At 70.5% G+C, this 53,982-nt stretch carries 60 protein-coding genes and 2 tRNA genes (2 of these 62 cut by a window edge); 31 read left to right on the plus strand and 31 right to left on the minus strand.

Features of this window, described 5'->3' with window-relative positions:
• From ACIA5G_RS06800 to ACIA5G_RS06810, 3 genes are all read right to left on the minus strand, one after another.
• Positions 1-647: the beginning of an ArnT family glycosyltransferase gene (locus ACIA5G_RS06800; protein WP_395921214.1), read on the minus strand. 1,228 nt of this gene lie to the left of the window's left edge; the window shows 647 of its 1,875 coding nt (coding positions 1-647); the start codon lies at positions 645-647; its stop codon lies off the left edge, out of view.
• A gap of 89 nt (positions 648-736) precedes the next feature.
• Entirely contained in the window at positions 737-2,254 is a 1,518-nt protein-coding gene (locus ACIA5G_RS06805; RefSeq protein ID WP_395921215.1) for a sensor histidine kinase, read from the minus strand.
• A complete protein-coding gene (locus ACIA5G_RS06810; RefSeq protein ID WP_395921216.1) occupies positions 2,232-2,981 on the minus strand; it encodes a response regulator transcription factor in 750 nt (249 codons plus the stop codon). The genes ACIA5G_RS06805 and ACIA5G_RS06810 overlap by 23 nt, the downstream gene beginning before the upstream one ends.
• Before the next feature lie 175 nt (positions 2,982-3,156).
• On the opposite strand from ACIA5G_RS06810, the gene ACIA5G_RS06815 reads away from it, so the two are divergent.
• The 4 genes from ACIA5G_RS06815 (at position 3,157) to ACIA5G_RS06830 (ending at position 6,082) form a co-directional block, all read left to right on the plus strand.
• Positions 3,157-3,777: a hypothetical protein gene (locus ACIA5G_RS06815; protein WP_395921217.1), complete on the plus strand. Its 621-nt coding sequence runs from the start codon at positions 3,157-3,159 to the stop codon at positions 3,775-3,777.
• Between the two features lie 278 nt (positions 3,778-4,055).
• Positions 4,056-5,210: a sensor histidine kinase gene (locus ACIA5G_RS06820; RefSeq protein ID WP_395921218.1), complete on the plus strand. Its 1,155-nt coding sequence runs from the start codon at positions 4,056-4,058 to the stop codon at positions 5,208-5,210.
• Positions 5,207-5,872, plus strand: coding sequence for a response regulator (locus ACIA5G_RS06825; RefSeq protein WP_395921219.1), 666 nt, complete (start codon positions 5,207-5,209; stop codon positions 5,870-5,872). The genes ACIA5G_RS06820 and ACIA5G_RS06825 overlap by 4 nt, the downstream gene beginning before the upstream one ends.
• A 9-nt stretch (positions 5,873-5,881) precedes the next feature.
• A complete protein-coding gene (locus ACIA5G_RS06830) occupies positions 5,882-6,082 on the plus strand; it encodes a hypothetical protein (protein WP_360666471.1) in 201 nt (66 codons plus the stop codon).
• On the opposite strand, the gene ACIA5G_RS06835 is transcribed toward ACIA5G_RS06830, so the two are convergent.
• Entirely contained in the window at positions 6,072-6,518 is a 447-nt protein-coding gene (locus ACIA5G_RS06835; RefSeq protein WP_395921220.1) for a nitroreductase family deazaflavin-dependent oxidoreductase, read from the minus strand. The two genes, ACIA5G_RS06830 and ACIA5G_RS06835, sit on opposite strands and share 11 nt — an antisense overlap.
• 128 nt (positions 6,519-6,646) lie before the next feature.
• Here ACIA5G_RS06835 and ACIA5G_RS06840 point away from each other — a divergent pair, with 128 nt between their 5' ends.
• Positions 6,647-7,318, plus strand: a complete 672-nt coding sequence (locus tag ACIA5G_RS06840; protein ID WP_395921221.1) for a TetR/AcrR family transcriptional regulator — start codon at positions 6,647-6,649, stop codon at positions 7,316-7,318.
• A gap of 13 nt (positions 7,319-7,331) precedes the next feature.
• Here the strand turns inward: ACIA5G_RS06840 and ACIA5G_RS06845 are convergent, their stop codons facing one another.
• Positions 7,332-7,922: a TetR/AcrR family transcriptional regulator gene (locus ACIA5G_RS06845; RefSeq protein WP_395921222.1), complete on the minus strand. Its 591-nt coding sequence runs from the start codon at positions 7,920-7,922 to the stop codon at positions 7,332-7,334.
• 52 nt (positions 7,923-7,974) lie between these two features.
• Here ACIA5G_RS06845 and ACIA5G_RS06850 point away from each other — a divergent pair, with 52 nt between their 5' ends.
• The gene (locus ACIA5G_RS06850; RefSeq protein ID WP_395921223.1) at positions 7,975-9,495 is read left to right on the plus strand and encodes a 3-hydroxyacyl-CoA dehydrogenase; all 1,521 of its coding nucleotides are present in this window, start codon (positions 7,975-7,977) and stop codon (positions 9,493-9,495) included.
• A 61-nt stretch (positions 9,496-9,556) separates the two neighbouring features.
• Here ACIA5G_RS06850 and ACIA5G_RS06855 read toward each other — a convergent pair whose 3' ends face one another.
• The 6 genes from ACIA5G_RS06855 to ACIA5G_RS06880 form a co-directional block, all read right to left on the minus strand.
• Positions 9,557-12,400 (minus strand): PQQ-dependent sugar dehydrogenase, encoded by a 2,844-nt coding sequence (locus ACIA5G_RS06855; protein ID WP_395921224.1) that lies wholly within the window; start codon positions 12,398-12,400, stop codon positions 9,557-9,559.
• Positions 12,401-12,511: 111 nt separating this feature from the next.
• Positions 12,512-13,162 (minus strand): L,D-transpeptidase, encoded by a 651-nt coding sequence (locus ACIA5G_RS06860; RefSeq protein WP_395921225.1) that lies wholly within the window; start codon positions 13,160-13,162, stop codon positions 12,512-12,514.
• 344 nt (positions 13,163-13,506) lie between these two features.
• Positions 13,507-13,677: a hypothetical protein gene (locus ACIA5G_RS06865; RefSeq protein WP_395921226.1), complete on the minus strand. Its 171-nt coding sequence runs from the start codon at positions 13,675-13,677 to the stop codon at positions 13,507-13,509.
• Positions 13,678-13,716: 39 nt separating this feature from the next.
• A complete protein-coding gene (locus ACIA5G_RS06870) occupies positions 13,717-13,854 on the minus strand; it encodes a hypothetical protein (protein ID WP_395921227.1) in 138 nt (45 codons plus the stop codon).
• A 70-nt stretch (positions 13,855-13,924) separates the two neighbouring features.
• Complete coding sequence (locus tag ACIA5G_RS06875) at positions 13,925-14,815, minus strand: serine/threonine-protein kinase (protein ID WP_395921228.1); 891 nt, start codon at positions 14,813-14,815, stop codon at positions 13,925-13,927.
• Between the two features lie 14 nt (positions 14,816-14,829).
• Positions 14,830-16,524 (minus strand): class I SAM-dependent DNA methyltransferase, encoded by a 1,695-nt coding sequence (locus ACIA5G_RS06880; protein WP_395921229.1) that lies wholly within the window; start codon positions 16,522-16,524, stop codon positions 14,830-14,832.
• A 77-nt stretch (positions 16,525-16,601) separates the two neighbouring features.
• Between ACIA5G_RS06880 and ACIA5G_RS06885 the strand changes: the two genes are divergently transcribed.
• The 8 genes from ACIA5G_RS06885 (at position 16,602) to ACIA5G_RS06920 (ending at position 22,123) form a co-directional block, all read left to right on the plus strand.
• Positions 16,602-17,345, plus strand: coding sequence for a PP2C family protein-serine/threonine phosphatase (locus tag ACIA5G_RS06885; protein ID WP_395921230.1), 744 nt, complete (start codon positions 16,602-16,604; stop codon positions 17,343-17,345).
• A gap of 44 nt (positions 17,346-17,389) precedes the next feature.
• A tRNA-Ser gene (locus ACIA5G_RS06890) sits at positions 17,390-17,474 on the plus strand.
• A gap of 65 nt (positions 17,475-17,539) precedes the next feature.
• Complete coding sequence (locus ACIA5G_RS06895; RefSeq protein ID WP_395921231.1) at positions 17,540-17,851, plus strand: hypothetical protein; 312 nt, start codon at positions 17,540-17,542, stop codon at positions 17,849-17,851.
• A gap of 6 nt (positions 17,852-17,857) precedes the next feature.
• The gene (locus ACIA5G_RS06900; protein WP_395921232.1) at positions 17,858-18,103 is read left to right on the plus strand and encodes a methyltransferase domain-containing protein; all 246 of its coding nucleotides are present in this window, start codon (positions 17,858-17,860) and stop codon (positions 18,101-18,103) included.
• A 338-nt stretch (positions 18,104-18,441) separates the two neighbouring features.
• On the plus strand, positions 18,442-18,702 hold the full coding sequence (locus ACIA5G_RS06905) for a hypothetical protein (protein WP_285457569.1): 261 nt from the start codon (positions 18,442-18,444) through the stop codon (positions 18,700-18,702).
• A 4-nt stretch (positions 18,703-18,706) separates the two neighbouring features.
• Positions 18,707-18,952 (plus strand): hypothetical protein, encoded by a 246-nt coding sequence (locus ACIA5G_RS06910; protein ID WP_395921233.1) that lies wholly within the window; start codon positions 18,707-18,709, stop codon positions 18,950-18,952.
• 37 nt (positions 18,953-18,989) lie between these two features.
• Complete coding sequence (locus ACIA5G_RS06915; RefSeq protein ID WP_395921234.1) at positions 18,990-21,719, plus strand: FtsK/SpoIIIE domain-containing protein; 2,730 nt, start codon at positions 18,990-18,992, stop codon at positions 21,717-21,719.
• On the plus strand, positions 21,716-22,123 hold the full coding sequence (locus ACIA5G_RS06920; protein ID WP_395921235.1) for a hypothetical protein: 408 nt from the start codon (positions 21,716-21,718) through the stop codon (positions 22,121-22,123). Before ACIA5G_RS06915 ends, ACIA5G_RS06920 begins: the two co-directional genes overlap by 4 nt.
• 6 nt (positions 22,124-22,129) lie before the next feature.
• Here ACIA5G_RS06920 and ACIA5G_RS06925 read toward each other — a convergent pair whose 3' ends face one another.
• From ACIA5G_RS06925 to ACIA5G_RS06950, 6 genes are all read right to left on the minus strand, one after another.
• Positions 22,130-22,690 (minus strand): YbaB/EbfC family nucleoid-associated protein, encoded by a 561-nt coding sequence (locus ACIA5G_RS06925; protein ID WP_395921236.1) that lies wholly within the window; start codon positions 22,688-22,690, stop codon positions 22,130-22,132.
• On the minus strand, positions 22,678-23,034 hold the full coding sequence (locus tag ACIA5G_RS06930) for a hypothetical protein (protein WP_395921237.1): 357 nt from the start codon (positions 23,032-23,034) through the stop codon (positions 22,678-22,680). Before ACIA5G_RS06930 ends, ACIA5G_RS06925 begins: the two co-directional genes overlap by 13 nt.
• Positions 23,031-23,570: a hypothetical protein gene (locus ACIA5G_RS06935; protein ID WP_395921238.1), complete on the minus strand. Its 540-nt coding sequence runs from the start codon at positions 23,568-23,570 to the stop codon at positions 23,031-23,033. Before ACIA5G_RS06935 ends, ACIA5G_RS06930 begins: the two co-directional genes overlap by 4 nt.
• A 38-nt stretch (positions 23,571-23,608) precedes the next feature.
• Positions 23,609-24,820, minus strand: coding sequence for a putative T7SS-secreted protein (locus tag ACIA5G_RS06940; RefSeq protein ID WP_395921239.1), 1,212 nt, complete (start codon positions 24,818-24,820; stop codon positions 23,609-23,611).
• Complete coding sequence (locus ACIA5G_RS06945; protein WP_395921240.1) at positions 24,817-25,341, minus strand: hypothetical protein; 525 nt, start codon at positions 25,339-25,341, stop codon at positions 24,817-24,819. The genes ACIA5G_RS06940 and ACIA5G_RS06945 overlap by 4 nt, the downstream gene beginning before the upstream one ends.
• A gap of 137 nt (positions 25,342-25,478) precedes the next feature.
• Positions 25,479-27,956: an endonuclease/exonuclease/phosphatase family protein gene (locus ACIA5G_RS06950; protein WP_395921241.1), complete on the minus strand. Its 2,478-nt coding sequence runs from the start codon at positions 27,954-27,956 to the stop codon at positions 25,479-25,481.
• A 126-nt stretch (positions 27,957-28,082) separates the two neighbouring features.
• Between ACIA5G_RS06950 and ACIA5G_RS06955 the strand changes: the two genes are divergently transcribed.
• Positions 28,083-29,054 (plus strand): CapA family protein, encoded by a 972-nt coding sequence (locus tag ACIA5G_RS06955; protein WP_395921242.1) that lies wholly within the window; start codon positions 28,083-28,085, stop codon positions 29,052-29,054.
• Between the two features lie 291 nt (positions 29,055-29,345).
• On the opposite strand, the gene ACIA5G_RS06960 is transcribed toward ACIA5G_RS06955, so the two are convergent.
• Both ACIA5G_RS06960 and ACIA5G_RS06965 read right to left on the minus strand, forming a co-directional pair.
• Entirely contained in the window at positions 29,346-29,792 is a 447-nt protein-coding gene (locus ACIA5G_RS06960) for a limonene-1,2-epoxide hydrolase family protein (RefSeq protein WP_395921243.1), read from the minus strand.
• A 16-nt stretch (positions 29,793-29,808) separates the two neighbouring features.
• Complete coding sequence (locus ACIA5G_RS06965) at positions 29,809-30,732, minus strand: TauD/TfdA dioxygenase family protein (RefSeq protein WP_395921244.1); 924 nt, start codon at positions 30,730-30,732, stop codon at positions 29,809-29,811.
• A gap of 340 nt (positions 30,733-31,072) precedes the next feature.
• On the opposite strand from ACIA5G_RS06965, the gene ACIA5G_RS06970 reads away from it, so the two are divergent.
• A complete protein-coding gene (locus ACIA5G_RS06970) occupies positions 31,073-31,375 on the plus strand; it encodes a hypothetical protein (protein WP_395921245.1) in 303 nt (100 codons plus the stop codon).
• A complete protein-coding gene (locus ACIA5G_RS06975) occupies positions 31,372-31,944 on the plus strand; it encodes a hypothetical protein (protein WP_395921246.1) in 573 nt (190 codons plus the stop codon). The genes ACIA5G_RS06970 and ACIA5G_RS06975 overlap by 4 nt, the downstream gene beginning before the upstream one ends.
• Here the strand turns inward: ACIA5G_RS06975 and ACIA5G_RS06980 are convergent.
• On the minus strand, positions 31,937-32,707 hold the full coding sequence (locus ACIA5G_RS06980; RefSeq protein ID WP_395921247.1) for an SDR family oxidoreductase: 771 nt from the start codon (positions 32,705-32,707) through the stop codon (positions 31,937-31,939). The genes ACIA5G_RS06975 and ACIA5G_RS06980 overlap by 8 nt on opposite strands.
• A gap of 187 nt (positions 32,708-32,894) precedes the next feature.
• On the opposite strand from ACIA5G_RS06980, the gene ACIA5G_RS06985 reads away from it, so the two are divergent.
• Positions 32,895-33,821, plus strand: a complete 927-nt coding sequence (locus ACIA5G_RS06985) for a Kelch repeat-containing protein (protein ID WP_395921248.1) — start codon at positions 32,895-32,897, stop codon at positions 33,819-33,821.
• A gap of 59 nt (positions 33,822-33,880) precedes the next feature.
• Here the strand turns inward: ACIA5G_RS06985 and ACIA5G_RS06990 are convergent.
• From ACIA5G_RS06990 to ACIA5G_RS07005, 4 genes are all read right to left on the minus strand, one after another.
• Positions 33,881-33,968 (minus strand) — tRNA-Ser (locus ACIA5G_RS06990).
• A gap of 33 nt (positions 33,969-34,001) precedes the next feature.
• A complete protein-coding gene (locus ACIA5G_RS06995) occupies positions 34,002-34,205 on the minus strand; it encodes a CsbD family protein (protein ID WP_395921249.1) in 204 nt (67 codons plus the stop codon).
• A 30-nt stretch (positions 34,206-34,235) separates the two neighbouring features.
• Entirely contained in the window at positions 34,236-34,664 is a 429-nt protein-coding gene (locus tag ACIA5G_RS07000) for a nucleoside deaminase (RefSeq protein ID WP_395921250.1), read from the minus strand.
• A 23-nt stretch (positions 34,665-34,687) separates the two neighbouring features.
• Positions 34,688-35,170, minus strand: a complete 483-nt coding sequence (locus ACIA5G_RS07005; RefSeq protein WP_395921251.1) for a tRNA adenosine deaminase-associated protein — start codon at positions 35,168-35,170, stop codon at positions 34,688-34,690.
• A gap of 77 nt (positions 35,171-35,247) precedes the next feature.
• Here ACIA5G_RS07005 and ACIA5G_RS07010 point away from each other — a divergent pair, with 77 nt between their 5' ends.
• Complete coding sequence (locus tag ACIA5G_RS07010) at positions 35,248-36,477, plus strand: M20 family metallopeptidase (protein ID WP_395921252.1); 1,230 nt, start codon at positions 35,248-35,250, stop codon at positions 36,475-36,477.
• Here the strand turns inward: ACIA5G_RS07010 and ACIA5G_RS07015 are convergent.
• Entirely contained in the window at positions 36,474-38,420 is a 1,947-nt protein-coding gene (locus ACIA5G_RS07015; protein ID WP_395921253.1) for a phosphocholine-specific phospholipase C, read from the minus strand. The genes ACIA5G_RS07010 and ACIA5G_RS07015 overlap by 4 nt on opposite strands.
• A 71-nt stretch (positions 38,421-38,491) precedes the next feature.
• Here ACIA5G_RS07015 and ACIA5G_RS07020 point away from each other — a divergent pair, with 71 nt between their 5' ends.
• The 4 genes from ACIA5G_RS07020 to thrS all read left to right on the plus strand — a co-directional run bounded on the left by ACIA5G_RS07020 (position 38,492) and on the right by thrS (position 41,433).
• On the plus strand, positions 38,492-38,869 hold the full coding sequence (locus ACIA5G_RS07020) for a VOC family protein (RefSeq protein WP_395921254.1): 378 nt from the start codon (positions 38,492-38,494) through the stop codon (positions 38,867-38,869).
• A gap of 25 nt (positions 38,870-38,894) precedes the next feature.
• On the plus strand, positions 38,895-39,362 hold the full coding sequence (locus ACIA5G_RS07025) for a heme-degrading domain-containing protein (RefSeq protein ID WP_395921255.1): 468 nt from the start codon (positions 38,895-38,897) through the stop codon (positions 39,360-39,362).
• Positions 39,363-39,425: 63 nt separating this feature from the next.
• Entirely contained in the window at positions 39,426-40,049 is a 624-nt protein-coding gene (locus tag ACIA5G_RS07030; protein WP_395921256.1) for a dihydrofolate reductase family protein, read from the plus strand.
• A 160-nt stretch (positions 40,050-40,209) separates the two neighbouring features.
• Entirely contained in the window at positions 40,210-41,433 is a 1,224-nt protein-coding gene (thrS, locus tag ACIA5G_RS07035; RefSeq protein ID WP_395921257.1) for a threonine--tRNA ligase, read from the plus strand.
• Here thrS and ACIA5G_RS07040 read toward each other — a convergent pair.
• The 5 genes from ACIA5G_RS07040 to ACIA5G_RS07060 form a co-directional block, all read right to left on the minus strand.
• A complete protein-coding gene (locus ACIA5G_RS07040) occupies positions 41,363-42,187 on the minus strand; it encodes a MerR family transcriptional regulator (RefSeq protein WP_395921258.1) in 825 nt (274 codons plus the stop codon). The genes thrS and ACIA5G_RS07040 overlap by 71 nt on opposite strands.
• A 112-nt stretch (positions 42,188-42,299) precedes the next feature.
• Positions 42,300-43,127 (minus strand): ABC transporter permease, encoded by an 828-nt coding sequence (locus ACIA5G_RS07045; RefSeq protein ID WP_395921259.1) that lies wholly within the window; start codon positions 43,125-43,127, stop codon positions 42,300-42,302.
• A complete protein-coding gene (locus tag ACIA5G_RS07050; protein WP_395921260.1) occupies positions 43,124-44,017 on the minus strand; it encodes an ABC transporter permease in 894 nt (297 codons plus the stop codon). Before ACIA5G_RS07050 ends, ACIA5G_RS07045 begins: the two co-directional genes overlap by 4 nt.
• The gene (locus ACIA5G_RS07055; RefSeq protein WP_395921261.1) at positions 44,014-45,063 is read right to left on the minus strand and encodes an ABC transporter ATP-binding protein; all 1,050 of its coding nucleotides are present in this window, start codon (positions 45,061-45,063) and stop codon (positions 44,014-44,016) included. The genes ACIA5G_RS07050 and ACIA5G_RS07055 overlap by 4 nt, the downstream gene beginning before the upstream one ends.
• Positions 45,060-46,286, minus strand: a complete 1,227-nt coding sequence (locus ACIA5G_RS07060; protein ID WP_395921262.1) for an extracellular solute-binding protein — start codon at positions 46,284-46,286, stop codon at positions 45,060-45,062. Before ACIA5G_RS07060 ends, ACIA5G_RS07055 begins: the two co-directional genes overlap by 4 nt.
• 62 nt (positions 46,287-46,348) lie before the next feature.
• On the opposite strand from ACIA5G_RS07060, the gene ACIA5G_RS07065 reads away from it, so the two are divergent.
• The 6 genes from ACIA5G_RS07065 to lysA all read left to right on the plus strand — a co-directional run bounded on the left by ACIA5G_RS07065 (position 46,349) and on the right by lysA (position 51,423).
• Positions 46,349-47,053 carry a GntR family transcriptional regulator gene (locus ACIA5G_RS07065; protein WP_395921925.1) on the plus strand — a complete coding sequence of 235 codons (705 nt, stop codon included), beginning with the start codon at positions 46,349-46,351 and terminating at the stop codon, positions 47,051-47,053.
• Entirely contained in the window at positions 47,050-47,955 is a 906-nt protein-coding gene (locus ACIA5G_RS07070; RefSeq protein ID WP_395921263.1) for a dihydrodipicolinate synthase family protein, read from the plus strand. The genes ACIA5G_RS07065 and ACIA5G_RS07070 overlap by 4 nt, the downstream gene beginning before the upstream one ends.
• A gap of 473 nt (positions 47,956-48,428) precedes the next feature.
• Positions 48,429-49,472, plus strand: a complete 1,044-nt coding sequence (locus ACIA5G_RS07075; protein ID WP_395921264.1) for a fatty acid desaturase family protein — start codon at positions 48,429-48,431, stop codon at positions 49,470-49,472.
• A gap of 26 nt (positions 49,473-49,498) precedes the next feature.
• Positions 49,499-49,675, plus strand: coding sequence for an RGCVC family protein (locus tag ACIA5G_RS07080; RefSeq protein WP_395921927.1), 177 nt, complete (start codon positions 49,499-49,501; stop codon positions 49,673-49,675).
• Entirely contained in the window at positions 49,672-49,830 is a 159-nt protein-coding gene (locus ACIA5G_RS07085; RefSeq protein WP_395921265.1) for a DUF6307 family protein, read from the plus strand. Before ACIA5G_RS07080 ends, ACIA5G_RS07085 begins: the two co-directional genes overlap by 4 nt.
• Before the next feature lie 249 nt (positions 49,831-50,079).
• Positions 50,080-51,423, plus strand: a complete 1,344-nt coding sequence (lysA, locus tag ACIA5G_RS07090) for a diaminopimelate decarboxylase (RefSeq protein ID WP_395921266.1) — start codon at positions 50,080-50,082, stop codon at positions 51,421-51,423.
• Here lysA and ACIA5G_RS07095 read toward each other — a convergent pair.
• On the minus strand, positions 51,401-52,159 hold the full coding sequence (locus ACIA5G_RS07095; RefSeq protein ID WP_395921267.1) for a TetR family transcriptional regulator: 759 nt from the start codon (positions 52,157-52,159) through the stop codon (positions 51,401-51,403). The genes lysA and ACIA5G_RS07095 overlap by 23 nt on opposite strands.
• Positions 52,160-52,222: 63 nt before the next feature.
• Here ACIA5G_RS07095 and ACIA5G_RS07100 point away from each other — a divergent pair, with 63 nt between their 5' ends.
• The gene (locus tag ACIA5G_RS07100) at positions 52,223-53,590 is read left to right on the plus strand and encodes an FAD-dependent monooxygenase (RefSeq protein WP_395921268.1); all 1,368 of its coding nucleotides are present in this window, start codon (positions 52,223-52,225) and stop codon (positions 53,588-53,590) included.
• A 191-nt stretch (positions 53,591-53,781) separates the two neighbouring features.
• A protein-coding gene (locus ACIA5G_RS07105; protein ID WP_395921269.1) for an Lrp/AsnC family transcriptional regulator crosses the window boundary here: on the plus strand, positions 53,782-53,982 show its 5' end (the start). It continues 276 nt past the right edge of the window; the window shows 201 of its 477 coding nt (coding positions 1-201); the start codon lies at positions 53,782-53,784; the stop codon falls past the right edge of the window.

Consider the following 53,982-nt stretch of genomic DNA (forward strand, 5'->3'; position numbering starts at 1 on the left):
GTCGGCGCCGCGACCGCGTACGCCAGCACGAAGGCGGGCAGCACGAGGAACGCCTGCAGCATCTTGTCGAGGAAGCCGAACCCGATGGCGGCCCCGGCCAGCAGCAGCCACTTCGTGCTCGCGTGGTCGAGCGCACGAACGACGCAGTACGCGCCGGCGACGAGCAGCAGCACGAGGAACGAATCCGGGTTGTCGTAACGGAACATGAGCGCGGCGACCGGCGTCAACGCGAGCGCGGCCCCGGCGAGCAGCCCGGCGCCCGGCCCCGACAACCGCCGCACGGCCAGGTACAGCAGCCCCACCGACGCGACGCCGGCGAGCGCGTTCGGCACGAGCAGGCTCCAGCTCGAGAAGCCGAAGAGCCGTCCGGACAACCCCATGACCCACAGGGCGAACGGCGGTTTGTCGACGGTGACGACGTTGCCCGGGTCCAGCGAGCCGAAGAACAGCGCCTTCCAGCTCCACGTGCCGGCCTGCGCGGCCATCGCGTAGAAGTTGTTGGCCCAGCCCGTCTTCGCCAGGTCCCACAGGTAGAGCACCCCGGTCCCGAGCAGCAGCGCGGTCACGGAAGGCTTGATCCACCGCGGTTCGCGGGCGGCCCGGGGCGCGGGCTGGGCGTGCTCGGGCGCCGACAGCGTGGTCGTCATGATCCTCACCGTGTCGGCGCCGCATGTGGTGAACTTGTGCCGAAGCTGTGCGTGCGCTGTGCATCGGCCTCGATCGGGTGGTCCCGGCGCTAGGGGGCCGGCGCCTCCGGGAACGTGATCGCGAACTCCGTCCGCCCCGGCCGGCTGTTCACCCCGACGCGCCCGCCGTGCGCGCCCACCACCGCGGCCACGATCGCCAGGCCGAGGCCGGTGCTCCCGGCCGCCCGGGACCGGGAATTGTCGCCGCGGGCGAAGCGCTCGAAGATGTCCGGGAGGATGTCCGGCGGGATGCCCGGGCCGTCGTCCGCCACCCGGAGCCGGACGATTCCGTCCGAAGTGGACAGTGAGGTGGTCACCGTGCTGCCCGGCGGGGTGTGCGTGCGCGCGTTGGCCAGCACGTTGATCACCACCTGGTGCAGCTGCCCCGCGTCGCCGCGGACGCCGATCGGCTCGCCGGGGACCTCCATCAGCCACTTGTGGTCCGGGCCCGCGACGTGCGCGTCCGCGACCGCGTCGGCCACCAGCCGGCACAGGTCCACCCACTCGTGCACCACCGGCCGCCCGGAGTCGAGGCGCGCCAGCAGCAACAGGTCCTCCACCAGCGTGGTCATCCGGCGTGACTCGGACTCGACGCGGCTCATCGCGAACGCGACGTCCGGCGGCACCTGCTCACCACTGCGGCGAGTCAGCTCGGCGTAGCCGCGGATGGCCGCCAAGGGCGTGCGCAGCTCGTGGCTCGCGTCCGCGACGAACTGGCGGACCCGGTTCTCGCTCGCGTGCCGCACGCTGAGCGCGTTCGCGACGTGCTGCAGCATCCGGTTCAGCGCCGAGCCGACCTTGCCGACCTCGGTGTTCGGGTCGGTGTCGGCGTCCGGAACCCGTTCGGACAGCGCGACTTCGCCGCGGTCCAGCGGCAGCTCGGAGACGCGGGTCGCGGTCGCGGCCAGCCGGTCGAGCGGTTTCATCGTGCGCCGGATCGTCGCCGCGCCGACCGCGCCGGCCACCAGGATCCCGGCGAGCGCGACGCCGCCGAGGATGAAGCCCAGCCGCCAGAGCGTCTCGTTGACGTCCGTCAGCGGAAGGCCGATGACGGTCTTCTCACCGCCGGGCGACGTCGTCGAGACGACGCGGTAGTCCCCGAGCTTGCCGCCGAGGTCGACGCTGTGCGGCTTCCCGTCGGACGGCAGGGCGAGCAGGGCCAGCGTCTGGCCCTTCTCGATGTTCCGGAACGGCGCTCGCCGCTTCGGCAGCGAACTCGCGACGGTGGAGTCGATCACCGACCCGGTGGCCCGCGAGCCGATCTGGACCACGGCGAGCGTGCCCTCGCCCTGGCCCAGCGCGCGCAGGGGGTCCGGCGGCGGGGCCTCGCCCTCGTACGTCCACGGCGGCGGCCGGTCCGCGCCGTGCGCGGCGCGGTCGGTCGCCGCGGCCAGCCGCTTGTCCTGCTGGCCGACGAGGAACTCGCTGAGCGCGAACTCCGTCACCACGCCGACGACGACGCACACGAGCGCGAGCAGCGCGGCGAGCTGGACGATCAGCCGCCGCCGCAGCGACCACGGCCGCCGCGCCCGGAACCGCCGCCGCTCAGCCCGCTGGCTTGAGGACATACCCGGCGCCCCGCATGGTGTGGATCATCGGCTCGCGGTCGGCGTCGATCTTCTTGCGCAGGTAGGAGATGTAGAGCTCGACGATGTTGGCCTGGCCGCCGAAGTCGTAGCTCCACACGCGGTCCAGGATCTGGGCCTTAGACAGCACCCGCTTCGGGTTGCGCATGAGGTAACGCAGCAGCTCGAACTCGGTCGCGGTCAGCGGCACCAGGGCGCCGCCGCGGTGCACCTCGCGGCTGTCCTCGTCGAGGGTGAGGTCGCCGACGACCAGCTGCGACCCGCTCGCGCCGGTCACCCCGCCCGCCCGGCGAAGCAGCGCGCGCAGGCGCAGGGCGACTTCTTCGAGGCTGAACGGCTTGGTGACGTAGTCGTCGCCACCCGCGGTGAGCCCGGCGATCCGGTCTTCGACCGCGTCCTTCGCCGTCAGGAACAGGACCGGCAGGTGCGGCGCCTCGGACCGCATGCGGCGCAGCACCTCCAGCCCGCTGAAGTCGGGGAGCATGACGTCGAGGACCACGGCGTCCGGGCGGAAGTCGCGCGCGATCCGGACGGCCTCCGTGCCGTCACCCGCGCTGCGCACCTCCCAGCCCTCCATCCGCAGGGCCATCGACACGAGCTCGGCCAGCGTCGCCTCGTCGTCGACGACGAGGACCCGGACGGGGCTCCCGTCGGCGCGGCGCAGGTCGGCCTTGCCAGGGCCTGGTGACGTGGCGTTCATAGCGGTCATAGTGCCATCTTCTCGGCGGCGCTTCGGTGCTCACTGTGCAGCCGCTGTGCGTTTCCTGTGAAGGTCCTTCGTTCGGGTAACGGAGCCACAGCGCGTGCTGACGCCCCGCACAGCTTCCCCACAGCCACGGCGGTGAACCTGAGCTGGACCAGTGTGGGTACCACCGGAGGACACGATGACGACCGAGCCGAACACGCCCCAGAGCGAGCCGGCCCCCGCCGGCCAGCCGGCCCCGGCGAGCTGGGGCGACCCGGCCCCGGCCGCGCCCAGGAAGGGCTGGTCCGGCAAGAAGACCGCGATCGCGGCCGGCATCGCCGTGGTGATCGCGGCCGGCGGCGGCGCGGCGATCTGGGCGGGCACCAGCAGCGCCGACAACTCCGCCCAGCAGGGCCCCGGCGGCTTCGGCGGCCCGGGCGGCGGCCAGTTCCGCGGCCAGGGCGGACCCGGCGGCAACTTCGGCGGCGGCATGGCCGCGCTGCGCGAGGCGCTGCACGGCGACTTCGTCGTGGCCGACCAGAGCGGCGGTTACACGACCGAGCGGCTGCAGACCGGCGACGTCACCGAGCTGAGCGCCACGTCGGTGACGCTGACCAGCAAGGACGGCTACAAGCAGACGTACACGCTCGACTCGTCGACGCAGAAGACGGGCGACGTGAAGACCGGCGACACGAACGTCACGGTGGTGGCCAAGGTGGAGGGCCAGACCGCGACGGCGACGTCCCTCGGCCAGGCCATGCAGCAGGGCCAGCGCCAGCCCGGCCAGCGCCGCGACTACTCGGCCCGCCCGACCAGCTGACCAGCCCGACCAACTGACCAAGCGCCCCAAGGCCACCTTGGGTGCGTTGAATCAACGCTGTGGCGCGAAGCGCCTCCGTTGAGGGTGGTGGCGGGGGCATGGATGGAGCACCGAAGGCCGCCTTGGTTGCGTCACACGCACCGAAGGCCACCTTGGGGCGTTCGGGACCTGCCCCGCCGAGCTGCCCGACCAGGGAATGCCCCGATGCCGCGTCCCCCTCCCGTCGCATCGGGGCGTTCCCGCCCAGCGCGCCGTCCGGTTAGGGCAGAGTTGCGGGCGTGCACGACATCAGGGGGTCACTGAGGCGGCAGTCGCTGCTGGTCGCGCTGGTCTGCGTGGCCTGTGACGCCGTCCTCTTCGGCGTGCGAGGGCCGCTCGGTGACGGCCGCTGGCAGCCGTGGGCGGTGCTGCTCGGCGGGATCGCCGTCAACGCCGCGCTCGCCGGGCCGGCCCGCTACTCGGGCTGGGTGTCGCTGGCGCACGCCCTGCTCTTCGCCGCTTCACCGCTGCTGCTCAGCACCAGCACCGGGTACGTCGTCGGCAACAACGCCGGGATCCTCATCGCCGGCTACCGCGCCGGGGCGTGGCTGCGGCCGAAACCCGCGGTGGCCGCGCTGCTCGTGATGGTCGCGGGGGTGACCGCCGGCTGCATCGAAGGCGGCGGGCGCACCGCGTCCGACGGCCGCCTGATCGCGATCAGCGTCAGTGTCAGCGCGCTCCTGCCGTGGCTGGTCGGCCGGTACACGACCGCCCGCCGCGCCTACATCGCCGACCTCGAACGCGAAGCGGACGAACGCCGCCAGCACGAAGAAGAGGCCGTGCGCAGGGCCGTCACCGAGGAACGCACGACGATCGCGCGTGACCTCCACGACGTCATCTCCCACCACGTCAGCGCCATCGGCGTGCACGCCGGCGCGGCCCGGCTCGGATTGCCCGAAGGCGATTCGCCGGTGCGCAAGTCCCTCGGCGCGGTCGAGTCCGCGAGCCGCTCGGCGATGGCCGACCTGCGCCGGCTGCTCGACCTCCTGCACGCCGAAAACACCGCCGCCCAGCCCGGTCTGGACAACCTCGACGAGCTGGTCGAGACCGTCCGCGCGGCCGGCCTGCCCGTCCGGCTGACGCTGCGCGGCGAGTCCCGCGAACTGCCGGGCTCCCTCGACGTCGCGCTGTACCGGATCGCGCAGGAAGCCCTGACCAACGCGCTGCGCCACGGCGAAGGCCCGGTCGAGGTCGAACTAAACCACGGCCGCACCGAGGTCGTTCTCACCGTGACGAACGGACTGCGCCCAGGCCGCACCGCCCAGAGTGAACACGCGCACCGCGGCCTGGCGGGGATCCGCCAGCGCGTCACGCTGTTCGGCGGCCAGGTCTCCTACGGCGAGACCGGCGAGCACTGGCAGCTGCGCACGACCTTCCCGGTGGAGAGCACATGATCCGCGTCCTGCTGGCCGACGACCACGCGATGTTCCGCTCCGGGATGCGCGCGCTGCTCGACACCCAGCCCGACTTCACCTGCGTCGGCGAGGCGTCCGACGGCCGCGAAGCCGTCGCCGAGACCGCCCGCCTGCGCCCGGACGTCGCGGTCCTCGACGTCCGGATGCCCCGCCTCGACGGCCTCGCCGCAACCGAGGCGATCCTCGCCGCGCCGGGCAACGACACCCGTGTCCTCGTGCTCACCACCTACGACGCCGACGAGTACGTCTACCGCGCGCTGCGCGCCGGGGCGAGCGGGTTCCTGCTGAAGAGCCTGGCGCCGGAGGAGCTGGTCGCGGCGATGCGGGTGGCGGCGCGCGGGGACGCGCTGATCGACCCGTCGGTGACCCGGCGGCTGGTCGCGAAGTTCGCCTCGGTGCTCGAACCCGCGGCCGCCGAACCACCCGAGCTGGCCCGGCTGACCTCCCGCGAACGCGAGGTGCTGCTCCTGCTCGCCAACGCCTGCAGCAACGCCGAGATCGCGCGGCAGCTGCACGTCGGCGAAGAGACCGTGAAGACACACGTGTCGCGGGTGCTCTCGAAGCTCGGGCTGCCCGATCGTGTCCATGCCGTCGTCTACGCCTACAAGCACAAACTCGTCCCGGACGAGCGGCCCGCCTAGACTGGCCCGATGAGGCGATGGATCACCTTCGCGGTCGGGGTTGTGCTCGTGCTCGTCGGCGCGGTCTGGGTGCTGCAGGGCATCGGGGTCATCACCGGCAGCTTCATGACCGGCCAGAAGCTGTGGTTCCTGATCGGGCTCGTCGCGTTCCTGGTCGGCGTCGTCCTGGTCGCCGCGAACCTGACCAAGCGGCGCAAACCTACTTCGTGAAGATCTCGAAGATCGGGTAGCCGGGCGCGATCTCGCGCAGCTTCTCGTCCGAGGCCTTGGCGTCGACACCGTCGAAGAACACGCCGACCTCGAACTTCCAGCGCTTGAGGTAGGCGCGCAGGATGCCCGGCTTCTCGTCGTCGCCCAGCTCGCGGAAGGTGAACTCCTCGACGCGGCGCCCGACGCGCAGCGTGCCCTGGCCGGCGGCGCGCAGGTTGCGCACCCACTGCGTCTCGCCGCGCGGGGCGACGAGGTAGCGGACGCCGTCGACGGTCAGCAGGTTGACCGGAACCGACCGCGGCTCACCGCTCTTGCGGCCGACAACGGTCAGCACCCGGCTGCCCCAGACGCTGAAGCCCATCCGGGTCAGCTTCGCGACGGCCTCGTTGAACGCGTTGGTGGCCTTCTTCGGCTCGATGTAGCGAGTGGCGGTCATGGTGTCCTCCGAAGTTTCTGGGAGAGCAGTGCTCTCGGTTAAGAGCAGTGAACACCAGAGCGCCGCACACTGTCAAGAGCACTGCTCTCTATTTTGTGCGCCGCTCTCGTCGTGGCACACTGATCCCCATGACCGCGACCCGGACCGCGCGCGAACGTGCCCGCGCCGAACTGACCCAGGAGATCAAGGACGAGGCCCGCCGCCAGCTCGCCGAGGTCGGCGCGCACGGGCTTTCGCTGCGCGCGGTGGCGCGGGAGCTGGGCATGGTGTCGTCCGCGATCTACCGGTACTTCCCCAGCCGCGACCGGCTGCTGACCGACCTGATCGTCGACGCCTACAACGCGATCGGCGAGGCGGCCGAACAGGCAGACCCGGGCAAGGGCGCCCCGCGCGAGCGGTGGCTCGCGATCTGGCAGGCCACGCGCGACTGGGCCCGTACACACCCGCACGAGTACGCGCTGATCTACGGCTCACCGATCCCCGGCTACCAGGCTCCGCAGGACACGGTCGCGCCCGCGGCCCGAGTCGCGCTCGCCCTGGTCAAGGTGCTCACGCACACCGAGCTGCGAGAAATCGACGGCGACGTCCCACCCCAGCTCCGCACCCAGGCCGAGACGCTCACGAAGGCCCTCGGGTTCGTCGCCGGTCCCGAGACCGTGGCCCGGCTGCTCATGGCGTGGACCCAGCTGTTCGGGGCGATCAACTTCGACCTGTTCGGCCAGTACGTCGGCAGTGTCGACCCGGCCGACGAGTTCTTCGCCCACACGGCGGCGCGGATGGCGGAGTTCGTCGGCCTCTAGCGCAGCCAGGTCTCTAACGCAGCCAGGTCCGCAACAGCAGTTCGACGGCGTCGGCGATCACCGTGTCGCTCGTGCCCTCCGGGCTCAGGTACCGCTGCCGGAGCAGGCCGTCCTCCAGCGCGTGGATGATCAGCGCCAGGAACGCCGGGTCCGCCGGCGGCTCGGCGCCGCGGGCGGCGAACGTCGCGCGCACACCCGCCTCGATCAGCTCCCGCGCGGCGCGCTCGTTCTCACCCGCCGACGGCCGGGCGCCCGGGTTGCGCAGCGCGTACAGTGTCAGCTCGGTGCGCAGCGCGAACCACTCGGGCAGGTGCTCGGCGCGTTCGGCGTGCCACTCCTTCAGCCGCGCCATGACGTCACCCTCGAGCGCGGCCACCTCCACGGCCTCCTGCGAGCGACGCCGGGCCAGCAGCGCCACGACCAGGTCGTGCTTGTCCTCGAAGTTGCCGTAGAACGCCCCGCGCGAGTACCCGGCGCGCTCGGCGATCTGCTCGACCGAGGCGCCGTTGACCCCGCGTTCGGCGAACAGTTCGGCGGCGGCCGTGAGCAGCCGCTCCTTCGTCCGTTCGCGGCTTTCCGCCCGCGTCAGCCGCTTCCCCGTCACGGCCGAGACGGTACCGTCGCGCGTGAAGCATCGGCGGGAAGGCGGGCGTGACGTGACGGGGTGGGCCGGGAAGGTCGGCAGGATCCGGGTGGTCGGGACCGGGGTGATGGGCCGCGGGATCGTCCAGCTCGCCGCGACCGCGGGGGTGACCGTCGAGCTGGCTGACGTCCAGCCCGACGCCGTCGCGAAGGCGATCGAATTCATCGGCGGGATGGTCGACAAGCTGGCCGCCAAGGGCAAGCTGAGCGAGGACCCGCAGGCGGTGAAGGACCGGCTCGTCCCGGTGGACGCGCCGGACGCGCCCGCGGACGGTGTCGACCTCGTCGTCGAGGCTGTCCGCGAAGACCTCGCGACGAAGCGGGCCCTGTTCGCCGGCCTCGAGCGCGTCTGTCCACAGGAGACGATCTTCGCGACGAACACCAGCTCCCTGTCGGTCACCGAGATCGCGGCCGAGCTGGCCGACCCGGGCCGGCTCGTCGGCCTGCACTTCTTCAACCCGGTGCCGCTGATGCGCCTGGTCGAGGTGGTCCCGGGCGCGCGCACACACGACTGGCTGCCCGCCGAAGCGCTGGAGCTGGTCCGCGGCTGGGGCCACGAGCCGGTGCTCGCGAAGGACGCGCCGGGCTTCCTGGTCAACCACGCCGGCCGCGGCCTGAACACCGAGGCGCTGCAGATCCTCGCCGAGGCGCTCGCCGAGCCGGCCGACGTCGACCGCGTCGCCCGCGACGTGCTCGGCCTGAAGCTCGGGCCGTTCGAGCTGCTCGACCTGACCGGGCTCGACGTGTCCCACGCCGTGCTCGAGAGCATCTGGAGCGGCTTCCACGGCGAGCCCCGCCTGCGGCCGTCGTGGCTGACCCGGCCGCGTGTCGCCGCCGGCCTGTTCGGGCGCAAGAACGGTGCAGGCTTCTACTCCTACGTCGACGGGAAGCAGCAGGTCGCCGACGAGCCGGCGGTGCCGCCGAAGCCGTCGAGCCCGGTGTTCACCGCGGACGAGCACCTCGCCCGCGTCCTGTCGTCGGCGGGTGTGCACGTGGTGTCCGACGCCTACCCGGACGCCGTGCTGCTCGTGCCGCTCTACGGTGAGTCCACTGTGGACGCCGCGGTCCGCGCGGGGCTGCCGCCGGCCCGCGTCGCCGGGGTCGACCCGCTCGGCGGTTACGAACGGCGCCTGACGATGTCGGTGCACGCCGGCCTCGAGCCGGCGGCGGGCCGGGCCGCCTGGGGTGCGCTGGCCGCCACCGGCCACCCGGTGACCGTCGTGCGGGACGGGCCGGCCCCGATCGCCCAGCGGCTGCTCGCGTCGATCGTCAACACCGCGTGCTTCATCGCGGGCCAGCACCTGGCGTCGCCGGCCGACATCGACACGGCGGTCCGCCTCGGCCTCGGTTACCCGCGCGGGCCGCTGGCCTGGGGTGACCTCGTCGGCGGCGACGTCGTGCTGCGCATCCTGCGCGGCCTGGCCGCGACCACCGGCGACCCGCGTTACCGGCCGAGCCCCTGGCTCACCGAGCGTGTCGCCCTCGGCCTGCCGCTGGCGTCGGCCGGGACGACCCCGGCGGATCTGCGCTCCTGAAACAAGAAGGCGGGCCGCCTCCGGAAACCCGGAGACGGCCCGCCTTTTGTTCATTCAGACGTCACCAGTGATGGTCGACCGCCCCGGCCGCGACGGTGTAGGTGATGTAGCCGCCCTGGAAGTCGCTGCGGTACACCCCGTTCGACACGTACTCGTCGGTGGTCGGGTAGTGCAGGTAGGAGCCCTCCCACCCGAGCGCCTTCCAGCGCTTGCGGATCTCGCCCTTCACCGCGTGCGCACCGGTCGCCACCGTGTAGTAGATCGAGTGCTCGTAAGCGCCCTGCAAGAAGTGGTTGTACCGGCCGACGCCGTCGGGGGTCGTGCCCTCGTCCGTCATCGGGTAGCCGAGCCCGCGCTCGTACCCGTACTCCGCCCACTTCTTCCGGATCTCACCGAAGATCGCGTGCGCGCCGGTCGCGACCGTGTAGTAGATCGACCCGACGTTGGTGCCCTTGACGAAGTGGTTGTAGCGGCCGACGCCGTCCGGCGTGCCGGCCTCGTCGGTCGTCGGGTAGCCGAGACCACGTTCGTAGTCCAGCGCCGCCCACTTCTTCCGGATCTCACCGTAGAGCGCGTGTGCGCCCGTGGCCGCGGTGTAGTAGATCGACCCGATGTTGCCGTTGTTGTTGAAGTGGTTGTACTGCGCGACACCGTCCGGAGTGGACGCGGTGTCACTCGTCGGCGGGCCGAGCTTGGCGTGGCCGCCGAAGGCGATGTACTTGTCCAGCACCGGGCCGGTCAGGTACTTGGTGCCGCCCACCGCGCTCCAGTAGAGCCGGCCGTTGGCGTAGGTCCGGTAGTGGACCGGGCCGTCGGTGACCTCGGCCGCCGTCGGCGCCCCGAGCTTCGCCTGCAACGCCGGGTCGGCGTTGTAACGCTGGTCGATCGGCGTGGCGTAGTTCGCCGTCAGCGTCAGGTCGGTGGTGCCGACGGTGACCACCCACGTGGTGTTCGTCGGACCGCCCTGCCAGCCGGTGAACTTCGAGAGACCGTCGGTGCCCAGCGGTGCGGCCTCGACGTCGAAGCTGGCGCCCTCGGTGACCATGGCCGTGTTGACGCCGCCCTCGACCGGGATGCTCAGCGCCGCGGGCTGCGTGCTCACCAGGGTGATCCGGTGCTCGCGCGGCCGTGCCACGTAGGTCTTGGACGTGGTGACGCCCGCGCTGTCGGTCACCGCGGCGGTGAACTCCATCCGGGAGTCCGGGTGCTCGGTGAACGGCTGCGCGAAGCTCGCCCCGGTGCCGCCGACACCCGGGTGCGAGTGACAGGTCGACTCGCTCGGGCAGTGCCGGACCGCGGTGGTCCAGGTGATCGGCAGCGACGTGCCGTCTTCGGCGTCCGTCGCGGTGCCGCTCAGGCTGACCTGCTGGTTCACCGCGAACGTCGCGGTGTCCCCGGGCGTGGTCAACGTGAGCTCCGGGCTGTGGTTGCCGGGCGCGACCGCGATGGTGGTCGTGCCGGTGGCGCCCAGCGGGTCCCGCACCGTCAGCTTCGCGGTGAACGACTCGGTGCCCGCCGCGTAGACGTGGTTCACCTTCGGGCCGGCGTCGGCCGCGGTGGCCCCGTCACCGAAGTCCCAGTCGTACTTCAACAGGTCGTTGTCGTAGTCGACCGACGCGGAACCGTCGAAGGAAACCGTGCGGGTGTCCGGATCGGTGGTCGACGACGCGGCCGCCACCGGCGCGGTGTTGCCGGCCGAGTAGGTCAGCCGCCGCAGGTTGCCGGTCAGGATGTCGGCGAAGACGATGTCGCCGTTCGGCGCCGCCGCGAACTTCGTCGGGCCGCCGATGCCGGTGAAGACCGGCGGGTTCTCCGGAGCCTGCGTGAGCTTGCCCTGGTCGTCGTACCGCAGGGTCCAGATCTTGTTGCGCACGTAGTCGCCGAAGAAGTACGAACCGCGGTAGGCGGCCGGGTAGCTCGATCCGTTGTAGACGATGCCGCCGGTGACGCTGTTGGCCTGCATGGGCCCGTCACCGTGCAGGAACTGGACGAGCGGCGGCTGGTTCGGCACACCCGCGCAGGTCGCGAGCGCGCTGTAGCCGGGCGTCGGGTCGTTGCCCTCCCAGCACGGCCAGCCCTGGTTGGCGCCGCGCTGCACGACGTCGACCTCTTCCCAGGTGTTCCAGCCGACGTCACCGGCGACCGGCAGGCCGAGGTTCGGGTCGATGCTGAACCGGAACGGGTTGCGGAACCCGCGTGCGAACACCTTGCTCGCGGTCGCCCCCGGGGTGGCCGCGTTGTAGTACGGGTTCCCCGGCACACCGTTGCCGTCGGCGGCCAGGTGGAAGATCTTGCCGTAGGGCTGGTTGACGTCCTGGGCGCGCACGGCGTCCGGGTCGACCCTCGTGAAGTCGCCGCTGTCGCCGACGGACGTCCAGATCGTCCCGTCCGCGGCGGCGACGACCCCGTTGATGCCGTGGACGTCGTGGAAGCCCGGCACCTCGAACAGCGACTGCTCACCGGTCAGCCCGGCCGGCGCGCCCGCGCCGTCCACGGTCACCGTGAACCGCGACAGCCGCATGACAAAACCGCTGGTCGTGTTGATCGACCGCGTCAGGTAGATGTTGTGCGAGGACGCGTAGTCCGGCGCGATCGCCAGGCCCACGAGACCGAGGTCGCCCGCGGTCCGCGTCGACGCCAGCGTCGTGAGCGTCCGCGGTGTCCCGGTGGCCGGGACCCACTGGACGCGGCCGTCCTTCGCCGTGGCGATAACGGACTGGTCCGGCAGGTACGCGAAGTCCGTGAGCTGGAATTCCCCCAGCCCCGTGTTGGTGTCCCGCAGGACGAACCCCTGCGGGAGTGTTGCCGCCGCCGCCACCCCCGTGGACACGACGGGCAGCAACGCCCCTGTGAGCACGGCCGCCACGAAGGCGTGACGGAGTGCTCTGAGCTTTCCCAAGGCCATTTGGCCCCCCTTCCCAAACGATCACTTATCGCCTGAGAAGGGGGGTCAGTTGCACTCGGCCGAGTGAATTTATCTTACTGTGACCTACTGTCCGTATTTGGTCTGAACCGGTTACGGGACGACCTGCACCACGTCACCAACGTGCAAAGTGTTGAAGAACTTCAGGGACGCGCCCGCGGACAGGTGGATGCAGCCGTGCGAGTACACCGAGAGGCTGCCGGTGTGGAAGGCATCGCCCGGGTAGAAGAAGACCGAGTTCGGCATCTTCGCGTTGTCGAACTCCTTGGAGAGGTGCATCTTCTCCTTGGAGAGCACGTGGAAGGTGCCGGTCGGGGTGGCGTAGCCCTTGCGGCCCGGCAGCATCGGCACCGGCCCGTAGACCACCTTGCCGCCCTGGAGCAGCCACGCCTTGTGCGCGGAGATGTCGACACAGGCAGCGGTGCCCGAAGCAGCGGCCGCAGCGGCGCACGGAACCCCCGAGTCGTTCGGCGCGGGCTGCGGCTTCGGCTTGGGCTTCGGCTTCGCCGTGGTGCTGGTCGGCGCCGGCTTCGAAGTGGTGGGGGTGGGCGTCGGGGTCGGGGTCGCGCTCGTCGTGGTGGGCGCGGCGGAGGTCGTGGACGTCGTGGTCGGCGCCCCACCCCCGGCACCCGCGGCAACGGCCCCGCCACCCGCGTTCGGCCCGCTCGCGGCCCCACCGCCGGAGCAAGCGGCCAGCACGAACGCGGTGGCCAGCGCGGCCGCTCCCGCCAGAAGCCTCTTCACGATCCCGTACCCCCAGTTACTCGATCATCGCCTTTGGACACCGGTAAAGACGGCGGTCACCCGGTTGAGGTTCGTCCGCGAAGGTCACGATTGGGTAGATGCCGGTCACGGGCGCGGCTCCGGAAGTTGTCCACAGGCCGGGGCGCGATGTGGACAGTTCGGCTGCCGGGCCGCTCTCCGGCCTGCTTTGTCCGCCCTCGCCGATAAACTGGGCTTGGGCACGCCCCCCAGGGAAGGGCGGGGGCTGCGGGCCAGCGCTGAGCCTGCTCCGGTACGCCGGGATGCCCGGTCCTCGGCGGTAGCCGGGCGATGCACCTCGAGTTGTCCGCGCGACCGGGTGCAGCTCATCCGGCGGTCCGCGGCACGCTGCTCAACTGCAAGACGCTGGTCACGATGCCGCTGGTCCAGGTCGCCGTCGGCGCGTACCTCACCGCGAACGCCGCGTCGGCCGCGGAGTTCGGGCTGCTCGCCGTCGACCTCGTGGTGCTAGCCGGGCTCGGGGTTCTCCGCAGCACCACGACGACCCTGACCGAGCGCGACGGCACGACATTCCATCAGGGCTCGGCGATCACGATCGGGCTCTGGGTACTGACCATCGCCGTCCGCGTCAGCATGGTCGCGCTCGGTACCGCGCTCGGTGTGGCGGGCCCGCTGACCACGGCGTCGATCGCGCTCACCCTCGGCGTGAGCATCGCGGTGCAGAACGTGACGACCTACTCGCGCATCCAGCGCCGCGACCTCCCGACCGGCGCCCGGTGGCGCTCAGCCGCTGACGCGACCGAGCATCCGCGCGTACATCCGGCCCGGGCTCGGCACCGACGGCGGCACCAGGAACCCGGGAAGCGGCGGCAGCGCGCCGACAAACGCGCCGAGCCGCTCGTACAGCGCGGCCGCGCCGGGCGGCCGGGCCTCGGGATCCTTCGCCAGCACTTCGGCGAGCAGGGTGTTGAGCGGCTTCGGGACACCTGGCACCGGCGGCGGCAGCTCCTTGACCTGCCGCTCGAACACCGCGTACGCCGTGGGCCCGTCGAAGAGCCGACGCCCGGTGAGCATTTCGTGCAGCACACACCCCAGCGCGTAAAGGTCACTGCGCGGTTCGGCGCCACCACGCTGAATCTGCTCCGGCGCCATGTACGACGGCGTTCCCAGCAGCTGCCCGGCCCGCGTGAACTGCGCGGCGTCGGCTTCGCGCAACACGGCTAGCCCGAAGTCCATCACCTTCACCCCGCCGTCCGGGCCGAGCATCAGGTTGGACGGCTTGAGGTCGCGGTGGCACACCGCGAGCGCGTGGGCGGCGGTCAGCACGGCGCACGCCTGCGCGGCGATCGCCGCGGCCCACGGCACCGGCAGCGGCCCGTGCTCGGCCAGCAGATCGGCCACGGTCACGCCGTCGACGAACTGCATGACCTGGAACAGCCGGTCGTCGTGGGTGCCGTAGTCATAGAGCGTCGGGACGCCGGGGTGGTCGAGCGTCGCCAGGATCCGTGCTTCGCGCGCGAAGCGGGCTTCGAGCTCTTCGTCGCGGCCCGGCAGCCTGAGCAGCTTGATCGCCACGCGCCGGCCCAGCCGGCGGTCGTGCCCACCGTGCACCGCGCCCATCCCGCCGCGGCCGAGCGGCAGCTCGTCGAGCTCGTAGCGGTCGGCGATCAGCATCCGTTCCCCTCCGGCTAGCCGCCTCCCGGGCGGAGCCGTCCTTCGACGAGTCCTGCAAAGCCTAGCCGGACCAGCTCACGGCCCGTTTCGGCCGTCTCGCGCAGCACGGCGTCGAATTCCGCCAACCGCCGGAAGACCAGGCCGTATTCGTGCTGGACGGCCAGCGGGCACCGCGGAATCCGTACCCGCCGCCCGTCGATCCGCGTCGACGCCGACGCGGCGGGCAGGTCGGCCGCGCGCAGGCAGCCGGCCAGGAAGTCCGCGTCCAGCCGGGCCGCGTCGACGCGGTACACGGTGAGCCCGGCGCCGACCGGCTCCATCGGTCCACTGTGGACGTACGCGATCCCGGTCACCGAAGCGACGACGTCGCCCTCCTCGGCCACCGGGTGCTCAGCGTCGGCGCGAGCCGCGTGCTTGACCTCCACGATTCCGGCCTTGACCAGTTCGCCGATCGTCGTGAACGCCGGTTCGGCATCGGCCGCCTCGAGCGGCGGCAGCTGCGGCGTCAGCTGGGCGAAGCGGTTCCGGACGGCCTGGAACGCTTGGCCGAGATCCTCGTCCCGGGCGCGGCGCCGGGCCGGCGTCAGGTCGACGTCGTCGTCGAGCAGGTCGATGATCCGGACGCCGGATTCGGGCCGGGCCAGGAACTCCTCCCACCTGGTTTCCACTGTGGACAGTTCATCGCCGGCTTCGCCGAGCAGGACGGTGGACGGCGGCCGCTCGCCGGGAACCGGCCGCCGCAGCAGCCAGAGGTCCGGGCCCGCCGACGTCAGCGTGACGACCGCGCGGACCGCGCCCGCGCGCAACAGGTTGCCGCGGATGCGCTTGCCGCTGCGGCGCCCGGCCGCCGCGCCCGGCATCAGGATCGCCACCGTGCCCCCGGGTTCGACGTGGGCGAGGCAGTGCTGCACCCAGGCGAGCTCGGGCTCGCCCCGCGGCGGCAGGCCGTACTCCCAGCGCTCGTCGCCGACGAGCTCGTCGTGCCCCCAGGCCCGTTCGTTGAACGGCGGATCACACACCACGGCTTCGGCGGTCCGGCCGGTGAAAGCGTCTTCCCGCAGCGCGTCGACGGCGTAGACCTCGGCCTCGATGCCGCGCAACCGCAGCCGCAGCGCGGCGATCGACGCCGTCATCGGGTCACTGTCCTGGCCCAGCACGGTTTTGGCGCCGCTCGCCAGTGCGAGGGCGCCGAAGCCGCAGGCGGGGTCGAGGATCGTCGAGACCGGACCGGCGAGCCGGGCCATCAGCTCGGCGATCGGCTCCGGCGTGGTCGACAGCCGCCGCGAGTGCGCCTCGAAGTACCGGCGGCACAACAGTTCGAACGCCTCGACGGGCCCGGCGCGGTGTGTCAGCTCGCTGAGCAGGGTGAGCAGTTCGGGGTCGTCGAGCTTGCTGTCGAAGGTGTCGAAGATCCCGGCCTGGAAGGCGAAGAAGACCCCCGCGCGGCTCACCCGCGCGGCCAGGTCGAGGTCGTCCCCGAGGGCGCGCAGGCGCTGCCACGCGCGTTCCCCCGCGGTCAGCTCGAACTTCTTGCCACGGGCGCGGAACCAGCCGGCGACGTCGGACAGGCCGAACAGCGGGCTCGACGCCGTGCCGCCGACGGGCTGCGGGAAGTCCGGGTAACGACGCCGCCAGTTGCTCACCGCGGCCCGGCCGACCCCGGCGAGCCGCGCGATGTCGGCTGCGCTGACCGTCGCGTCGTCGTCCATGGTGAGAACTCTATCGGAGGATGCTCCATTCAGCCGACATGGTTGTGAACTCAGTCAACCAATGCTTTCATGGGGGCATGACACACGATCGGTACGTCCTGCGGTACGCCGCGGGGTCGGACGTCGGCCAGCGTCGCCGGATCAACGAGGACTCGCTGTACGCGAGTTCCCGCCTGCTCGCGGTGGCCGACGGGATCGGCGGTCAGCCGCACGGCGAGGTGGCCAGCGCGACCGCCGTGGACGTGCTGCGTGAGCTGGACGTCGACCTGCGCCGGATCGACCTCACCGGGGTCGACCTGGCCGCGACGCTGACCGGCGTGGTCAAGTCGATCGGCGAGCGGCTGGTCGAGGTGGCTTCACAGGAGCCGACGACCGAAGGCATGGGAACCACGCTGACGGCCCTACTGTTCGACGGCGTCGAGTTCGGCGCGGCCCACATCGGCGACTCCCGCGGTTACCTGCTGCACGAAGGCGGCCTGCGCCGCCTGACCCGCGACCACACGCTCGTCCAGGCCTTGGTGGAGGACGGCCGCGTCGCCGCCGAGGACGCCGAGTCCCACCCGCGCCGGTCACTGCTGATGAAAGCGTTGCAGACGGCGGGATCCGGCGACCCCGACATCTGGACGTTCACCCCGACCGCCGGCGACCGCATCCTGCTGTGCTCGGACGGCCTGAGCGGCCCGGTCAACGAAGCAACCTTGCGCGACGTGCTGGCGGCGATCCCCGAACCCGCGGACGTGATCCCGGAGCTGATCCGCCTGGCCAACGAAGGCGGCGGCCCGGACAACATCACGTGCGTCGTCGCCGACGTCACTGGTTGACCCACCTTCGAACCGGGTGACCACCGTCCGGTATCGTCTCCTGCGGAGGATTGGCCGAGCGGCCTAAGGCGCACGCTTGGAAAGCGTGTTGGGTTCACGCCCTCGCAGGTTCGAATCCTGTATCCTCCGCACTTGAACAGGCGAAACGCCGGGCCGCGCGCCCGGCGTTTTGTCGTTTCCCGGCCCGAAAATCGGTGGCCTGCCGCGGATTCCTGCCCCTGACGTTCGTCGAGGCGCGGCTCGCCGAGGTCCGCCGGCTCCTCGACGACGACTCCCTGACCGAAGCTGTCACGACCGAACGACTCGACTCCGTGCCCGGCTACGAGATCTGGGCCGAGACCTACGACAACCCCGGCAACGCCGCCTTCGCGCTCGACGAGCCGTTGCTCGAGGAGATCCTCGACGAACTGCCGCCCGGGGACGCCCTCGACGCCGCCTGTGGCACCGGTCGTTACACCCGGATCCTCGCCGGCTGTGGCCACCGCGTCATCGGCGTCGACAGCTGACCCGCGATGCTCGCCAAGGCGTCCGGCGGCGACTTCCGCCTCGGCGAGCTGACACACCTGCCGGTCGACGACGCCGCTGTGGACCTCGTCGTCTGCGGGCTCGCCCTGACGCACGCCGCCGACCTCGGGCCCGTGCTCGCCGAGTTCGCGCGGGTGCTGCGGCCGGGCGGGCACGTCCGGCGATGCTCGTCTGGCAGTTTCGACTGCCCGGAATGTGAAATCGCTTCGATTGTGGCGTTTTCCGCGCGTTGACGGGGAGTTACGAGCAGGGCTGATCGAAGCCCGTTGCTCCGGTCGCGCTACGCTCCCCTCAACCGAGCCCGCCCCCGTTGAGAGAGGCCAGCAGTGGCAAGAAAACCGCTCTGACCTGGGGTAGCGCTGGCCAGCGACTTCAGTGTGCGGTACTGGTGTCGGGACGACCCCCGCACAGACCGTGATCGGCCCGGCCCCGGACGTCCCACGTCCGGGGCCTTGCTGATTCCGGACCCGCGATCACTCGGCATCATCAGATGATCACGCTGTGTCGTTGGATCTGTTTCAATGGAATCCGTCCCCCGTAAGACACCAGATATCCGAGGAGTAGAGGCCCGATGGCCGGAGTCGAAGAGATCCGCGCTGGCATTGCGCTCGCCAACGAAAAGGCGTCCGCAGGCATCGCCGCCCTCCAGCAAGCAGCGCAGTCTCTCGAAGAAGCCCAGCAGTCGCTCGCCCAGGCGACGCAGGGCAGCAGCCAGCACGAAGTGAGCCAGGCCCACGGCCTGCTCGCCCAGGCCCTGCACGACATCAGCGGTATGCAGAGCACCATCCAGGCCAGCATCTCCTCCGCCGACTCGTATTCGGCCAGGCTCTGACCGGATGACGCTAGCCGAACTCCACCAGCTGCTCACCGCCGTCGTGGACGGGCTCGCGAACGCGCGAGCCCACTCCGAGCGGGCCACAAGCCTGCTCGGAGAGGCCCGGCAAGCTCTCGTGGACGCACAGGCCAAGGCCGACCCCTGGCTTCCGACGCAGTACGCGCAGGCCGGCGAGGGGCTGGACCAGCTCCTCGTCCGCCTGTACACCGCCGAGGACCTGGTGAGCGGATACCGGGCGCGCCTGTAATCCTTTTTCCGGGGGACGACTTTTCTTGGGGACGCCGATGGCCAACAAGTCAGCCGAGCAACGCAACCGCGTCGAAACCGCACTCGACCGCGTACGCCACCAGATCGGGCTGGTGCTGGGTGCGGCGGCCGGCGCCCGCCAGGCCGCCGAGGCCGATCTCGCGAAACTCCAGCTGGAGCGCGACATCGTCCGCGTCGGCATGAACCACGCCGGCGCCGAGCAGCAGAACGAGTGGGCCCGCCACCCGGCCGCGCACGAGGTGTTCGGCGCGCTCGGCAGCGTCCGCAGCGCGTTCTACACCGACTGGAGCCAGGGCCCCGTGACCCTGCGCGAACTGGTCGCGCAGAACGCGCCGGGTCCGGCCGGGCTGCCGCCGGGTGACTGGCTCGGCCGGGTCGGGCACAACCCCGGCCTGACGTCGCCCGAGCTGTGGCGCGTCGGGTCCGCGACGGCCGCCGGTGGCGACGCCACCCGCACGTTCGACGTCGCGGTGCCGCTGTTCGACGAGTCGCACCTGGCGATCACGTCGGCGCCGAAGACGCGGCCCACCATCGACGGCATCGTCCAGAACCTGCTGATCCGCCTGCTCTCGACGTTCGAGCCCGGAGCGGTGCGCGTGCACCTGTGGGACGTCGGGCAGCTGACCGCGATCCTGCCCGACCTGTACCCGCTGAGCAGCACCAGCGCCCTTTCGCTGTACGACCCCGGCCGGCTCGAGGACCTCCTCGACGAGCTGGCCGGGCACATCCGCCGCATCCACGCGACCGGGATGGCCGCCGGTTTCACGTCGCTGCGCGAAATCCGGAAGGCGACCCAGCAGCGGGGCGAGCCGTTCCGCATCGTCGTGCTGTACGGGAACGGCGAAACCCTCGAACCCGAACGCGCCCGTGACCTCAAGCGTGTTGCGAGCGGCGCGCTGGCCGCCGGGATCTGCCTGATCATGGTCGACGTGCCGACCGCGGTGAGTGCGCCGGTCGAGACGCTGAGCCTGGTCGACGACCGGCACGCGATCAGCAGCATGACCGGCACCGACCTGGTTGTCGACCTCGATCCGCCGATGCCGTCCGCGCAGGTGATCCGCGCCGTCGACACCATCGCGAAGGCGCTGATCGCGAAGCAGGGCGGGCCACGGTCGTTCGACGACCTGCTGCCGACGGAGCTCGGCCGTGAAAGCTCGGCACGTGAACTCCGTGCCCCGGTCGGGTTCTTCGAAGGCGAGCCGGTCGAGGTCGTGATCGGCGACGCGAGCCCGCACGCCCTGATCGGCGGCCCGTCCGGGTCGGGCAAGACGAACTTCCTCTACGCGCTGCTCGGCAGTCTCGCGGCGCGCTACGACCCGAACGAGCTGGCGCTCTACCTGCTGGACTTCAAGGAAGGCGTCTCGTTCGCCGGCCTGGCGCCGGGCCGGAAGGACGCGAGCTGGCTGCCGCACGCGCGGCTCGTCGGCGTCAACGTCAACACCGACCGCGAATTCGGCTTGGCGCTGCTGCGGTTCCTGGCCGACGAGCTGCGACGGCGTTCGGCGGCGGCGAAGGAGCACGAAGTCACGAACCTCGCGGACCTGCGCGAAGCCGACCCCGGCGGGCACTGGCCGCGGATCGTCGCGGTGATCGACGAGTTCCAGTACCTGTTCGCCGGGCGGGACCAGGTGACCGCGACGGCGACGCAGCTGCTCGAGGACATCGCGCGGCGTGGTCGTTCGCAGGGCATCCACATGGTGCTGGCCAGCCAGGACGTCGCCGGCATCGAGGCGTTCTGGGGCAAGCCGGCCGTGTTCGAGCAGTGCACGCTGCGGATCGCGATGCCGAAGGCGCGGCGCGTGCTGGCCGAGACGAACAACGCCGCGGTGTCGGCGCCGAAGTGGCACGGCGTGATCAACCACGACTCCGGCATCGCGCACGGCAACCAGCTCGCCCACATCCCGGACGCGAGCAGCAAGAACGTGTTCGTCCGGCTGCAGCACCGGTTGTGGGAGGAGTATGCGGGCCGGTTCCCCCGCCCGCGGCTGTTCGACGGCGCGCATTCGCCGATCCTGGAACAGTTCCCGGCCTACCTCGACCTCAAGCCGAATTCGCGGCCGCGGGCGCTGTTGGGCCAGTCGATCGACGTCACCGAGGCGGCGTGCGGCGTCGACCTCTCGTGGGCGCCGGGCCGCAACATCGCGGTGCTCGGGTCGGCCACCGCCGAAGCACTGTCCATCCTGGACTCGTCGGCGCGGTCGCTGTCCCGCCAGTACGAGCCGGGCGAGGTCGAGTTCATCCTGGGCTGCGCGATCGAGGCGTGCGCCCCGGCGGCGCTGGAGCTGGCCGACCGGCTACGCGCCGACGGCCACCAAGCGTCTTTGGTGGACAACCTGACCGGGGTGCTGGAGTCGATGACCAGCTCGATGTCGGGCAACGCGAAGGTCCTGCTCCTGTACGGCGTCGACGCGGCGCTGCCGGCCCTGGAGACCAAGGCGATCGGGCAGCTGAAGAGCGGTCTCGACCACCTGCGGGTGGTGCTGAAACAGGGGCCCGGCCACGGCATCCACACGATCGGCTGGTGGCGCAGCATCGCGCGGCTCAAGGACACGCTGGGTTTTGCCGGCACCGACGACATCGGCACGTGGGCGGCGCTCGACGTCCAGGGCAACGAGCTGGCCCCGTTCGCGGCGGGCCAGGTTGTGCACTGGTCGCCCCGCCCGGGCCGCGCGCTGTTCTTCGACCGCACGACCCACGGCGCGCCCGAAGTGATCATCCCGTTCCAGCGTCCGGAGAACGCCCAATGACCGACGACGGCGCCACCGCGGCCATGCGGTACAAGGAGATCATCGCCCTGTCGAGGGGCTCGGCGGAGAACCTGCGCGAGTGGGAACTGGCGCGCGCAAAAGCTCTGGAAGCGGAGATCGAGGAAGCCACGGCCGCGATCGAGGTGGCGGCCGAGCGTGAGGAGCAGGCGGGCAAGCGAGCAACGCGCTGGTGGAAGATGGCGCTGCACAACATCCAGGGCCTGACGTGGCTTCCGCCGGGCGACAACCCGCACCCGATCTCGACGGCGCGGGCGGCGTACCTGGAGCGGTACCTGGAGGAGGTCAAGCCGAGTTACCAGGAGCTGGTGCAGGCGGTGCTGGCGCTCGGTTGGCGGGCCAAGCGGGCGGCGGCGAAGCGGGGCGAGCAGCCGCCACCCGTTTAGCGCCTCTCAGACGTCGAAGACGGTGTCGTAGGGCTCGTCGTCGTCGGCCGGCGTTTGCCTGCGCGGCCTTTGTGGCTGTGGTGCTTGCGGTGCCGGTGGTGCTTGCGGTACCGGCGGCTGGGCGACCGGCCTCCCGGCGGAGACGGCTTCCCGGATGGCGGCGGTGATGGTCCGGCTCAACGTGACGGCGTCGAACCGCATGGCCTCGGGCGCGAGCCGCACCTCGCTGACGACGCCACCGGGCCCGGCGAGAACGGTGACGGACCGATCCGGCGAGACGACGATGGTGTGGTTGCTCCCGGCGATGCCCGCGAGGAGGCGCTGGTTGTCGGCTTTGCGGTCTTCGATCTGCTTGAGCTGCCAGCGCATTTCCTCGATCAGCTGCGGGTTGTTCATGGCCTCCCCTGGTATCGCGTGAATTCGTAGCGCAAAGCCGCCCCGTTCGGGGCCATGGCGGAGCCGGCGAGGTTCGTGTCCGCGACCTCCCTGCGAAGCGACCATCAAACTCGGGCAGAGTTCAGAGGTGCTCCAGTCGAACTGCGAGGCAGCGAGGCTCAGGTCGCCCACGGCCCCGGCCTCCCCGGCTGAATCTGGTTCGGCGCGTAGACGAACTCGTAGTACTTCCCGACCTTGTGCTCGATCAGGCCATACCCCCGGCTATACCCCACACGAAGGAGATCCTCCTGGTCCAAGCCGATTTCGTCGAATCGGACATAGACCTGTCGACGGCCGTCGAGCTGTGCGGCCAGGAGCGCCATCTGGTGTTCCCGGGGTTTCCGGGATTTCCTGAACCGGATGACGTTCACCGTGACGCCGGCGGCCAAGAGCCCGCCGAGCACGATGAAGCCGAGCACGTAGGCCGCTGGAGAAGTCGGGGAGTCCGTCGCAGCGGCGGCCACAACGCCTGTCATCCGCTCTCCTGTTCACTGCGGAGGCTCCAAGCGACCTTTGCCGTGGCTTCGGCCACGGCGGGCCAGGCGTCCTCAGACTCGGCTACCACCGAAAGGATCACCACGGACCGGCCGTCCGGCAGCGGGATCTGGTACTCCGCCTTGATCTGGGTGCGCACGTCGTGCTCGGGCAGGTGGAACTCGCCGCCACTGAACGCCACGAGCGCCGGGCCGATCGGCAGTCGCACCGGTTGAACGACAGACCGCGGGTGGCTCTTGCGGTACTCGGCGGCCATCGCCGCGACGACGGCGTCCCGGTTGCCCGGCGAGGGCTCAGGCCACTGGACCACGCCCAGCGTCAGGGTCGCGACATCACCCTTTCGGCGGCCGACCGCGAACTTGCCGAACACGCGGATGCCATTGGCCTGCATGGTCGGCACCAGCGCCATCAAGTAGCTGCCGAACTGTTCGATGCTCGTTCCGGCACCGGCCGCCAGGTTCTCGGCGACCGTCCAGGCATGGCCGCGGTTCATCTTGTCGTCGGTGCCCACCGGCATGCCCGCGAACCCGGGCGGCAGGTCGATTTGCAGAGGCATCAGTTCCACACCTCGTCTTCCGCACGCTCACGGCGCCGCTCCGGCGCGTTGTCGGCCTGCACACCGGCTTCAGTCGCGTTGCCCAACGCCACCGCTGCCCACGGCGCCGGCCCGGCGATGAGCGACGAGCCCGCTACCGCCCACTGACCGGCGTCCTTGGGAACCCAGTAGCTCTTGAAGTCTCCCCACGGGCCTTCGAAGCTTTTGTCGGTGGCTCCCGCGACCGCCTCGCCCGCGAGTTGCTCCGCCGGCAAGCCGTAGGTCCCCAGCTTGAGCGCCCAAGTCGGCACGCCCGGCGCCATGCCCGCCAGCGACGAGATCGCTCCGAGCGCATCGAAGGTCAGGGTCTCGGTGGCAACATCCGCTCCGGCGGCCTTCGCAAGGGCATGTCCGCCCAGAGCGCCTAGGCCCACGCCGGTTGCGATCGCGCCGACGACCTCGCTGGCCGGATCGGGAAGCCAGTCGCTAAGCAGTCCGAGGCCATTGCCGATGTCGCCCATCACGTCCGAGAGCTTCGACAGTAGCTCCGCATGGTCCTGGACGAAGTCCCACGCGTCGTCCACGCCGTCCGCGATGGTGTTCGTCAAGTCGACAAGTGCCCCGCCGGCCGCGTCGCTCAGTTTGTCGAGCAGGTCCGGCTCGTCCGGGGCCAGCTCCTTCGCCTTCCGCAACGCCTCCGCGACCCGGACTGCCGCCTCCGTGTGCTCCTGCTGAAGCTGCTTCGCCGCGTCCTGGATGTTCTGGCAGCCGTCGATTGCCGACTGGAGTTGCTGGCCTGCGTTGTCGAGCAGCTTCTGGGCGATCTGGAGGGACTGCTGGTCGGGGAACGTCCGGTTCGCCAGTGCGAGGTCCGGGTTCGCCCGCGCCGCCTCCGCCGCCTGGGCCGCCGCCTCTGCTCGGGCCTCCAGGTCCGCCGCGCGTTTCTGCAGGTCACCCAGCTGCTGGGCCCACGCTTCGAGCGCGTCCGCGGCCTCGCCCATCGAACGGGCTGCGCCCTCGAGATACTGCGGCAGCGGGCCGATGCGCCGTGCGAACGCGTCGCTCGCTTCGCCCTGCCAGATGCCCTGCTTCCGGACGATCTGACGCAACGCGTCGTCGGCCTCGGTCAGGTCCTTGCTCACCGCCCGGTACTTGCTCGCCAGGTCCGTGACGCCGTCGAGGTCGCCGGGCGCCGGGTCGAAGCCCAGGGCCGGGAAGTCCTGGGTGCTCATCGGTCGAGTCCGTCCAGGATGTCGGTGATGCCGCCGGTCGCGCCGCCGCCGACCATGCCCTCGTCGGGCTCGGCCAGCTTGTTGATGCCCGGCACACCACCGGTGACGCCGCCGCCCACCATGCCGCCGTCGCCCATCGGCGCCTCGCCGGACGGCTGCCCGATCCGGGGATGGTCGGCCTGGGTCCCGGTGCCGGGCCCGTCGCCGGGTGCGTCACCCAGCACCGCCGAGCCGAACTTCGTCAGCTGGCCGCCGAACTGCTCCTCGATCTGCTCGTACTTCTGCTTCGCCTCCTTCAGCCGCTCCGTGATCTCCGAAGCCGCGTCGCCGAGGCGGCCGATCCCGTAACCCCACGCTTCCTCGAACTCGACGCCCGCTTTGCCCAGATCCGCGTTCCCCAGCGAGCCGAATGCCCCGCCGCCGCCGAGCTTCTTGTTCGCGTCGGCCATCCGGCCCGCCGCTGTGTCCAGGTCGTTGATGAGCTTGCCCAGCTCGTCGACCTTCACCGCATACCCGTCCACGCCACCCTCCCCTGATGGTCCCGTCAACCGTAAGACGGCGGTCAACGCTACGCGGTTTCATAGTCACCCGAAGGAGTGGGCAAGGAAAAGGCCACCATCGGGCGGAACCGTCCGATGGTGGCCGTTGAAGCCCGGACTTACGGCAGGTACTTCCCGAAAATCTGCTCCAGGTAGTCGAGCAGGTCGTTGATCCCGTCCTGGATGGCGTTGCCGCTGCTCGGCCGGAACCGGATCACCTGCGGGTCGTGGTCGCTGGCCTGGTCGGCGAACTCCGCGTTGATGTGGACGACGTCGTAGTCGACCCCGCGCGGCGCCTTCGACGCCAGGATGTGGTCCAGCACCTGCGACTGCCCCTCGAACACGTAGCTGTACCGCTCAGCCTCGGGCACCGACGCGATCAGGTCCTTCAGCGCGCCACCGGCGGTGAGCGTCTGGACCGCGGGCGAGAACGGGTAGTCGTTGAGGTCGCCCGCCACCACGATGTTCGCGTTGCGATCGGCCGTCAGCAACGAATCCACGAACCCGCGCAGCACCGTCGCCTGCTTCGCCCGCTGCACCTCGGAACTGCGCACCGGCGGCTGGTACCGGCCGTGCGTCGGCTGGTCACCGCCCTTGGAGTTGAAGTGGTTGGCGATGACGAACACCGTGCGGCCCTTGAAGACGAATTCGCCGGCGAGGGGCTTGCGGCTGTTCTCCCAGGCTTCGTTCGTCGGGTCGACGCGGCCCGGCGACGCCGTCAGGTGTGCCTTGCCGTGGTCGCGGACGACACCCACGGCAGCCGTCGACGTCCCGCCCGGCCGGTCCACAAAGGACACGCGCGCCGGGTTGAACAGGAAGGCCACGCGGATGTTGCCGCCCGGCTGACCACCGTCCTCGTCGTTCACCGGGTCGATCGAGCGCCACTGGTAGCGCGGGCCGCCCTTGGCCACGATGGCGTCGGTGAACTTCTGCAGCGTCTGGTCCGCGACGACGGTGCCGTCGTCGGTCGCGCCCGTGTTGTCCTGGATCTCCTCCAGGTTCACGATGTCCGGCGTGGCCAGGTGCGTCACGACCGCTTCGCCGAGCCGGTCGTACTTCGCCTGCGGGTCACCTGGCGCCAGGTTCTCGACGTTGTACGTCGCGACGGCGAGCTCGCCGGACCGCTGCTTGCGCGTCGACTCCGCCTGCAGCCCGTTGTCCTTTTCGGTCCCGAGCACGCTCGCGAACAGCGTGTAACCGCCGAAGTTGCTGTACTCGACCGGGCCGGACGTAGTGCCGGTCAGCAGGTCGCCGACGTTGAGCTTCGGGAACGGCCGCTGGTCGAACGAGATCAGCGACTGCACCTTGAGGACACCGCTGTTGAGCTTGTCGTAGCCCAGGTACACGCTGCCACCGCGGACGGACTTGTGCTGGTCCGGCTTGGTCGTCACGTACAGCTCGTTGAACGAGTTCGACGGGCCGACAACACGGGCGTCGCTGACCGAAACGATCTCGCTCTCGTGCGACTCCCAGAAGTCCAGCGCGTACTTCGCCGGCTCCAGGGTGAGCGGCTCGATGTTCCCGCCCGGCGCCGGCGCGTAGGCGACCGGCACGGTGTCGGGGTTCAGCACGGTCGGCGCGGGCAGGGGGTTCCCGTGCGAGCCGACCGTCCACTGTGCACTGCTCAGCTCGGTGAGCGACTGGTAGTTCGACGTCGCGGGTGCGTCCGGGTAGAACTCGCGGACGGTGCCGGCCGCGGTCACCGCGTCGCCGACCGCCACGGCCGGGCTGGTCGAGCCGGTGAACACGAACAGGCCCTCGCTGGTGCGCGGGTCGTTGTCCGGGTTCGGGTCGGTGAGCCAGAAGCCGCGGACCGAGCCGAACGTCCGGGTCGCGGTGACCACGCCGGTGACGTCGCTGACCTTCTGGTCCTTGAAGGGCGAAATGCGCGTGGTGCCCTGGATTTCGTGGATCTTGGCCGGAGTGCCCGGTTCGCCGGGGTCACCGCCGCCGGTCGTCTCACCCTTGGTGTTCGTCGGGGACGGGGCGCCGACGGTGAAGTCGGTCGCGTTGTCGTCGGTGTCGGTCAGCGCCGTGCCACGCGCGACGGACGTCGAGTTGGCCGGCGCGGCCGTCGGAGCGCCTTCGCGCACGGTTGCCGCGCCGAACCCGACGAGGTCCTTGATCCGCGCGTCGGCGGCGCAGTCCGCGGCGGTCTTGCAGGTCAGCGCCGTGGTGCCGGAGACGAGGGCGATCGTGCCCGCGGTCGCCGACATCGCGATCGTGCCGGTCGCGTCCGGGGTGGGCAGCGCGACGGTGCCGCCGCTGCCCTTGCCCTCGGCGACGAGGTAGCGCCCACCCGGCGCGACGCTGCCGGCCAGCTGCGTCACCTGCCACGTGCTGGACGCGCCCGGCGAGCCGGGCAGGTACTGGACGCTGAAGCCGTCGACGCTCGTCGCCGCAGTACCGTGGTTGGCGAGCTCGACGAAGTCGTTGGTCAACGTGGCGCCGGAGTTGCCGCCACCGCCGTAGACCTCGGCGATGACCGCGTCGGCGCTGGGTGCCGCGAAGGCGGCCGGTGCGGCCACTCCGCCGAGCACCAAGCCGGACGCGACGGCCACCGTCAGCGCGGTCTTGGCTCTGTGGGTCTTGGTCACCCTGAGTCCCCTTTGTGCTTGAACAGTCGTGGCATAGTCCCCCGAACAGATGAGGAGGAGGAAGACAAAGATGCAACGATTCGTAACAACTACTTTCGTCGTCACTCGATCGGCAGAGCAGGCTTCGTGATCACGCTGGTACTCGGCGGAGACGTCAACATTCAGGGCCGCACGAAGCCTTCGGAAGCGTTCGCCCGGCTGGATCCCCTGCTCGAGGGTGCCGATCTCCGGTTCGTGAACCTCGAAGGCCCCCTCGACGCGCCGATGGCCGAAGCGCTGACGGCGGCCGGCATCAACGTCGTCTCGTGCGCCAACGACGTCACCCACCCGCCGGCCGCGGCGATGGCGAACCTCGCCGTGCTCGACGGCGCGAAGATCGCGCACTGCGGCGCCGGCGCGAACCTCGAAGCCGCGCACGCGCCCGCCGTGCTCGAGCGGTCCGGCGAAAAGGTCGCATTCCTCGCATACACCTCACTTCGCCGCGCCTTCGGCCAAGCCGCGCAGTCGGGTTCCCCGGGCGTCGCGCAAGCGTTTGCGACCACGGCTTACCAGCCCGATCCGCGGGTCGCGGAGATCCCGGGCCGGCCCCCGGTGGTCCGCACGACACCGGTGCCCGAGCACCTCGAGCGGCTCGTCGCCGACGTGAAGCAGGCCAAGACGGAGAACGACCACGTCGTCGTCTCGATGCACTGGGGCCTGCCGGGCCCCGACCTGGCCGAGTACCAGGTCACCTACGGGCGCGCCGCGATCGACGCCGGCGCCGACCTGGTGGCCGGGCACGGCCCGCACAGCATCCAGGCCGTCGAGGTCTACCGCGGCCGCGCGATCCTCTACAGCCTCGGCAACCTCGTGTGCGACTGGCCGGCGATGCGCGGCCGGCACCTCGACGGGCTGCTGGCCGGCTGCATGTTCGGTGACGAGCCCCGGCTGGAGCTCATCCCGGTGCGGCGGGGCGCCGACAACGAGTGCGAGCCGCTCGCCGGGGACGAAGCGGCCAAGGTGCTGCGGTACGTCGCCGACGTCTCCGCGCTGCGTTCCACCACGGTCACCGTCCGGGATGGAATCGCCTCGGTGGCCGGCCTAGGCGTTGGCGCGTAACGGATCGCGCGCGAGCCGTCACCGCACGCGCTGTGCCTGTCACCCATCCGGCGCATCTGCCTTAAATGCTCCTCAAGGACCGGAACAACCCGCGTGAAGCGGAGGTACGGTCTGCGTGAGCCGCCGGAAAAGTGGCACAGACCACTCCCCGTCAGCTCACCCGGCACGAACATGTGGGGGAGGGAGAACCATCATGTGGGGGCTGATTGTTCTCAGCTGCGTGTTCGTGCTGGTGCTGGGGATAGCCGCGGTCGTGGACCTTCGGGACCACGACCGCGGCGAGCACCGGGTCTAGCGGACCGCCTGCCTTCCCTTGTAACGGCCGATGAGCGTGCGCGCGCCGGCCAGCGCGACCCGCCCGGCGCCCTTCGCGCTCGCGGCCAGGAACGTCGTCCAGTCGAAGTAGTCGCGCCACAACACGATCCGGCCGCCTTCGACCTCGAACGTGCCGCACACCCAGAACTCCGCTTCCCACGCGCCGCGGCGCAGCACGTCGGTGCGTTCGGTGAGCACGACGTTGCCGTCCGCGGCGATGTGGTGCGTGCGCGCTTCGAACCCAGAGCCGTACTTGGCCATGAAACGCAGCTGTTTCTCGACCGCGGCAACGCCGCGAGCGGGCGGCAACGGCACGTTCTGGTACACGATGTCGCTCGCCGCGAACGTCAGCGCCCGGTCGACGTCGAGGTCTTCCAGCGCCTTGAGGAAACCGGTCACCACTGCCTGGGGTTCATCGGTCATGTCCCCAGGCTAAGGCTCAGAACGGCCGATCGCCCGCGATGGCGACGCGCTCCGCGATCCGGACGTGCGGGTGGTAGTCGTTGACCGCGTAGTGCTGCGTCGCGCGGTTGTCCCAGAACGCCACCGAATTCGGCCGCCAGCTGAACCGGACCTGGAATTCGGGCGTGTGGGCCTGCAGGAACAGGTACCGCAGCAGCCGGTCGCTCTCGGCCCGGTCCAGCCCGACGATGTGCGTCGTGAACGCCTGGTTGACGAACAGGGTGCGCCGCCCGGTCTCCGGGTGCGTCCGGACCACCGGGTGCTCCACCGGCGGGAAGCGGTCCTGCCACTGCGCGAGGAGCGCAGGATCGGAGAACCTGTCGAAGCCCGGGAGGTAGTCGTGCACCGCGGTGAGCCCGTCGATGCGGGCGCGGACGTCCTCGGGCAGGTTGTCGTAGGCGGCGGCCATGTCGGCCCACATCGTGTCGCCGCCGACCGGCGGCACCTCGATCAGCCGCAGCACCGAGCCGAGCGCCGGGTTGGGGCGCCAGGTGACGTCGACGTGCCAGATGTTCTCGTAACCGGGCATGGCGGCGGTGCGTTCGAAGCGCGTGACGGCGTCGTCGTCGCCCTTCGGGATGAACGGGTTCGTCTCCAGCTGACCCCAGTTCGCGGCGAACGCGCGCTGCTGCGCCGACGTGATTTCCTGGTCGCGGAAGAAGACGACTTTCCATTCGAGAAGCGCACGATTGAGGTCTTCGCGCAGCTCGGGGGTCAGCGGCTCGGCCAGGTCGACGCCGGTGATCTCGGCGCCGATCACCCGGCTCAGCGGGCGGAGGGTGAAGCGCTCGTACGGCTCGCCGCTCCCGCTTCGGTGCAGGACGCGGGGGCCTTCGACGATGCCGTGGTCGGGCGCGACGGCCTCGCGCAGCTGAATCCGGGCAGGCAGGTCTACGGACATGGTTGTGCTCCAAGGGTTTTCGGGAAATTCGGACGCCGGGTTCGCGTCAGGACGCCGGGTTCGCGTCAGGCAGGGGGCGAGCCCAGGCGGCCGCGGCGCAGGAGCAGCTCCACGGTGCCTTCCCCGACCGACCGCTTGGAGGCGCGGCCGTGCCACCGGATTGGCGTGCTTTCCGAGGTGGCGGACATGCGCTCATGGTGTTCTTCCTCCCGCCCTGCGGTCAAGACGTCCACTTGGTGGAACACGATCAACGCTGCAGGTCACCGCGATGCGGGCGGCGCGGGCGCATGAGGCAAGATCTTCCACGATCGGGTGAGCGCCCTTGACGACGGAGGTCCCCATGCCGGAAGGCAGAGGCTCGCGGATCGACAGTGATCAGCTGCGCAACGCCGCCGACCTGCTTGACCAGGCCGTGGCGGCCGACGACAAGGCCGCCGGCCGGTTCGCCGAAGCCCGCGTCGACGCGACGCCGTTCGGCATCTCACCGCAGGCCCGCGAGCTCGCGGCCCGCTGGGCGGCGGCCCTCGCTGCACGCGAAGCGGACGCGCGCGTCCTCGGCGATGCGACGTCCGACCTGGCGGGCCGGCTGCGGATGGCGGCGCGAAGCCCCGGCTTCCGAGGGCGGATAGCGGTGGCGCCGTGACGTCGGAGGTGTTCGAACACCCCGCGTTGACGGCGGCCGCTTCTCGCCTGGCGACGCTGCGCGAGGCGGCGGGCCGCATCGGCGCCCCGGACCCGGTCGCGGTGCTGCGGCACCTCGACTGCGCACCGTCGTCGATCAGCACGTCCGCCACGACGGTCGATGCGGGCGCGCTGCTGGTGACGTCGGCGCAGGCCGAGTTCCGCGCCGGCGTCGACCGGGCGGAAACCGGCGGCAGCGCGGAGACGTTCGGCACCTGGGCGGACACAGTGGACGGTCAGTACGCGTCAGCGGCCCGGGCGGCCGCGTCGACCGCCGCGCTAGGCGTCCGGATCGCTTCGGAGCTGGACGCGCTGGCCACGTCAGCCGCCGCAGAGGTGTGTGCACTGGCCGACGCGGCGTCGACGTCGGTGGCGGCGGTCCTGACGGGCGACCGCTCGGCCGAAGTGGTGAGCACGGTGAGCGTCACGTGCACGGCCGTCGTGCGGGTGGTTTCCGCCAAAGTCGCGTCGCTGTCTTCGCTGGCGGCGGAACTGGAGCCGTTGACGGCGCCGGCGGTCCAGCTCAGCTGAAGTGGTCCCGCGCCCATTCGTCGAAGGTCCTCGCCGGGTGCCCGGTGACTTTTGTTACGTCCAGCGAGACGGGCTCGGGATCGTCGACCAATGACGCCCAGTACGGCAAGGCGCTTTTTGCGAATTCCGCACCGAATTGTGTTGCCGCCTCAGCGATCGGCTGTTCTTCCCACCGCACGGGGATTCCCATCGCTTCACCGATCATCTTCACCTGGTCGGCTTGCGTGAGCGCTTCGGGACCGGTGACGAGGTAGATCTGCTTCGTGTGGTCTGCAGTGAGAGCCTTCACGGCCATATCGGCGACGTCGCGTTCGTGGACGAGAGAGCGTTTGGCTTGACCGTAGGGCGCTTTGACCGTTCCGCTTTTCGCTTGGTGTGCCCAGCCGAGGGTGTTGGCGGCGAGGCCGGTGACGCGGAGGAACGTCCAGTCTTCGGTGACGTTCTTGATGGCGTCCTCGACCTGGCCCCAGCTGCCTCCGTCCTCCGCAGACATGGCTGAGAGATAAACGATCTTCTTGTCTTTGAAGGGTTTGAGCGCTGCTTCGATGCCTTCGGCGTGAAAGAAGGGCCAGAGCAGGTAAACGGCGTCGACCCCCTCGGCGGCTTCGGCGGGGTTGGTGATGTCGCCCTGGACGACTTCGACGCCTTCGGGTGCTTTCGACGGATCTCGGACGAGGACCCTGACTTCGGTTTCGGCGTCCAGCAGACCGGCGACGACGTGGCGTCCGGTGTGACCGGTGGCTCCGGTGACGAGGACCTTCATGGTGTGCTCCCTGGTGATCGGCTTGTGCCGTCCACGGTCACACTTCAAGTCCCCTTCAAGTCAAGCGCGGGACGCGATTCGGTATCGACGAGCGCGGAAGTGCAACAACGACCGTGACGGCCGAGACCTTGCTCTTACCCCTTGCGACACGAGGGAATCAATCACCGAACAACGAGGGCGGGCAAGAATGAGCAAACAATGGAAAGACCGGCCGCCACTCCGGACAGCACGGTTCGGACACGACGTGGCGACGGCGCACGGGCACATCTACGTCATCGGCGGCGCGGACGCGAACGTGGCCCTCCACTCCGTCGAAGCTCGCCGAGTTGACGGGGACGGCGAGTGGCACGAAGTCGCCCCGATGCCCACTGCCCGAGGCCAGCACGGGGTAGGCGTCGTCGACGGAATGATCTACGCCGTCGGCGGCATCCTCCAAACCGAGCGCAGCACCGATGCGGTCGAGCGCTACGATCCGGACACTGATCAATGGTCGGCGAACACGCCCCTGCCGACACCTCGCGCTGTAGCCGCAGCTGCCGGCCTGAACGGGTTGCTCTACGTCGCGGGCGGCACCATCGACGACACCGACACCGATGAACACGCCACGGACTCCGTGCTCGTGTTCGATCCGCACGAGGAACGGTGGTCGCCGGTCGCCTCGATGCTGAACCCGAGAGCGCGCCACAGACTCGTCGCCGCGGGCGGCCACCTGTATGCGATCGGCGGGCTGCGAAGCTTTTTCCAGGAAGCTTTCAGGACGGTGGAGCGGTACTCGCCGAAATCCGACACCTGGGAAGCCGTGCCGTCGATGCACCAACCGCGAGCACTGCCGGGAGCGACCGTGCTCGGGGGCGACCGCATCGTCGTGGTCGGCGGCGGGCCCGGGCCGTTCCAGGATCGCCTCGGCCGCCAGCGCACCACGGAGGTCTACGACCTGCACACCGAGAAGTGGCATCTTTTGAGCACGCTGCTTCCCCACGGAACGTCGTCGCTCGCTTCCGCGCCGGAATCCGAAAACACCGTGCTGGCCATCAGCGGCAGCACGGTCGTCAACCGCGTCCCGACGCTCGACCCGGATGTGCTCGCGCTGAAAATCCCGCCGGCTGATCACTAGAAGTGCTTGAACAAGACCAAAACCCCCGGCCGACTAGGTCGACCGGGGGTCCGGTTGCGCGGTGGCGGTGGGATTTGAACCCACGGACGGGGATTAGCCGTCACACGATTTCGAGTCGTGCTCCTTCGGCCGCTCGGACACGCCACCGCCGAGAACAGTACCGGAGGACCTACCCGAGCCTCACGAGGGGTCACCGGGGCGGGGCGAACGCCGCCTGACCTGGGCCTCCCGGAAACGGTCGCGCAGGTCGTGGGCCACTTCGGCCACCTGGGCGCGGCGGCGCTGCATGCGGCCCGACGACTCCAGGCGCCGGTTGCCCGTGGCCTGGCCGAGCTTCGAACGCGCTCCGCCGACCGCTTGCTGGACCTTGTCCTTCATAGTCATGTCGGAGGGGTACCCACCAACGCACCGACATCAGCGCCGCGTGGCGAAATACGTCTCCAGGATGGAGGCGCACTCCGCCGAAAGGACGCCTCCGTGGACCTCCGGCCGGTGGTTCAGCCGGCGGTCGCGGACGACGTCCCAAAGGGACCCGACCGCCCCCGTCTTGGGCTCCCACGCGCCGAACACCAGCCGCGAGATCCGGGCCAGCACCAGCGCGCCCGCGCACATCGTGCACGGCTCCAGCGTCACGGCCAGTGTGCAACCCTCGAGCCGCCAGCCGTCGCCTGCCACGCGGGCTGCCGCGCGCAGGGCCAGGATCTCCGCGTGGGCCGTCGGGTCGCCCAGCTCGGTTCGCGCGTTGCGGGCCGCGGCCAGCGGGACGCCGTCGGGGCCGAACACGACCGCCCCGATCGGCACGTCCGCGCCGGGGGCGCGCGCGGCTTCCAGCGCGGCCTCCACGGCCTCGGTGTCGGACGGGCGTCTCAGAGCTCGTCCAGGAGCTTGGCGAACTCGCTGCCGAACCCGACGCGCTGCGCGATCATCTGCAGCTGCTCGTCCGGGTAGAGGTCGACCTCGCCGACGATGACCTCCAGCTCCGGCGCGGGCAGCCCGAGATCGGTGAGGATCTCCAGGTCGCCTTCGGGCCAGACGGAGTCGTCCTCTTCGTCCGGTGGATCGACGCGCAGGACGTCGAGGACGTCCGCCGCGATGTCGTAGTCCAGCGCCGCCGCCGCGTCCGACAGCAGCAACGACGGCCCCCGGGGGCTCGGCCGGACGATCACGAAGAACTCGTCATCGACGGCCAACAGCCCGAAGGCCGCACCGGTGGAACGTAGTTTGCCCAGTTCAGTGATCGCTGCGTCCAGCTCGGTCAGCGCCCCCGGGTCGAGCGCACTGCACCGCCACCGACCGTCTTCCCGGACCACGGCTACCGCGAAGCCCGTGACCGGCTCATCCACCGCCATGCGCACACCGTATTCCGCCGCCCGACCGAGCGCACGCACGGTGCGCCCGAAGCGCCGCATGGGGCACTATCGGGAGCATGACCGGCCCCACTGACCTGCCCACGCTGCCCGGCACGCCGTTCGCCGGGCTCCTCGACGACGCGCGGGCGCTGCAGGACAGCACCGTCGCACTCCGGCGCGCCGTGCACCGCCACCCGGAACAGGGGCTGCACCTGCCGCGCACCCAGGCGGCGATCCGGGACGCCCTCGACGGCCTGCCGCTGGAGATCACCGAAGGCAAGGCCACGACGTCGCTGACGGCCGTCCTGCGCGGCGGGCGGCCCGGCCCGGCGGTGCTGCTGCGCGGCGACATGGACGCGCTGCCGCTCACCGAGGAGACCGGGCTGGACTTCGCGTCCGAGGTCGAGGACACGATGCACGCGTGCGGCCACGACACGCACGTCGCGATGCTCGCTTCGGCGGCGCGGCTGCTCGCTGAGCGGAAGGATCAGCTGGCCGGCTCGGTCGTCTTCATGTTCCAGCCGGGCGAAGAGGGCCACCACGGCGCCCGGTTCATGATCCACGAAGGCGTGCTCGACGCCGCCGGGACGCGGGTCGAGCGCGCGTTCGGCCTCCACATCCTCGCCAACCTGCGCAGCGGGCTGCTGTCGGTCCGGCCGGGCCCGCAGATGGCGTCGGCGGACTCGTTCACGGTGCTCGTGACCGGCAAGGGTGGCCACGGCTCCGCGCCGCAGCACACGATCGACCCGGTGCCGGCGGCCGCGGCGATGGTCGGCGCGCTGCACACGATGATCACGCGCCGGGTCAGCGTGTTCGACCCCGCCGTGCTCTCGGTGACGCGGATCCAGGCCGGCACGACGACGAACATCATCCCGGAGACCGCCGAGCTGCAGGGCACGATCCGCGCGCTGTCCGAACACACGCGCGCGCTGGTGCGTGCCGAACTGCCGAAGGTGTGCGAACAGGTCGGCGCGGCGTACGGCTGCCGCGTCCTCGCCGACGTCGAGCCGGGCTACCCGGTGACCGTCAACGACGACCGCGTCGCCGCCGAAGTCCTGACGCTCGGGGAGGCCGTGCTCGGCCGGGAGAACGTCGAGCTGATGGCGGACCCGCTGATGGGTGCCGAAGACTTTTCCTATGTGCTGCAACGCGTTCAGGGCGCGTACGCGTTCCTGGGCGCGTGCCCGCCCGGCGTTGATCCCGCCGAAGCGGCCGCGAACCACTCGAACCGCGTCCTCTTCGACGAAGACGCGATGCCCAACGGCGTCGCCATGCTCGCCGCCTTCGCGCTGGACGCCCTCCGTTAAGGGCCGGTGCGCGACGGGCGGCCGTCCTCCAGGTGCCCGGCGAAGCGGCGGCGCCACCCCGGCGCCTCGAAAGTGACGTCGTACCAGCCGTTCTTCGCCGGCACCGGGAAGTCGTGCGAGCCGCCGGGCGGAAGGGTGACGGCGTTCAGCACAACCGACGCCGGTCCATTGTTGGTCACCGTGACCCGCAGTGCGGGTGTGCTCACGAACGTGACGGCGGCATCGAGGCCCACACCGCCCGAAGCCTCGACGACAAAGCCGTTCGGCCCGTGGATCGCGATGTCGTACGACCCGCTGTGCGCGATTTCGCCCGTCGTGGAGCCGCCGGGGCCGAGGTCGAAGCGCTGTGACGTCCCGCCCGCGTGATAGGCGTACGCGGCCAATTGCAGCGCTTGCGTTCCGTGGTTGGCCAGGTGCAGCTTCAGCAGGTTCGGCTCGACCGCGGCCCAGGCGACCGGCTGGTACGGCAGCGGGCGCGCGTTCGCCGTGCCGGGCTCCTGCACCAGCGCGCCCGGCTTCAGCCCGGGCTTCGGCAGCCGTGACTGCGTCCGGTCGGCTTCGGCGCGCAACGCGTCCGCGTCGGGCAGCAGCGGGATCGTCGTGTTGTGCGCGCGGAAGTCGAAACAGCTGGTCAGGTCACCGCAGATGGCCCGGCGCCACGCCGAGATGTTCGGCTCGCGGACCCCGGTCCACGCCTCGAGGAACCGCAGCACCGACGTGTGGTCGAAGACCTGCGAGTTCACCCAGCCACCGCGGCTCCACGGCGAGACGACGGTCATCGGCACCCGCGGCCCCAGTCCGATCGGGACGGGAGCGCCGGACGCCCCGCCCCGCTCCGGCCGGTTTCCCGGCAGGTACTCGCCGGGCGTTCCGGGTGGCGGGGTCGGCGGGAGGACGTGGTCGAAGAAGCCGTCGTTTTCGTCGTAGTTGATGAAGACGACGGTCGATTCCCACAGTTCCGGCTTGTCCCACAACGCTTTCAGCATCCGCTGGAGGTAGGCGGCGCCGTCGACCGGCCGGGCCGCGGGGTGCTCGCAGTAGCCGTACGGCGCCACGACCCACGACACCGCGGGCAGCGTGCCGGCCGCGCAGTCCGCGAGGAACTCGGCCAGCACGTGGTCGAGGTCCTTGCCCCGGCCGGAATCGGGCAGCAGCTTCTTGCGCAGGTTCGCGCGCTCGGCCAGCCGCTGCTTCAGCGGGTCCATCGAGTACAGCGAGTCGTGGAAGTTCCGGAACAGCCACAGCGGGTTGTCGCCGTAGTCGCCGACGAAGTGCTCGGGGACGCCACGCTCCTCGTCGTTGGCGTAGATCCGCCACGAGATGCCTGCTGCCTCCAATCTCTCCGGGTAGGTCGTCCAGCGGAACGACGGCTCGTAGTCGGGGAAGTTGTGCGTGACCGGCCCGCCGGCGACCCCCTCGGGGTCGATCGTGCCGGTCCAGTGGAACAGCCGGTTCGGCTGGGTCGGGCCCTGGATCGAGCAGAAGTAGTGGTCGCAGAGCGTGAACGCGCTCGCCAGGGCGTGCTGGAACGGGACGTCGTCGCGCGCGAAGTGCCCCATCGTCATCGGGCTCTTCGCCTTGACCCAGCTGTCGTACGCGCCGTCGTTCCACGCGCGGTGCGTGCTGTTCCAGTCGTGCGGCAGCTCGCCGAGGTCCTGACCGTCCACGACGGACGTGTCGATCCGGAACGGCAGCACCGGACCGTCGCGGCCGCGCTGGCGGAAGACGTCCCGCAGGGCCGCGCGGTCGCCGAAGCCGCGTACGCCTGCCATGGTGCCGTAGTAGTGGTCGAACGACCGGTTCTCCTGCATGAGCACCACGACGTGGCGGACGTCGTCGAGCGTGCCCGTGCGCGCCGGGACCGCGCAGGCCGCGGGCAGCGCGCCGGCCACCGTGACCGCGGCCGCGCCGCCGAGCACCGTGCGTCGCCGGATCCGGCCCATGCCCACCTCCTCCGGCGCGAGCCGTTTTCCACCGACGAGGAGTACCTTCACCGCCGAGAGAGGTGAGGCCCATGCTCGGCTCAGCGGATCTGGTCGCCTTCGCACCGTCGACCGACCTGGAGCGCTCGCGTGCCTTCTACACGGATGTCGCCGGGCTCGAGTTCATCGAGCAGTCCTCCTTCGCTTGTGTGTTCCGCAGCGGCGGCACGATGCTGCGCGTGACCGCCGTGCCCGAGTTCACGCCGCAGCCGTTCACGGTGCTCGGCTGGGCGGTCGCCGACATCCGGGTGGCGGTGGCCGAGCTGCGTGGCCGTGGCGTGGAGTTCCTCACCTTCGACACGCTGCCACAGGACACCGACAAAATCTGGACCACGCCGGGTGGGCGGATCGCCTGGTTCCCCGATCCGGACGGCAACGTGCTGTCCCTCACCGAGTTCGCTGGCAATTAAACAACAGTGTTGATTTAATGGGGACATGACCGAAGCCGAACGCCTCGCCCAGCTCGCCGAGCAGGAGGAACGCCTCCAGTTCACGAGGTTCGACAACGAGACCGCGCTCGCCCTCGGCCAGCAGCTGCTGGCGGCGGCGCGGGAGCGCGAGCTGCCGGTGACGATCTCCGTCCGCCGCAACGGCCAGCGGCTCTTCCACGCGGCGCTGCCCGGGACCTCAGCCGACAACGACGCCTGGATCGAGCGCAAGAGCCGCGTCGTCGACCGCTACGGGCACAGCTCGTTCCTGATCGGCACGCAGTTCCGCGTGCGGGGCGGCACGTTCGAAGAGCGCTCCCGCCTCGACCTGGACCTCTACGCCGCGCACGGCGGGGTGTTCCCGGTGCTGGTGCGCGGCGTGGGGCCGGTGGGCACGGTCGGCGTGTCCGGGCTGCCCCAGGCCGACGACCACGCGTTCGTCGTCGAGCAGCTGGAGCTCTTCCTGGCTTCCTGAATATGTCGATCCGGCGCTTCCTCGCGCGACGGGTGGGTGAAGACCCGCACTCGAGGAGGCACCATGAGCAAGCTGATCGCCACGACCTTCCTGACCCTGGACGGCGTCTACCAAGGCCCCGGCGGTGTCGAGGAGGACACCTCCGGCGGCTTCGACCAGGGCGGCTGGGTGACGCCGTTCTACGAGGAGGGCATGCAGGAGCTCGCCACGGAGTGGATTTCCGGCGCCGGCGCGTTCCTGCTCGGCCGGCGGACGTACGACATCTTCGCAGCGCACTGGCCGAAGGTCACCGACCCCGGCGACCCGCTGGCGTCCCGGCTCAACGGCCTCCCGAAGCACGTCGTTTCGCGCACGCTGTCGAGCTCGACCTGGGCGAACACGTCCTTCGTCGGCGGTGACGTCGTCGAGTTCGTGCGGGACCTGAAGTCCCGTCCGGGCCGTGAGGTCCAGGTCCACGGGAGCGGCGCGCTGCTGCAGACGCTGATCGCGCACGACCTCGTCGACGAGTACCGGCTGTGGCAGTTTCCGGTGGTGCTGGGCAAGGGCCGCCGGCTCTTCCCGGACGGTGTCACGCCGAAGGCGTTCGAGCACGTCGAGACGCGCCACACGGCCGCGGGCGTGAACGTCCTCGTCCTGCGACCGGCCGGCAAGCCGCGGTTCGACACGTTCCGGCTCGTGGCCGAATAAGGACTCGCGCGCGCTGCTACCGTCGATTCCATGAAGCGCGCTGCGAACACGACGACGCCGGAGAGTGTCCCGGCGCGCTGAACGACGTTTTCGAGCCCGGGGCGGTTGCCCCGGGCTTCGTCTTGTGGTCATCCGCCTCGCCGTCCACGAGGAGTCCACAATGCACGACCACCGCAAGCTCGGCCGCGAGCTCGGCCTGTTCGGCACCGACCCGCTCATCGGCGCGGGCCTGCCCTACTGGCTGCCCGACGGCGCGCTCGTCCGGCACAGCCTGGAGGAGTACGTCCGCGACCTCGAACGGCGCGCGGGGTACCGGCACGTCCATTCGCCGGTGCTCGGCAAACGCGAGCTGTACGAGATCTCCGGGCACTGGGCGCACTACCGCGACGAGATGTACCCGCCGATGGACGTCGGCGGTGAGCAGCTCGTGCTGCGGCCGAGCCTGTGCCCGCACCACGCGCTGATCTACCGTTCGCGCGGGCGCAGCTACCGCGAACTGCCGCTGCGGATCGCCGAGCTCGGCGGGATGTACCGCGCCGAGCTGTCGGGGGTGCTCGGCGGGCTGAGCCGCGTGCGCGCGATCCAGCTCAACGACGCACACGTCTTCTGCACCCTCGACCAGGTGGAAGACGAGGCCGTCGCCGCCCTGGCGCTGATCCGGCAGGCTTACGACGCGCTCGGCATCAGCCCGGCGCGCTACCGGCTGTCGCTCGCCGGCGAGGGCGGGAAGTACGTGGCCGGGGACTGGGACCGCGCCGCGGGCATCCTGCGTGCGGTCCTCGACCGCAGCGGGCTGGCGTACGACGCCGTCGAGGGCGAAGCGGCCTTCTACGGACCCAAGATCGACGTCCAGATCGCCGACGGCGCGGGCCGCGAATCAACCCTGTCCACCGTCCAGGTCGACTTCCACCAGCCTGAGCAGTTCGGTCTCGAGTACGTCGGGGCGGACGCGGCGAAACACCGGCCGGTCATGGTGCACCGCAGCATCATCGGCAGCGTGGAACGCGCGGTGGCGCAGCTCGTCGAGGTCCACGGCGGCGCGTTCCCGGCCTGGCTCGCGCCGGTGCAGCTCCGGCTGCTGCCGGTGTCCGAAGCGGAATTGCCGTACGCACAAGAGGTTCTCGACCGGTGCGGGGACCTGCGCGTGGAAATCGCGTCGGAGGGCAGCCTCGGCGCGCGGATCCGGGAGGGACGGCTGGTGCCTTACCAAGCCGTGATCGGGGCGCAGGAGGCCGCCGCGGGAGCGATTTCGGTGCGGCTGCGCGACGGAAGCCGCCTCGACGCGCAGCCGGTGGACGAAGCCCTGGCCCGGATCAGCGAGCAGTCGCTGCGGCCAGCCAGTCGAGCGCCGGTGCCAGGCTTTCCGGCGCGGCCCAGCCGTTGATCACCGCGAGCAGTTCCAGGTAGCGCTCACGGCGTGGGTCGCCGACGTCGCCGAGCCATTTCCGCAGCTCAGCGGGGTCGCGCCCGAGGATGATGGCCGCCGCTCTCGGCGAATCCGGCGCGACCCCGGCTTCGACGGCGTCGCGCAGTTCGGCGGCCAGGCCGCGGCGCAGGCCGCCTTCGTGCTGCTCCACGAGCCGGCGCCAGAGGGCACGGAAGTCCGCGTCCTGCGTCATTTCGGCCAGCTCGACCCAGGCCTCGATCTGTTCGGGGCCCGGGTTTTCCGGCAGTTCCGGGGTCAGCGTGCGGGCGACGCCGGCGAGTTCCGGACGGTCGCCCAGTGCGGCGGTGAGGAAGTCGTCGACCAGGCGACGGCGTTCTCCTTCGGACAGCCGGGCCAGCTTGTGCATGAGCGTCGTCTCCTCCGGGGTCGGGCCGCGGCGGGCCACGGCCGTCAGCACCGCGCGGCGCAGCCGCAGCACGCGGATCTCCACTTCCAGGGCCTCGGCGTGCCTCGCCGCGATCTCGGCGACCGTCGCCTCACCGTCGACGATCCGCTGGATCGAGGCGAGGTCGAGGCCGAGGTCCCGGAGGGTGCGGACGAGGCCGAGCCGGGCGAGTGCGGCCTCGTCGTACCGGCGATGACCTGCGGTGTTGCGTCCCGACGGCGGCACGAGACCGCGGTCGGAGTAGAACCGGACGGCCTTGATCGTCAGCCCGGTGCGCCGGGCCAGGTCGCCGATCGAGTACCGCATGCCGCCCAGCCTGGCACCTCCCCTCGGGGGAGCCGCAAGCCCGACTTCCACCCGATCGTGTCGATCACATGTTCGACTTTCGACGGTAGAGTCGATCACATGAGCGAACGGACTAGGTCTCCTCCCGGATCCGGGTGACCAGCTGGGTCGGGTTCACGAACCGCAAGGCGACGACGAGGAGCAAGAGCATGGAACCGGTGTAGATGGTCGCCATCGCGTCCACCGACTGGTTGGCCCGGATGCCCGCGGCGAACACGGAGTTGTAGAGCGCCACCACGAGGGTCGTCGAGTCCGGGCCGGCGGTGAGGAACGTCAGCTCGAACATGCCGACCGTGCGCACGAGCACCAGGATCGACGCGGCCAGGATCCCCGGAAGCAGCAGCGGGCCGAGGATCCGGGTGAACACCGAGATCGTCCGCGCGCCGGACATGCGGGCCGCGGCCTCGATCTTCGGGTCGATCTGCTCGATGAACGGCGTCATGGTCAGCACGACGAACGGCACCGACGGCACCAGGTTCGCCAGGATGACGCCGGTGGTCGTGCCGGCGAGGTGGAACTTGTACAGCACGGTGGCCAGCGGGATGCCGTAGGTGATCGGAGGGATCAGGATCGGCAGCACGAACAGCAGCATCACCAGGCGCTTGCCGGGGAACGAGCGGCGGGCCAGCGCGTAGGCCGCCGGGACGCCGACCGCCACCGACACGGCGATGACCACGAGCGCGACGACGGCCGTCGTGAGGAGGACGTCCGACAGGCCGAACTCGCGCCAGGCGTCGGCGTACCAGTGGGTGGTGAAGCCGTCCGGGAGCCAGGAGCCGAACCACTGGGTGCCGAACGAGTCGACGACGACCGAGAGCACCACGCCGGCGAGGTTGACGAAGAAGAACACCACGACGGCCCAGACGACCCAACGTCCGGGACGCGCGACCCAACCGGTCATCCCTTGCCTCCGGTCGCTCCGCGGTACAGCGTGCCGCGCCACGCCATGACCAGGCCGATCACGATCAGCATGACCAGTGCCATGAGCATCGCGACGGCCGAGCCCATCGAGTAGTCGTACTCCTCGAAGGCGGCGTGGTAGGCCGCGATCGAGATGACGCGGGTCTCGTTCGCCGGGTCGCCGACGAGCTGCGCGGAGGGGAACACCGAGAACGCCATGACGAACGAGAGACAGAAGGTGATCGCCAGGCCGGGAGCCAGCAGGGGCAGCGTGATGCGCCGGAAGCGCTGGGCCCAGTTCGCGCCGAGCGTCGCGGCCGCCTTCTCCAGGGAGGGGTCGATGCCCGAGAGATAGGAGAGCGTCAGCAGGAAGGAGAACGGGAAGCCGGTGATCACCAGCGACAGCAGCACGCCGGTGTAGTTGTGGATCAGCGGGAGCGGCTCGTCGGTGATGCCGAGGACGGTGAGGACCTTGTTCAGCCAGCCCGCCGGGCCGCCGTACATGATCAGGCCCTGCGCGGTGAGCACCGTGCCGAGCGTGATCGGGACGACCAGGATCGTCGTCAGGAGGCGCTTGCCGCGGACGCGGCCGCGCATCACGTACGCGATCGGGATGCTGGCGAGCACGTTGATGAACGTCGCGGGCAGCGCGATGCCGAGCGTCGTCCAGATCGTGTCACGCAGGTACTCGTCGCCGAAGAACCTCGCGTAGTTGGCGAAGATCCCGCCCTGGCGTGGGGCGAACGACAACTGGAGGCCGTAGAGGAAGGGGTACAGGAACAGGCAGGCGGTGACCAGCAGGCCGGGCACCAGCAGGAACAGGGTGCGGTCGATGCCGCGTTCGGCCAGGCGGTGACGCAACGCCGGGCGGGCGGACGTCACGGCGGTCACGGCGCGAACACCAGGACCCGCTCGGCCGGGACCGCGATCTTCGCGGTGTCGCCGGGGGCGAGGCGCTTGTCGGTCCGGAAGTAGACCGGCAGGCCGCTCGGCAGCCGGGCCGAGACGGACAGCTCGCGGCCGTGGTACTCGACGATCTCGACCGTGACGTCGAGGGCGTTCTCCGTGCCGTCGCCGACGACGAAGTCCTCGGGGCGGATCGCCACCTTCGCCGGGCCCTCCGCGAGTGACCCGCGGTTCGCGCCGGTGAGGCGGATCCCGTCACCCTCGACGGTCGCCGACGAGCCCGCGGCGCCGGTGAGCGTCAGGTCCAGGAGGTTGCGGTAGCCCATGAAGGACGCGACGTAGCTGTTCACGGGCTGGGCGTAGACCTCCTCGGGGGTGCCGATCTGCTGGACCGCGCCGTCGCGGAGCACCACCAGGCGGTCGGCCAGCGACAGGGCCTCCTCCTGGTCGTGGGTGACGTACACCGTGGTCAGCCCGAGCGTCTGGTGGAGGCGGCGGATCTCCATCCGCATCTCGAGCCGGAGCTTGGCGTCCAGGTTGGACAGCGGCTCGTCCATCAGGACGACCGCCGGCTCCAGCACGACGGCGCGGGCGATGGCGACACGCTGCTGCTGGCCGCCGGAGAGCTGGGCGGGGAACTTCGCCGCGTGCTCGGTGAGCTGGACCAGGCGGAGCGCTTCGTCGACCCGTTGGCGGGCCTCGGCGCGGCCGACCTTGCGCATCTTGAGGCCGAAGCCGACGTTGGCGCGGACGGACATGTGCGGGAACAGCGCGTAGTTCTGGAAGACCATCCCGAACCCGCGTTGCTCCGGCGGCTGCCCGTCGATGCGGGTGTCGTCGAGCCAGATGCTGCCGCCGGTCAGCGGGAGCAGCCCGGCCAGGCAGTTGAGCGCGGTCGACTTGCCGCAGCCGGACGGGCCGAGCAGGGCCACGAACTCGCCGCGGGTGATGGCGAGGTCGAGGCTGCTCAGCGCGTTCGCGGAGCCGAAGCTGCGCGAAACGCCGTCCAGCCGCAGCTGCTCGAACGTCACTTCTTGCCGACCTTCGAGCCGCCGACCGTCTGGTTCCACTTGTCGAACGCCTTGACCTGCTGCTCGGCCGGCAGCGACGTCTCCTTGGGGTACTGGGCGATCCACTGCTCGTACTCCGGGCGGCCGAACTGCTTGATCGTGTCCTGGCTCTTCTGCGGCGCCATCTGCAGCGTGACGTCCTTGACCGCGGGGCCGGGGTAGAAGTACCCGTCGTCGTAGGCGATGGCCTGCTGGTCCGGCTTCAGCATCCACGCGATCAGCTGGAGGATCGCCGACTCCTGGTCGGGTGAGAGGCCCTTCGGGATCAGGGCGTACTGGGCGTCGGTGACCCAGTGCATCGGCTGCATGATCGCGGTCTTGACCGTGTTGGGCACGGTGCCGAGCTTGCGCGGGTTGATGTCCCAGCCGGTCGTCGACATGACCATGTCCACCGAACCGGACGCGAGGTTCTTCATCGTCTCGGTCGTCCCGGACGGGTAGTACTTCACGTACTTGCCCAGCTCCTGCAGGAACGCCCAGGTCTTGTCCCAGCCCTTGTCCGGGTCCTTCGGATCCTTGTCACCGAGAAGGTAGGGCAGGCCCATCAGGAACGTCCGGCCCGGGCCGGAGTTCGACGGCTGGGCGTACTGGAACTTCTCCGGGTGCGCCTTGGCCCAGTCGAGCAGCTCCTGCGGGGACGCCGGTGCGGCCGGCACCGCGCCGGGGTTGAACTCCAGCAGCGGGCCCGACGGGTAGTAGACGACCTCGACGCCGTAACCGTTGGCGAGCTCCTGCATCTTGGCCGCGGGCTCGAGGTAGTTCTGCATCAGGTTCGGGAACCGGCCGGCGAAGTCCGGGAGGACCTTCGCCAGCGTGCCGTTCGCGATGCCGGCGGAGAGGCCGTCGGTGCCGCTGAGGACCAGGTGCGTCTGGGCGACACCGCCGTCCTGCTCGGCCTTGAGCTTGCCCGCCATGCTCGGCGCGGGCGCGGTCGAATAGGTGACCTTCGAGAGCACTTCCGGGTGCGCGGCCTTGAAGTTCTCGATCATCTGCTTGGTGAGCTGCAGGTTCCCCGCGATGTCGAGGATGTTCAGCTCGACGGGCTTGCTCGGCTTGTCCGGCACGGCCTGGGGATCCGCTGCCTGACCGCCGTCGCCGCCGGGCGCGCCGCAGGCCGCCAGGCCGGCGACCAGACCCACCGCCAGCACCACTCGTCGGAATCGGAAGCCGGTGCGACGCTGCATGGCTGCTCCCTAGGTCCATGATAATGTTGTATGTCGCATCGTATATCAGATCGGACATGCCAGTGGCGAGCACTTCTTCGGCCAGGAGGCCGCCGCCGCCCGTCTCGCGCACGGATTTTGTCCGCGACACGATCAAGGAAGCGATCTTGAGCGGCGAGTTCGGGCCGGGCGAAACGCTCGCCGAAGCCGAGGTCGGCGCCCTGCTCGGGGTGTCGAAGACGCCGGTGCGCGAGGCACTGCGGATCCTGGCCGGTTCCGGTTTGGTCACGATGAGCACGTACAAGGGGGCGACGGTCCGCGTCATGGACGCCGAGAGTGCGTACGCGGTGTACGACCTGCGCGCGCTGCTCGAGCCCGAAGCCGTCCGACGTGCTGTCGAGCGCGGCGCGGATTTCGGCGAAGCTCGGCGGGTGCTGGCCGACGTCGAAACCGGCGCGGCGGCCGCCGACCGCGCGAAGGCCAGCCTGACCAACCGGCTGTTCCACCGCGCGCTCTACGCCGGTTGCGGGAACCCGTTGCTGGTCGAGACGCTGGACGGGCTGCGCGACCAGGCGGCGCTGATCACCGTCACCGGCTGGGGCATCTGCCCGACGTGGCAGGGTGAAGCGGCCGAACACCGGGCGATCCTGACCGCCGCCGAGAGCGGGAACGCCCGGCAGACCGAGCACCTGCTGCGCAAGCACATCACGGACTTCCTCGACCGGGTCGCCTTCGGGCTCACGGGTGAGCGCACCGCACAGACCAAAAACCAGAAGGGGGCCCGATGACGTTCGAGCAGCAGAAGCGACGGCTTTCCGGGGTGGTGGCCATCCCGGTCACGCCGTTCGACGCCGAGGGCGCCGTCGACGGCGAGACCTACACGAAGCTGGTCGACCGGCTGATCACCGGCGGCATCGAAGTCGTGACGCCGAACGGGAACACCGGCGAGTTCTACGCGCTGGACGCGAACGAAGCGCGGCAATGCCTGGAGGTCACGGTCGAAGCGGTGGCCGGGCGGGCGAGTGTGCTCGCCGGGATCGGCCACGACGTCTCGTCGGCGAAGCAGGCTGCGGCGCACGCGCGGGACGCCGGCGCCGACATGATCATGATCCACCAGCCGGTGCACCCGTACATCTCCGGCGACGGCTGGGTCGACTACCACGCCGCGATCGCCGGCGCGGTGCCGGAGCTCGGCGTGGTGCTCTACGTCCGGAACCCGGCGATCTCCGGCGACCAGCTGCACGCGCTGGGCGAAGCCGCGCCGAATGTCATCGGGGTGAAGTACGCGGTGCCGGACCCGGTGCGGTTCGGCTCGGTCGCGCGGGACGCCGGCTTCGCTCGGTTCGTGTGGATCGCCGGGCTGGCCGAACTTTCGGCGCCCGGCTACTTCGCCGTCGGCGCCACCGGCTTCACCTCCGGGCTGGTGAACGTCGACCCGGCGATCTCGCTGGAGATGTTCCGCGCACTGTCCACAGGGGACTATCCGGCGGCGATGACGGTGTGGGAGCGGATCCGGCCGTTCGAAGAACTCCGGGCCGCCAACGGGAACGCCAACAACGTCAGCGTGGTCAAGGACGCGCTCGGCCAGCTCGGGCTGTGCCGCCCCGACGTCCGGCCCCCGAGCCGGCTGCTGACGGCGTCCGAACGCGAGCAGCTCTTCGGGCTGCTTTCGTCGTGGGGGCTTTCGTGAAAGGCGACGGCTCGTCGGCCATCCGGGCGCGGTGACGCCGAACCTGGACCACCGACGAGCCACCTGACAGAGTCGAGAAGAGAGAAAACCGGGCTGTAGCAACCAAACTGGGCGCCCCGGGCGTCGCTCTGCGCGACTGCGGGCGGCTGCTCGCCGGCCGATCGGCCGACACGGCTGCGGTACGAGCGGGGTTCCGGCCTGGACTCGGCTCCTGTCTCCGGTCGGAGCGATCCGCCCGGAAGGTCCCGGGTGTGCGGTAAGTCACCGTCATCCCGATGTGGCCGACTGTACACCTCTTCGGCGACCTGCGGGGAATTGCCATTCCGGCGGTGGGGTGGGAGGCTTGGCGCAGGACGCGGTACCACCGCGACCAGGCCCCAGTGCCCTTTTCCCGGACCGGACCCGGACCCTGTCGGGGACGGAAACCGTTGCTGGACAAGCCTTAAACGACTTAGCCCAGAGCGGTGACGCCGATGACTTCTACCCAAATTCCGGATACGCCGGCCACGGCCGGCAGTGATTTCGCAGAGCTGTCGCGGCTGATCAAGGCCGCCGGCCTCCTGCAGCGGCGCCGTCGGAACTACGCGGTGCGGATCGGGCTCAACCTCGCCGCCTTCGGCGGAGGCTGGGTCGCGTTCGTCTTCCTCGGTGACTCTTGGTGGCAGCTGTTCCTCGCCGCGTTCTTCGCGATGATGTTCGCCCAGCTGTCGTTCATCGGCCACGACGCCGGACACAAGCAGATTTTCAGCAGCCGCAAGGCGAACGACGCCACCGGGCTCGTCCACGGTGGACTGACCGGCTTGAGCTACGGCTGGTGGGTCGGCACGCACTCGCGGCACCACGCCAACCCGAACCACGAGGACGAAGACCCGGACGTCGACATCGCCGCCCTCGCGTTCAGCAAGGCGCAGAGCGCGCAGAAGCGCGGGTTCCTGCGCTGGATGGCGAAGTACCAGGCGTTCCTGTTCTTCCCGCTGCTGCTGCTCGAAGGCCTCAACCTGCACGTGTCGAGCGTGAAAGCCGTGCTGCGCAAGGACATCCGCCGGCGCAAGCTGGAGTCGACGCTGCTGATCGCGCACCTGGTGGCCTACCTGGCCGCGGTCTTCATCGTGCTTTCGCCGCTGACAGGGATCATCTTCATCCTCGTGCACCAGTTCCTGTGGGGGCTGTACATGGGCTGTTCGTTCGCGCCCAACCACAAGGGCATGGAGATGCTGACCGCCGGGCACAAGCTGGACTTCCTGCGCAAGCAGGTCCTGACGTCCCGCAACGTCCGCGGCGGCCCGGTGGTGGACTTCGCCCTCGGTGGCCTGAACTACCAGATCGAGCACCACCTGTTCCCGAGCATGGCCCGGCCGAACCTCAAGCACGCGCAGGTGATCGTCCGGGACTTCTGCGCCCGGCACGGGATTTCCTACGCCCAGTGCGGCTGGGCCCGCTCCTACGGCTACGTGCTGCAGCACCTGCACGAAGCGGGCGAGCCGCTCCGCCGGCAACCGGCGGAGGTGACGGCGTGACGGCCCCGGCGCCGGACGCACCCGAGGTGCCCCGCTCCGGCACGGAATGCCCGGCCTGCCCGCACCCGCTGGGCACGCACGACACGATCGCCCGCCGGTACTGCGCCGCATCCGCAGCAAGCCACGCAACCGACCGCGGCTGTGTGTGCGGAACCGTGCAGGACCACGTCAAGGCCCCTGAACCGAAGAGGACATACCGATGACCAGCGCCGCCGAACCCACCACCCGCTACCAGCTGCGCGTCGACCGCGTGAAGCACGTCGTCCAGGAGCACACGAAGCTCAGCGACGCCAAGGCGCTCGCACTCGCGGTCCACATGGTCCGCGAGCTCGACACCGTCCCGGAGCGCATCCGCTGACCCCGGCCGTCGTGGCGAAGGAAGTTCGCCACGACGGGGCGGCCGGGTGCGTGGATCGGCAGCATGCGCAACTCCATCACCTCGGCGCTCTTTGCAGGTCAATCAGGGTGTGGCCGAAGTTACTCGCGCGTTAAGGACGAGTAAGCGGGCGCCGCGAACCCGTCAGGACGGCATTCACGGGTGACGCGCGGCGAAGACGACGGCGGTGTCCTGACGGAGTCCGATCCGTCGTGATGCCCGGAGGCACCCGTGACGCTCAGCGAGCTTCTTCCCAGCCTCGGCTGCGAAGCCGCCGATCACCTCGAGCCAGGAGTCTGGCCGCGAAGCACCCGACTCGGCGAAGACGGCGAGCTGCTCCTCGCCGGCGCGAAGGTCAGCCACCTCGCCGCCCGGTTCGGGACGCCGTCCTACCTCATCGACGAACAGCAGGTCCGCGACACCGCGCGCGAGTACCGGCGCGCGCTGCCGGACGTCGAAGTCGCGTACGCGAGCAAGGCGCTGTGTACGCGCTCCCTGCTGCGTTGGGTCGCCGAAGAGGGGTTGTCGCTCGACACCTGCTCCGCCGGCGAGATCGCCGTCGCACGCGCTGTCGGCTTCCCCCCGGAGCGCATGCTGCTGCACGGCAACGCGAAGACGCCCGAAGACCTGAAGGCCGCTCTCGCGTACGGCGTCCGCCGGATCGTGGTCGACTCGCTCGACGAGATCGAGCAGCTCGGCTCGCTCGCCCACGGCGCGCAGCAGGTGATGATCCGGGTGACGCCGGGCGTCGCGGCCGGGGCGCACCATGCGATCAGCACCGGCACCGAAGGCCAGAAGTTCGGCTTTTCGCTGCTCGACGGTGTTCCCGACAACGTCGACGCGGCCGTGCAGGCGGTCGGAAACCAGCCTGGGTTGCGCCTCGTCGGCCTGCACTGCCACATCGGCTCGCAGGTTTCCCGGGTCGACCGGTACGAGGCGGCCGCGCGGCGGATGGCCGAGGTGCTCGTCCGGATCCGCGACACCCACGGCGTCACGTTGCGGGAGCTCGACCTCGGCGGCGGGCACGCGGTGCCGTACGTCGGCGGTGAGCCCGCGTTCGACCTCGGCGGTTACTCGCGACGCCTGCGCGTGGCGCTCGCCTACGAATGCGCCGCGCACGGCTTCCCGTTGCCCCGCTTGACGATCGAGCCGGGCCGGGCGATCGTCGGGCCGGCCGGGATCACGGTGTACCGCGTCTGCGCGGTCAAGCGCGGCAGCCGCACGTTCGTCGCGGTCGACGGCGGGATGAGCGACAACGCGCGGCCGTCGCTCTACGGCGCGCGGTACACGACGCGCCTGGTCGGCCGGCGCTCCAAGGAAAAGCGCACGCCGATGACGGTCGTCGGGCGGCACTGCGAATCCGGCGACGTCCTGGCCGACGGCATCCTCCTGCCCGGTGACCTGCACGCCGGCGATCTGCTGGCCGTGCCGTGCACCGGCGCCTACCACCACTCGCTGGCGTCGAACTACAACCAGGTCGGCCGGCCGCCGCTGGTCGGGGTGAAGAACGGCGTCGCGACGCTGCTGGTGCGCCGCGAGACCGAGGAGGACCTCAGCCTTCGGGACGTCGGCTGACCGCGTCCAGCCCGGCGAGCATCACGCCGAGCGCGTACCGGAAGTCGTCTTCGACGGTGGATCCCGCCCGTTCCCGCAGGCCACGGGCCATCAACGGGAAGGGGAACGAGTCCGAGGCGATCACCGACGCCTCTTCGGACGGCGACAGCCGCGTCTGATCCTCGACGGCCCGGCCGAGCACGAAGTGCACCAGCACCCCGGCCGCGCGGGTGGCCTCGCCGAGCGGGAACCCCGCGCTGTGCAGCACCCCGACCGCGCGCGCGGCGAGCGCCCCCCGCGCGCGGGGCCCCGGGCGGTGCGCGCCCCCCGCGACACCGGCGCCCGCGGCCCACCCGCCCCCCCCCGCGCGCCGGGGGCTGGGGGGCGCCCCGGGGGGGGCCCCCCCCCCCCCCGGGGGGGGGGGGCCCCCCCCCCCCCCCCGGGCCACGGTCAGGTCCGCGCCCAGCGCGACACGGGCGCCGTCGCGGTGCGCGAGCAACGCCGTGTGCAGCGCGAACGCCGCGTCTTCGAGCCACTTCAGCCACGGACCGCCCTCGGGCAGCCCGGCCGTGACCGGTGCCACGATCATGTCCGTCATGTGGTCGAGCAGCGCGCGCTTGCTGCGGAAGTGCCAGTACAACGCGGGCGCCTTCACGCCGAGCTCGGTGGCGAGCCGGCGCACGGTCAGTTTGTCCAGGCCCTCGTCTTCCAGCAGTTTCAGCGCGACGCGCACCGCGTCGCCCACCTCCAGCGGCATGCTCCTCCTTGACGCTTGAACTAGTTAAGGACATCCTAGCCCTTAACTAGTTAAGGAGGAAGCATGGATGGCGACGTGATCGTGGTGGGCGGGGGCCCGGTGGGCCTGTTCCTCGCGGCGGAGCTCAAGCTGGCCGGCGCCGAACCACTGGTCCTGGAACGGCTTTTGACGCCGTCCGAGGAGACGAAGGCCCGCGGGCTCGGCGCGCTCGCGACCGAAGCGCTCTGGCGACGCGGCCTCGGCGATCAGCTCGCCGAGGCCGACGTCGACGGCACGAAGGACCTCGCTCGCGACCACGGCAGCACCCGCGGCCACTTCGCGAACATCTTCAAGATCGTCCCGGACGAAACCCGGCCGCGCACGAACATCTGGCAGCCCGAGCTGGAACGCGTCCTCGCGAAGCACGCCGAGGGTGTCCGGATCCTGCGCGGTCACGAAGTCACCGCGGTCGAGTCCGATGTGGACGGTGTCACGGTCACGGCGGGGCGGCGCGAGTGGCGCGCGCAGTACCTGGTCGGCTGCGACGGCGGCCGCAGCGCCGTCCGCACGCTCGCCGGGTTCGGCTTCCCCGGCACCGCGGCGCTGCTGCACACGATCGCCGGGCGCGTCCGGTTCGCGGGTGACGTCCCGCCGAGCGGGCGCTACCCCACCGGCACCTTCATGCACGGCGGCAGCATGGCCGGCGTCACCGAGCTCGCGACCGGTGCGGAACCGGAGGTCACGCCGGACGCGCTCGCCGCGAGCATCAAGCGCGTCACCGGCCGGACCGTCGTGGTCGAGGAGATCCACGACGCGCGGCGGTTCGGCGACCAGGCCCGTCAGGCCGACACCTACCGGCGCGGCCGCGTCTTCCTCGCCGGTGACGCCGCCCACGTGCACTCGCCCAGCGGCGGCCAGGGCCTCAACCTCGGCCTGCTCGACGCGGCCAACCTCGGCTGGAAGCTCGGCGCCGTCATCCGTGGCGACAAGCCCGAAGTGTTCCTCGACACGTACACGCGCGAAAGGCACCCGGCAGGCGAAGCGGTGCTGCGCAACACCAGGGCGCAGTCGGCGCTGCTCGCTCCCGGCGCGCACGTCAACGCGCTGCGGGAGATCTTCGGGGAAGTGCTGGACCTGCCCGAGGCGAACAAGTACTTCGCGGACCTGCTGTCCGGGGTCCGCGAACGGTACAACTTCCCTTACCCCGCCCCGAAGCCGGTCGGCGAGCACTGCCCGGACCTGGAAATCATCGGCGGCGACGGCCGCCGGAGCCGGCTGCACGAACACACCCGCACCGGCCGCGGCCTGCTGCTGACCGCGGCGCACCCGGCGGACCCGCGCGTCGACGTCGTGCGCGTGACGAACACCGGGCCGCTGCTGCTCCGGCCGGACGGTGTCATCGCCTGGGCAGGCGAAGGGCCCCTCGACGTCGCCTTGGCCACCTGGTTCTAGACCGGCGGGACACGACGCCCGGAACCGCCTCGGAATGACTCGTGGTTTTCCTCCGGCGCCACCGATTCCTCGGCGAATCACGATCCTCGCGCCGGATCACGTGAAGCTGGCGCAGGGGGCTCGCTTTCTGGTCAGGTCTCGATACGCTGCGCACTTGACAAATCACATGCCGAAACACAGGGAGGGACGGCATGGGTGAAGATTCACGTGCGCGCGCGCTGGACAATACGGACAGATCGTTGATCGCCTTGCTCCAGCAGGACGGCCGGGCCTCGTTCACCGCGCTCGCCAAGGCGGTCGGGCTTTCCGAGGGAGCCGTCCGCCAGCGCGTCCAGCGGCTGCTGCGCGACGACCTGATGCAGATCGTCGCGGTGACCGACCCCGTCAACGTC

Source organism: Amycolatopsis sp. NPDC051758 (genome assembly GCF_044453095.1).
In the GTDB taxonomy this organism is placed as follows: domain Bacteria; phylum Actinomycetota; class Actinomycetes; order Mycobacteriales; family Pseudonocardiaceae; genus Amycolatopsis.

Excerpts from the sequence above, each read along its gene's own strand:
- thrS (WP_395921257.1), top strand. The coding sequence starts at position 40,210 with ATGCACGACCACCGCAAGCTCGGCCGCGAGCTCGGCCTGTTCGGCACC.
- ACIA5G_RS07070 (WP_395921263.1), top strand. The coding sequence starts at position 47,050 with ATGACGTTCGAGCAGCAGAAGCGACGGCTTTCCGGGGTGGTGGCCATC.
- ACIA5G_RS07060 (WP_395921262.1), bottom strand. The coding sequence starts at position 46,286 with ATGCAGCGTCGCACCGGCTTCCGATTCCGACGAGTGGTGCTGGCGGTG.
- ACIA5G_RS06875 (WP_395921228.1), bottom strand. The coding sequence starts at position 14,815 with ATGCTGATCGCCGACCGCTACGAGCTCGACGAGCTGCCGCTCGGCCGC.
- ACIA5G_RS06880 (WP_395921229.1), bottom strand. The coding sequence starts at position 16,524 with ATGGACGACGACGCGACGGTCAGCGCAGCCGACATCGCGCGGCTCGCC.
- ACIA5G_RS06935 (WP_395921238.1), bottom strand. The coding sequence starts at position 23,570 with ATGCCGGTGGGCACCGACGACAAGATGAACCGCGGCCATGCCTGGACG.
- ACIA5G_RS06920 (WP_395921235.1), top strand. The coding sequence starts at position 21,716 with ATGACCGACGACGGCGCCACCGCGGCCATGCGGTACAAGGAGATCATC.
- ACIA5G_RS07015 (WP_395921253.1), bottom strand. The coding sequence starts at position 38,420 with ATGGGCCGGATCCGGCGACGCACGGTGCTCGGCGGCGCGGCCGCGGTC.
- ACIA5G_RS06825 (WP_395921219.1), top strand. The coding sequence starts at position 5,207 with ATGATCCGCGTCCTGCTGGCCGACGACCACGCGATGTTCCGCTCCGGG.
- ACIA5G_RS07020 (WP_395921254.1), top strand. The coding sequence starts at position 38,492 with ATGCTCGGCTCAGCGGATCTGGTCGCCTTCGCACCGTCGACCGACCTG.
- ACIA5G_RS06900 (WP_395921232.1), top strand. The coding sequence starts at position 17,858 with ATGCTCGCCAAGGCGTCCGGCGGCGACTTCCGCCTCGGCGAGCTGACA.
- ACIA5G_RS07010 (WP_395921252.1), top strand. The coding sequence starts at position 35,248 with ATGACCGGCCCCACTGACCTGCCCACGCTGCCCGGCACGCCGTTCGCC.
- ACIA5G_RS06960 (WP_395921243.1), bottom strand. The coding sequence starts at position 29,792 with ATGACCGATGAACCCCAGGCAGTGGTGACCGGTTTCCTCAAGGCGCTG.
- ACIA5G_RS07100 (WP_395921268.1), top strand. The coding sequence starts at position 52,223 with ATGGATGGCGACGTGATCGTGGTGGGCGGGGGCCCGGTGGGCCTGTTC.
- ACIA5G_RS07005 (WP_395921251.1), bottom strand. The coding sequence starts at position 35,170 with ATGGCGGTGGATGAGCCGGTCACGGGCTTCGCGGTAGCCGTGGTCCGG.
- ACIA5G_RS06995 (WP_395921249.1), bottom strand. The coding sequence starts at position 34,205 with ATGACTATGAAGGACAAGGTCCAGCAAGCGGTCGGCGGAGCGCGTTCG.
- ACIA5G_RS07040 (WP_395921258.1), bottom strand. The coding sequence starts at position 42,187 with ATGCGGTACTCGATCGGCGACCTGGCCCGGCGCACCGGGCTGACGATC.
- ACIA5G_RS07030 (WP_395921256.1), top strand. The coding sequence starts at position 39,426 with ATGAGCAAGCTGATCGCCACGACCTTCCTGACCCTGGACGGCGTCTAC.
- ACIA5G_RS06885 (WP_395921230.1), top strand. The coding sequence starts at position 16,602 with ATGACACACGATCGGTACGTCCTGCGGTACGCCGCGGGGTCGGACGTC.
- ACIA5G_RS06915 (WP_395921234.1), top strand. The coding sequence starts at position 18,990 with ATGGCCAACAAGTCAGCCGAGCAACGCAACCGCGTCGAAACCGCACTC.
- ACIA5G_RS06805 (WP_395921215.1), bottom strand. The coding sequence starts at position 2,254 with ATGTCCTCAAGCCAGCGGGCTGAGCGGCGGCGGTTCCGGGCGCGGCGG.
- ACIA5G_RS06870 (WP_395921227.1), bottom strand. The coding sequence starts at position 13,854 with ATGCTCACGCCGAGGGTGAGCGCGATCGACGCCGTGGTCAGCGGGCCC.
- ACIA5G_RS06965 (WP_395921244.1), bottom strand. The coding sequence starts at position 30,732 with ATGTCCGTAGACCTGCCTGCCCGGATTCAGCTGCGCGAGGCCGTCGCG.
- ACIA5G_RS07045 (WP_395921259.1), bottom strand. The coding sequence starts at position 43,127 with ATGACCGGTTGGGTCGCGCGTCCCGGACGTTGGGTCGTCTGGGCCGTC.
- ACIA5G_RS06830 (WP_360666471.1), top strand. The coding sequence starts at position 5,882 with ATGAGGCGATGGATCACCTTCGCGGTCGGGGTTGTGCTCGTGCTCGTC.
- ACIA5G_RS06940 (WP_395921239.1), bottom strand. The coding sequence starts at position 24,820 with ATGAGCACCCAGGACTTCCCGGCCCTGGGCTTCGACCCGGCGCCCGGC.
- ACIA5G_RS06905 (WP_285457569.1), top strand. The coding sequence starts at position 18,442 with ATGGCCGGAGTCGAAGAGATCCGCGCTGGCATTGCGCTCGCCAACGAA.
- ACIA5G_RS06985 (WP_395921248.1), top strand. The coding sequence starts at position 32,895 with ATGAGCAAACAATGGAAAGACCGGCCGCCACTCCGGACAGCACGGTTC.
- ACIA5G_RS07075 (WP_395921264.1), top strand. The coding sequence starts at position 48,429 with ATGACTTCTACCCAAATTCCGGATACGCCGGCCACGGCCGGCAGTGAT.
- ACIA5G_RS07095 (WP_395921267.1), bottom strand. The coding sequence starts at position 52,159 with ATGCCGCTGGAGGTGGGCGACGCGGTGCGCGTCGCGCTGAAACTGCTG.
- ACIA5G_RS06980 (WP_395921247.1), bottom strand. The coding sequence starts at position 32,707 with ATGAAGGTCCTCGTCACCGGAGCCACCGGTCACACCGGACGCCACGTC.
- ACIA5G_RS06840 (WP_395921221.1), top strand. The coding sequence starts at position 6,647 with ATGACCGCGACCCGGACCGCGCGCGAACGTGCCCGCGCCGAACTGACC.
- ACIA5G_RS06835 (WP_395921220.1), bottom strand. The coding sequence starts at position 6,518 with ATGACCGCCACTCGCTACATCGAGCCGAAGAAGGCCACCAACGCGTTC.
- ACIA5G_RS06810 (WP_395921216.1), bottom strand. The coding sequence starts at position 2,981 with ATGACCGCTATGAACGCCACGTCACCAGGCCCTGGCAAGGCCGACCTG.
- ACIA5G_RS07085 (WP_395921265.1), top strand. The coding sequence starts at position 49,672 with ATGACCAGCGCCGCCGAACCCACCACCCGCTACCAGCTGCGCGTCGAC.
- ACIA5G_RS06930 (WP_395921237.1), bottom strand. The coding sequence starts at position 23,034 with ATGACAGGCGTTGTGGCCGCCGCTGCGACGGACTCCCCGACTTCTCCA.
- ACIA5G_RS06970 (WP_395921245.1), top strand. The coding sequence starts at position 31,073 with ATGCCGGAAGGCAGAGGCTCGCGGATCGACAGTGATCAGCTGCGCAAC.
- ACIA5G_RS06815 (WP_395921217.1), top strand. The coding sequence starts at position 3,157 with ATGACGACCGAGCCGAACACGCCCCAGAGCGAGCCGGCCCCCGCCGGC.
- ACIA5G_RS06910 (WP_395921233.1), top strand. The coding sequence starts at position 18,707 with ATGACGCTAGCCGAACTCCACCAGCTGCTCACCGCCGTCGTGGACGGG.
- ACIA5G_RS06855 (WP_395921224.1), bottom strand. The coding sequence starts at position 12,400 with ATGGCCTTGGGAAAGCTCAGAGCACTCCGTCACGCCTTCGTGGCGGCC.
- ACIA5G_RS07025 (WP_395921255.1), top strand. The coding sequence starts at position 38,895 with ATGACCGAAGCCGAACGCCTCGCCCAGCTCGCCGAGCAGGAGGAACGC.